Raw genomic sequence first — 56648 nt, 5'->3', positions numbered from 1 at the left:
AGCATGCCGACAACGGCCTGGCTGATCGCCTCGTCGTTGACATAGCGGTCATTGGGGGTGTCGAGGGTCACCGAGAAGCCATCGGCATAGCCGGCCTCGGCCATCAACTCACGGGCGCGCTCGACGTCCACCGGCGGACAGGCATCCAGTTCCTCGGTCCAGCCCGAGACGAAGGGAGGCATGTTGACGCAAGTGGGGATCGACTGGCCGCGCATCACCACCTGGCGGATGGCGTCGCGATCGACCACGATGTTCATCGCTTCGCGCACCAGCGGGTTGGCGAAGGGGTTCTCGTCGGTGATGTTGGACGAGATCAGCGGTTCGTCGTCCATGGCGTAGCCGAAATAGATGGTGCGGTTTTCCGGGCCGGTCTCGACCTTGACGCCGGCGGTGCCCGCCAGGCGCTCGATATCCTGCACCGGAACGTCCTGCACCAGATCGACCTCGCCCGAAAGCAGCGCGGCGACGCGGGTCGCGTTGTCGGCGATCGGGGTATAGATGATCTCGGTGACGGCCGGGGCTTCACCCCACCAGTTCTCGTTGACGTTGAGCACCGAGCGCACGTCGGGATCGCGTTCGGTCAGCACATAGGGGCCGGTGCCGTTGGTGTTGCGGACCGAATAGTTCTCTTCGCCGGCGCCGAAATCCTGGACGCTCTGCAGGTCGTGCTCTTCCGACCAGCCCTTGTCCATGATGAAGGTGTTGGTGACGTTGTTGGGATAGAGCGGAGACGGGCCGTTCATCTGGAATTCGACCGTATAGTCGTCGACCGCGGTCACGCTCGCCACGTCGGCATGGAGCTGGCGCATGTTGGAGTTTTCGCTCTTGGCGCGCTCGATGGAGAACACCACGTCCTCGGCGGTGAATTCCTCGCCGCCATGGAAGGTGACGCCTTCACGCAGCTCGAACACCCAGACGGTGTCGTCGCCTTCCTTGACGTACCAGTCGGTGGCGAGGCGCGGCTGCAGGGCGCCCTCGACGTCGCGGTCGAGCAGGGTCTCGTAGATGTGGTGGTTGAAGGTGTGGGTGACACCCTGGTTCTGGGAGTGCGGATCGAGCGTCAGCGCATCGGACTGGCGCGCCCAGCGCAGGGTTTCGGCGCTGGCAGCGCTCACCAGCATCGAGGATGCCAGCAGGCCGGCGACAATGCCGGTGAGAGTGGTTCGCATAGGTTGTTCCCCTTTTCAACAAACTCGCCACCGGAGACCCGTTGGAGGTCACCGGTGGCGAAAGCCATCAATCAGTTTGCGCCCCCGCCAACCATGCCGGAGCGAGACACTGACTTTGGGGTCGAATATGTCGGAACGGCACGATCGGACGGCAAAGCACACTCTAATTTTCGATGTGCAGGGATTGTCGTTGCATGATGATCCTCCCTGCGACTTGGGGCCAGCAATACGGGTCTCGCATTGCGCGCCGAGCCGGCAACAAAGCGTCTTTTCTGTGATCGCGCAATGGGTAAGTGAGGGGCGTTTACGTCAACTCTCCTGCCCTTTCTTGACCATAAGGTCAAAAACCCGCCATTTTCCGGGCCTTGCAGGAGTACCATCTGGTACGATTTGCTGAAAAAACTGGCAAAAAAATTTTTGTGCGCGATTGCTGAACAGGCGCTGAATCGTCAGGGAGGCGCGCGCCGACGGTGATGGTGGCGCAAAAACAGCGCGCTCTTGCAGCGCCGCCTACCCCTGCGGTTGAATCCCGCCCGGGCGCGTGGCATGGAACGGGGCACGCACCCCGATTGTGAGGACCATCATGAGCACACGCCCCCTCGGCCGCACCGGCATCGCCATCGAACCCCTGGTCATGGGCGGCAACGCCTTCGGCTGGACGCTGGACGAGGCGGCAAGCTTTGCCGTGCTCGACGCCTTTCTCGACCACGGCTTTTCCATGGTCGACACCGCCGATTCCTATTCCCTCTGGGTGCCCGGCAACAAAGGCGGCGAATCCGAGACCATCATCGGGGCCTGGCTCAAGGCACGCGGCAACCGCGACAAGGTGGTGCTGGCCACCAAGGTCGGCACGCGCTTCGACAGCGACCGTCGCGACCTCTCGGCCGCCTATATCGAAAAGGCCTGCGAGGATTCGCTAAGACGCCTCGGGGTCGACCATATCGATCTCTATCAGGCCCATTGGCCCGATCCCGACACCGGGCACGAGGAAACCCTGCGCGCCTTCGAAAACCTGGTTTCGGCGGGCAAGGTCGGCCATATCGGCTGCTCGAACTATGATGCCGACCGCCTCCGCGCGGCGCTCGAGGTTTCGGCGAAAAACAACCTGCCGCGCTACGAGACGCTGCAGAACGAATTCAACCTCTATACCCGCACCGCCTATGACGCGGCGCTGCAGGAGCTGGTCACCGATGAAGGGATCGGAGCGATCACCTATTACGGCCTCGCCTCGGGCTTTCTCACCGGCAAATACCGCTCGGACGCCGATTTCGCCAAGTCGCGGCGCGGCGGCGGCATGAAGCGCTATCTCAATCCCAAGGGCTATCGCCTGCTCGAGGCCATGGATGCGGTCGCCGCCGAGACCGGGGCCGCCCTCGCGGAGATCGCCCTGGCCTGGGTTGCCGCCCAGCCCGGCATCACCGCGCCGATCGCCTCGGCCACTTCGGTCGCCCAGGTCGAAAGCCTGGCGCGCGGGGCGCGGCTGGTGCTGGCTCCCGAGCACCTGCACCGTCTCACCGAGGCGGGAAACACCGAATAAGTGCGCTAAAACAAAGTTCTAACTTGCAGAGGGTTCCCACAATTCGATCGGGTTGCCCTCCGGATCGTGGATGCGCGCGAACCGGCCGGTTTCCGGACTGTCCCAGTCGTCGCGCATTTCCACGGCGATTCCCGCCCCCACCAGATCGGCGATCAGCGCGTCGAGATCGTCGACGCGGAAATTGATCATCCATTGCCGCTCGGCCGGAAAATAGTCCGTGCTCTGCGCAAAGGGCGAAAATACCGTGGGCCCCGCCTGCTGCTGCCAGAATTCGGTCACCCCCAGATGGGTCGTGTACCATTGGGTGAGCGCCGCGGTGTCGCGCGCCCGGAAAAATACGCCGCCAATACCGATTGCCCTGGCCATCGATTTGAAATTCCCCCCTCAAATGCATCTATAAGTGCCCGCAGAGGCGCCGCCGTCAAGCAGGTGGCGGGTTGCACCTTTGGCTAAGGCCGACTATGACAAATCCATCACAGCCCACGCGGAAAGGCCCACCTTTTCGATGTCCATGATCTCCCAGAAGGCACGGTATGCGTTGCGCGCGCTGATTGCGCTCAGCCGGGCGGGCCAGGGCACCAGCCTGATGATCTCCGAGATCGCCACCGGGCAGGACATTCCCAAGAAGTTTCTCGAGCAGATCCTGCTCGAGCTCAAGCGCAACGGCATCGTGATGTCCAAGCGCGGCAAGGCGGGCGGCTATTTGCTGCTAAAGGCCCCCGAGGCCATCAGCTTCGGCGAGGTCCTGCGGGTCATCGACGGTCCCATCGCGCCGCTGCCCTGCCTCTCCAAGATCGCCTATCGCCGCTGCGTCGATTGCAGGAGCGAGGAGGATTGCGAAATCCGCCACGTGTTCGGCAAGGTCACCGATGCCACCCGCGCCGTGCTCGACCGCACCACGCTGGCCGATGCGGTGCGGGAAGTCGATTTCTTCGAAAAGGCCAGTTGACCCTTCGCGGTCAGCCGATCACCCGCTCCCCCGCCACCCAGACGCGTTCGACCGTGAGGGCGTCGGACAGGTGCACCATCGAGCCTTGCGCGCCGGGCCGCAGATGGCCCAGGCTCTCGCCGCGCCCCACCGCCCGGGCCGGATAGAGCGCCGCCATGCGAAAAACCTCCTCGAGCGGCAGGCCGATGGTCCGGTGCATGAAGCGCACCGCGTCGATCATGGTGAGGTCGGCCCCGGCCAGCGTGCCGTCGGGCAGCCGCAGGGCGCCGTTCTCGCGCAGGATGCGGCGGCCGTTGAGGACGAACTCGGTCATCCCGGTCCCCATGGGCGACATGGCATCGGTGACGAGGAAGATGCGGCCTGGCCCCTGCTTGGCGCGCGTCGCTACCCCGATCGCGGCCGGATGCACATGGATGCCGTCGGCGATCAGCCCGGTCCATACCCCATGGTCGAGCGCCGCCCCCACGAGGCCCGGCTCGCGATTGCCCATCTGGCTCATGGCGTTGAAAAGATGGGTGACCATGCCCGCCCCGGCCCGGAAGGCTTGTGAAGCGGTGGCGTAATCGGCATCCGAATGGCCCAGCGACACCGTCACCCCCGCCTCGGCCAGCCGCGCGATCTGCCCGGGCGCCACCGTCTCGGCCGCTACGGTGGTGAGGAGCGTCGGCATCCGCGCCCGCGCCTCGGCCAGCGCCGCGAGGTCGTCCTCCTCCATGGGGCGGATATAGCCGGGATTGTGCGCGCCCTTGCGCGCCACCGAGAGGTGCGGTCCCTCGATATGCAGCCCGGCGAAGCCCTTCACCCCCGTGGCGCTGGCGGCGGCCCCCGCCGCCAGCGCCTCGCGCGTCACCTGGCGGGTGTCGGTCACGAGGGTGGGCAGCAGCGCCGTGGTGCCGAAGCGGAAATTGGCGGCGCAGAGCCGGGCAATGCCCGCCGCCGAGCGGTCTTCATTGAGCAGCACGCCCCCCGCGCCATTGACCTGGAGGTCGACGAAGCCCGGCACCAGCATACCCCCGTCGAGTTCGGTGACCGGCACGCCGGCCGGAACCGCGCCGGGCGAAAGGATCGCCGAGACCGCGCCCTTATCGACCAGCAGGGCGCGGCCCTCATGCCATGTCTCGCCGTCGAAGATGGCGGCGCCCGATATCGCCAGCGTGCTCATAGGGTCGCGGTCACCTTGCGCAGGTGCGGCGGCTGGTCGGGATCGAAACCGCGCCGGCGCGCCAGGGCCTCGATGAAGCCGTAAAAGGAGACGGCCAACGCGAGGGGATCGAGCAGGGGATGGCCGGTCCGTGCCACCGGCAGGGCGATGCCGGTGCCCGGGGCCGGATCGGTGACGAACACCCGCGCCCCCTGCGCGCCCAGCCGGCCGGCGGTTTCGAGGATCGAGGCGCGCGCCTTGTCGTCGCCGCACAGCACCAGCACCGGAAACCCCTCGCCCACGATGGCCGATGGGCCGTGCAGCACTTCGGCGGTGGAATAGGCTTCCGCATGGATGCCGGAGGTCTCTTTGAACTTGAGCGCCGCCTCGCTGGCGATGGCGAGGCCGGGCCCGCGCCCCAGGACGAAGAGCGACATGCTGTCGGCGGTGGCCTCGACCAGCTCTCCCCAGTCGCGCCCGATGGCCGCCTCAAGCGCCTCGGGCAGGGCGTCGAGCGCCTTGAGCAGCGCCGCATCTCCGGTCCAGTCGGCCACCAGCGCCAGCCCGGCCACCGCCGAGGTGGCGAAGGTCTTGGTCGCCGCCACCGATTGCTCGGTCCCCGCGCCGATATCGACCACATGGTCGGCGGCCGCGGCCAGCGGCGAGGCGGCGGTGTTGGTGACGGCGATGGCGCAGGCGCCCGAGGCCCGGGCGCTGGCCAGCATGGCGACGATGTCGGGGCTCTTGCCCGATTGCGAGATGCCGATCGCCCCTGCCTTGCCCAGCCTGAGCCCGCCGCCATAGATCGAGGCGATGGACGGGCCGATGCTGGCCACCGGCACCCCGGCGATCAGTTCGCAGGCATATTTGAAATAGGTCGCCGCGTGGTCCGAGGAACCGCGCGCGATGGTCACGACCACGTCGGGATCGGCGGCGCGCAACGCGGCCGCTGCCGCGCGGATACCCTCACGCCCCTCGCCCAGCAGCCGCGCGACCGCCGCCGGAATTTCGCCGATCTCGCGTTTCATATGGGTCTGGATCATCTCCGCTCCTTGGACGGTCAATTGGCTTGCAGCCGCAATTCGGCAACGAAATCATAGGCGTCGCCCCGGTAGATCGACCGGGTCAGTTCGACGATCCGCCCCGAGGGCAGATAGGTGGTGCGCTCGATCCTGAGGCTGGCCGCCCCCGGCGCCACGTCGAGCAATTGCGCGTCCTCGCGCCCCAGGCTGACCGCGGCGATGCGCTGGATGGCGCGCACCGGGCGATGGCCGGTCTCGTCGAGCTTGGCATAGAGCGAGGTCCCCACCGTGCCCGGATCGGGCAGCACCGTGGCGGCGAGCGAGGCCCGCTCGATGGCCAGCGGATTGCCGTCGGCGATGCGCAGCCGCGCGATGCGCGCCACCTTCTCGCCTGCCCCGAGCCCGAGGATCACCGTCTCCTCATTGGTGGGATCGAACACGCCGCGCTCGAGCCATTGCGAGGCCGCCGCGAGGCCGCGCCGCGCCATGTCCTCGGTGAACGAGGTGAGGCTGGACAGCGATTGCTCCACCCGGGGCACCTGCGAAGCGACGAAGGTGCCCGAGCCCCGGCGCTGCACCAGTATGCCATCGGCGACCAGGTGCTGCACCGCCTTGCGCACGGTGACCCGGGACACTTCGGCGGTGGCGGCGATGTCGCGTTCGGACGGCAGCGCCTCGCCGGGGCCGACCAGCCCCGAGCGCACCGCCTCCTCGATCGAGCGGCGCAATTGCAGATAGAGCGGCCCCCCGCCGCGCGCGCCGGCCGCTTGCCGGAATATGTCCTCGATGCTCAAACTCACCGGACCTGGCTCCCCGTTCCGCCCGCTGCGGAACGCCCATTCTTGCGCCGTGGATAATACCAATAATGGACCAATGGCCAAGCCGGGAGTGGCGAAAGTTCGTAAAAACTTGAACTCAGCGGCAAAACCGCCCCCGGCGCGCCGGGAAGCGCCGCCGCCACGCCGATTTTGCCAATCGCCTACTGGACAAGTGGTATTTTTTTGGCATTATTCGAGGCAACAGGAGGGAGCGTGCATGCCAGGATGGGGCGACAGGCGGAGCGAAGGCCATGGCGGGGCGGAGCCGCAATGAGCGCGCCGTTTTCGACCGAAGCGATCGATCCGCGCCTGGCCGGCCTCGATGCCTGGGACGACCGGCGCATCCTCGCCACCCTGCTTGACGGACAACAGCGCGGCCTCGACGCCGTGGTGCCCGCCCTTCCCGACATCGCCCGCGCCGCCGGGCTCGCCGCCGAAGCGCTCGGCTCGGGCGGCCGGCTGGTCTATCTCGGGGCCGGCAGCCCCGGCCTCATCGCGCTGCTCGACGGCCTCGAAATCCCCCAGACCTATGGCATCGCCCGCGACCGCATCCTCATCCTCATGGCGGGCGGGCTGGCGATGACCGAGGAACTGCTCGGCGGCCCCGAGGACGACGCCGAGGCGGGCGCGACCGATCTGGACCGGGCCGGGATCGGCCCGAAGGATTGCGTCGTGGCGATCTCGGCCAGCGGCACCACGCGCTATACGCTTGCCGGTTTGCGAAGGGCTCGTGCTCTCGGCGCGAAAACCGTGGGCATTGCCGGCAATGCCGGCGCACCGCTTCTGGCCGAGGCCGATGTGGCCATCCTTTTGGCCACGGGGCCGGAGGTGATCTCCGGCTCGACTCGCATGGCGGCTGGCACGGCGCAGAAGGCGACGCTCAACATGCTCTCGACGCTGGTCGGCGTCCGGCTCGGCCATGTGCACGACAATCTCATGGTCAATGTCACGGCCGACAACGCCAAGCTCGTCCTGCGGGCCACCGGCATCGTCGCCCGCACCGCCCGTGTCGGGAACGAGGAGGCCGCCGGCGCGATGGCGGCGGCCAATAACGAGGTCAAGCCCGCGATCCTTCTGGCCGCGGGCGCGAAAAATCCGGCCGAGGCGCGGGACCTGCTCGCGCGATCGGGCGGTGTCGTGCGCAAGGCCCTGGCCCTTCTGGGCCGGGACTGAGGGCCGGCAAGGGAACGCCCGGCGGGAGCCCATCCCGGCGGGTCCAACACTGAGAGGAAACATCATGATCTCGAAATCGAGGCTAATGTCGGCCAGCGCGGGGCTCGTCCTCGCTCTCGCGGCAACCCCGCTTATGGCGCAGCAGACCACGCTGGTCATCGAAAGCTGGCGCAATGACGACCTGACCATCTGGCAGCAGACGCTGATCCCCGCCTTCGAGGCGCAGCATCCGGACATCAAGCTCCAGTTCCAGCCCACGGCGCCCACCGAATACAACGCCGCGCTCAACGCCAAGCTCGAAGCGGGTTCGGCCGGCGACATCATCACCTGCCGCCCCTTCGACGCCTCGCTGGCGCTGTTCGAGGACGGCGCGCTGGCCGACCTGACCGATCTCGAGGGCATGGGCAATTTCTCCGACGTCGCCAAGTCCGCCTGGTCGACCGATGACGGCGCGCAGACCTTCTGCGTGCCCATGGCCTCGGTGATCCACGGCTTTATCTACAATGCCGACGCCTTTGCCGAACTGGGGCTGGAAGAGCCCACCACCACGGACGAATTCTTCGCGGTGCTCGACGCCATCAAGGAAGACGGCACCTATATCCCCCTCGCCATCGGCGCGGTGGACCAGTGGGAAGCCGCGTCCATGGGCTATCACAATATCGGCCCGGCCTATTGGCATGGCGAGGACGGCCGGCTGGCGCTGATCGCCGGCGACGCCAAGTTCACCGACGAGGAATGGGTCGAGCCGCTGCGCGTCCTCGCGCGCTGGGGCGAATATGCCGGCGACGGCTACCAGGCCCAGACCTATCCCGACAGCCAGAACCTCTTCACCCTCGGGCGCGCCGCCATCTTCCCGGCCGGGTCGTGGGAAATCTCGCTGTTCGAGGAACAGGCCGATTTCGCCCTCGGTGCCTTCCCGCCGCCGATCCCGGCCGCAGGGGACACCTGCTACATCTCCGACCATACCGATATCGGCATCGGCCTCAACGCCGCCAGCACCAATGCCGAGGCGGGCCGCACCTTCCTCAACTGGGTGGCCTCTTCCGAGTTCGCCGAACTCTATTCCAACGCCCTGCCCGGCTTCTTCGCCCTCTCCAATGGGGCGGTGACGCTGGAAAACCCGGTTGCCAACGAGTTCGTCTCCTGGCGCGAGAATTGTGAATCGACCATCCGGCCGACCTATCAGATCCTCTCGCGCGGCACGCCGAACCTCGAAAACGACAACTGGCTGCACGCCTCCAACGTCCTCTCGGGCGCCGAAACGCCGGAACAGGCGGCGGAAGCCATCCAGGCCGGGCTCGACAGCTGGTATACGCCGGGCATGTACGAGTAAGCTCGCCACGGCTGAGCCTGTGGCACCACCCCTCCCCGCCCTCCCCGTCAAGGGGAGGGTGAAGGAACAGAGAGGTCGCAGGCTCTCAACATTCTCCAGCCCGGCACCCTCCCCCTTGCGGGGAGGGTTGGGGAGGGGACTTAAAACCTCCGGGCGGCGACAGCCGCCCGGCCTTGACCCAAGGGGACGATCATCATGGCGGCTGCCGCTCCAGACGAGCATAAACCCGCGCGGCGCTGGCACATCGCCGTGTTCCTCGCGCCGGCGGTGCTGGTCTATACCGCCATCATGATCATCCCGCTGTTCTCGACCCTGGTGCAGTCGCTGTTCGGCCCGGAGGGTGGCCAGCGCGTCTTTGTCGGGCTGCGCAATTTCCAGACTCTGTTCGGCGATCCGCGCTGGGCGGCGAGCTTCTGGAACGCGCTGTGGAACAACACCTGGTTCTTCATCATCCACATGCTGGTGCAGAACCCGGTCGGCGTATTGCTGGCCGCCATCCTCTCGAACCCTTCCCTGCGCCTGCGCGGCTTCTACCGCACGGCGATCTTCGTTCCCACCATCCTCTCCTTCGTCATCGTGGGGTTCGTGTGGAAGCTGATCCTCTCCCCGCTCTGGGGGGTGGCGCCCAACATGCTCGACGCCATCGGCCTCAAGCACCTCTTCGCCCCCTGGCTCGGCCAGGAGGGGGCGGCGCTCACCACCCTGGCGCTGGTCTCGGTCTGGCAGTTCGTCGGCATCCCCATGATGCTGATCTATGCCGCCCTGCTCTCGATCCCCGACGAGGTGATCGAAGCCGCCGAGATCGACGGGGTCACCGGCGCCAAACAGTTCTTCAAGATCCAGCTGCCGCTGATCCTGCCCACTATCGGGATCATCTCCATCCTCACCTTCGTGGGCAATTTCAACGCCTTCGACCTCATCTACGTCTCCCAGGGGGCCCAGGCCGGGCCGAACGGGGCGACCGACATCCTGGGCACCCTGCTCTACCGCACATTTTTCGGTTTCCAGCTGCAGCAGGGCGACCCCAATATGGGAGCGGCCATCGCCACCATGATGTTCCTCATCATCCTCGTGGGCGTGTCGATCTACCTGTTCGGCATCCAGAGCCGCATGCGGAGGTATCAGTTCTGATGACCGCCGCCCGCTCCTCGCTCGCCCGTTCCGTCGCCGCGCACGCCATCCTCATCGCCTATACGCTGATCGCGCTGTTCCCCGTGTTCGTCATCGTCGTCAACGCCTTCAAGGCGCGGCGCGACATCTTCAACACCCCGCTGGCGCTGCCCACGCCGGAAAGTTTCTCGCTGGTCGGGTTCGAGACCGTCACCAGCCAGGGCAATTTCCTGCTCTACTTCCAGAACTCGCTGATCGTCACCGTGGTGGCGCTGGCCTGCGTCCTGCTGTTCGGGGCCATGGCCGCCTTCGCGCTCTCGGAATACCGCTTTCGCGGCAACACCCTGATGGGGCTCTATCTGGCGCTGGGGATCATGATCCCCATCCGGCTGGGCACCGTCGCGATCCTCCAGATCATGGTCGCCTCGGGGCTGGTCAACACCCTCACCGCGCTGATCCTCGTCTATACCGCGCAGGGCCTGCCGCTGGCCATCTTCATCCTTTCGGAATTCATGCGCAGCGTCTCCGATGACTTGAAGAATGCCGGGCGGGTCGACGGGCTCTCGGAATACCGCATCTTCTTCACCCTGGTGCTGCCGCTGGTGCGGCCGGCGCTGGCCACGGTGGCGGTCTTCACCATGATCCCCATCTGGAACGATCTGTGGTTCCCCCTGATCCTCGCCCCGGCCGAATCCACCAAGACGGTGACGCTGGGGGCGCAGATGTTCATCGGCCAGTTCGTCACCAACTGGAACGCCGTCCTCGCGGCGCTGACCCTCGCCATCGTGCCGGTCCTCGTCCTCTATCTCATCTTCTCGCGGCAACTGATCCGCGGCATCACTTCGGGGGCTGTCAAATGACCCAAAAACCCATCCGCGTCCTCGTCGCCGGCCTCGGCAATATGGGTCGGGCCCATGCCATGGCCTATCACAACCATCCCGGCTACGAGATCGTCGGGCTGGTCTCGCGCGGCACGGTGCCGGTGCCCGCGGGGCTCGAAGCCTATCCGCACTGGACCGATTTCACCGAGGCGCTGGCCGCCACCACGCCCGACCTCGCCTCGATCAACACCTATTCCGACACCCATGCCGATTATGCCGTCGCGGCCATGGAAGTGGGCGCGCATGTGTTCATCGAAAAGCCGCTGGCCACCACCGTCGCCGATGCGGAGCGCGTGGTCGAGACCGCGACCCGCCTCAACAGAAAGCTCGTCGTCGGCTATATCCTGCGCCACCACCCCTCCTGGGTGCGGCTGATCGCAGAAGCGCGCAAGCTCGGCGGCCCCTATGTGTTTCGCATGAACCTCAACCAGCAATCGGCCGGGCGCTTCTGGCAGACCCACAAGACGCTGATGGAGACCACCTCCCCCATCGTCGATTGCGGCGTGCACTATGTCGACGTCATGTGCCAGATCACCGACGCCAAACCGGTGCAGGTGCGCGGCATGGGCGTGCGGCTTTCCGACGAGATCGCGCCGGAGATGTACAATTACGGCCACCTGCAGGTGATGTTCGACGATGGCTCGGTCGGCTGGTACGAGGCCGCCTGGGGCCCGATGATCTCGGAAACCGCCTTTTTCGTCAAAGACATCATCACCCCGAAAGGGTCGGTCTCGATCGTCATGGACGAGGGGGCCAAATCGTCGGACCACGAGACCCACACCAAGACCGACCGCATCCGCATCCACCGCGCCGATCTCGACGGATCGGGGGCCTTCATCCATGAGGACGAGATGCTGTCCATGCAGGGGGAGCCCGGCCACGACGCCCTGTGCGCCGCCGAGCAGGCCTATATGTACCGCGCCATCACCGAGGACATCGACCTTGCCCGCCACATGCAGGACGCCGTCCAGTCGCTGCGCATCTGCCTCGCCGCCGACGAAAGCGTGCGCACCGGACAGCCGGTGGATCTGTGATGGGCAAGCGCATTGAGAGACTCGCCGCCCTGCCAAACCAAAGAAGCACCCTCCCCTGGACGGGGAGGGATGGGGAGGGGTGGAGCCCAAAACACCACCGCCTCGACCAGGCAGCCGAAGGACCGCATCCATGACCGCCCTTGAACTCTCCGGCATCAAGAAGACCTTCGGAAGCACCGATGTGCTGCATGGCATCGACCTCACCGTCGAGGAGGGCGAGTTCGTGATCTTCGTCGGCCCCTCGGGCTGCGGGAAATCCACCCTGCTGCGCATCATCGCCGGGCTCGAGGACGCCAGCGAAGGCACGGTGCGCATCGCCGGAGAGACGGTCAACGCCACCCCGCCCGCCAAGCGCGGCATCGCCATGGTGTTCCAGTCCTACGCGCTCTACCCGCATTTGACGGTCAAGGGCAACATGAGCCTGGCCATGAAGCAGGAAGGCGCGGCGAAAGCCGAAATCGAGGAGCGGGTCGGCACGGCCAGCCGGATGCTCGGGCTCGAACCGCTGCTCGAGCGCCGCCCGGCCGAGCTTTCCGGCGGCCAGCGCCAGCGCGTCGCCATCGGGCGGGCCGTGGTGCGCAAGCCAAAACTGTTCCTCTTCGACGAGCCGCTCTCCAATCTCGACGCCGCCCTGCGGGTCAACACAAGGCTCGAAATCGCCCGGCTGCACCGCGAGCTCGCCGCCACCATGGTCTATGTCACCCATGACCAGGTCGAGGCCATGACGCTGGCCGACAAGATCGTGGTCATGAATGCCGGCCGCATCGAGCAGGTCGGCTCGCCCATGGAGCTCTACAACCGACCCGCCAACACCTTCGTCGCCGGCTTTATCGGCTCGCCGCAGATGAATTTCCTCGACGCCGCCGCGCTGGGCGACACCACGGCCAAGACCATCGGCATCCGCCCCGAGCACATCGCCGTCTCGGCCGAGGTGGGCGATCTTGCCTGCGAGGTGACCCATATCGAGCAATTGGGCGCCGATACCAATCTCTACCTGCGCAACGAGACGGTCGGACCCTTCACGGCGCGCCTGTTCGGCGAGCATTATTTCGCGCCCGATTCGCGGGTCCATGTCAGCTTCGACAGGACCAAGCAGCATCGGTTCGACACCGAAGGCCAGGCCATCCGCTGACCGGGGCCCGCTGACTCAAAGCCGGGCGAGAAAGTCCCGCGAGCGGTCGAGGCACAGCCGCGCCGCCGCCTCGTCGTAATCGGCGAGGGCCGGATCGAGGAAATAGTGCCCGGCGCCGTCATAGCGGTGCAACTCCACATCGGCCTCGCCCTGCCCCGCCAGCCAGCCGGCGAAATAATCCTCGTCGTCGAAGGGGTCGGGGCGGGCGATATGGGCCGCGACCGGCAGGCCGGCCCGGGGCGGGTCCATCCATTCGGCGATGCCGGCGAACAGCAGCGCCCCGGCCATCGCCGGCCGCTGCTGCCAGAATTCGCCGACCAGCGCCGCCCCGAAGGAGACGCCCGCGAGGACCGCCTCGGCCGGCGCGGCCTCCACCGCCCGGCGGGCCCGCTCGATGATCGCCTCGGTGCCGACCGCCCGGCGCAGCGCGAAGCCCGCGTCGTAATCGTCGGCGGCCTCGCCGCCATAAAGGTCCGGCACGCTCACCGTGTGGCCATCGGCCTCGAACACCGCGGCGATCTCCCCCTCGACCGGCCGCCGGCCGAGGATGGAATGAAACAATACGATATGGGCCATCACCCGCTCCCTTCGTTGTCCTTGATCGCCAACGCCTATCGCGGCGATGGGGTCACATCATGGCCTCGATCTCGGCCCGGTGCGCGTGCAGCGTCATCAGCACCTTGTAATCCCGGTCGTAGCGGGCCCGCCGGGTAAGGTCGGGCCGGCGCGCCACGCTGGGCTGGCGCATGGCGCAGGCCGCATCCGCGAGGCCGGGATAGAGCCCTGCTCCGGTCGCCGCCGCCATGGCCGAGCCGAGCAGCATGGCGTCCGCATCGGGCACCTCATGCACGGTGCAGCCGGTGGCGTCGGCATAGAGCTCCATCAGCAGCCTGTTGCGCGTATGCCCGCCGGTGACGTGCAGCGTATCGATGGCATAGCCGGCGGCGTTGAGGGTTTCGAGGATCTGGCGCACCCCCAGCGCGATGGCCACCGCCGTCCGCCAATAGATGCGGCACAGCCCGTCAAAGGACGCGTCGAGGCTCATGCCCGAGATCACCCCCAGCGCCCTGGGGTCGGCAAAGGGCGAGCGATTGCCGTGGAAGTCGGGGAGGATATGCAGACGCGGGGCAAGATCGTCGGTCTCGCGCCGCAGCGCGACGATGCGGTCGATGATCGCCGCATGGGTCTGTGGACTGGGCGCGGCGCCCGAGGCATGCACGCGGATGATATGATCGAGTGCCGCGCCCGAGGCCGATTGGCCGCCCTCCGAGAGCCAGAGGCCCGGCAGCACGGCGCCGAAATAGGGCCCCCACACCCCCGGCGCCGGGCGCGGCGCGGTGGCCAGCGCGGTGACGGCGCTGGAGGTGCCGGCGATCAGCGCCAGGTGCCGGTCTATGCTCCGGGGCGCACTGGCAAAGCCGCCCAGCACCCCCAGCGCCCCCGCATGGGCGTCGACCATGCCCGTCGCCACCACCACCGTCTGCGGCAGGCCCAGTTGCAGCGCCGCCTCGGGGGTGAGCCGGCCCAGCGCCCGGCCGATGGGCGAGGCGTGCTCGGGAAGCCCGGCCTTTTCACAGAGGTCGGCCAGCCCCACCGCGGCGAGGAAATCGCTGGGCCAGCCCTCATCCTCATGGGCGAGAAAGCACCATTTGCTGGTGAGGGTCGACTGGCTGCGCGCCCCGGTGCCGCAGGCTTTCCAGGCGAGGAAATCGGCCAGGTCAAAGATGTGTCCGGCCCGCGCCCAGACGGCCGGCCGGTGGCGGCTGAGCCACATGAGCTTGGGGATCTCCATTTCCGGCGACAGCGCGCCCCCGGAAAAGCCCAGCACCCGGTGCCCGGTGGCGCGGGCCTCCTCGGCCTCGGCGATGGCGCGGTGGTCGAGCCAGACGATGGTGTCCCAATTGGCGTCGCCATCGACGCCCACCGGCAGGGGTGCGCCGGCCCTGTCGCGCACCACCAGCGAGCAGGTGGCGTCGAACGCGATGCCGGCCACGCGGGCCGGATCGGCGTCGGCCATGGCCAGCGCCGCGTTCACCGCGCGGCAGACGGCGCGCCAGATATCCTCGGAATCGTGCTCGGCCTCGTCGGCGCCGTTGCGGCGCAGGGCGATGCCCGCCTCGGCCCGTGCCAGCATGGCGCCGGTGTCCGTCACGACCCCCGCCCGCGCACTCGTCGTGCCCACATCGACAGCAACCAGGAGGGGTGTCATGAAATCCCTAGATCGATCGCAGCTTTTCTCCATGCGACCTTAGAAGATCGGGCAGGCGGCGCAAGTCATCGAAGACCAGATCGGGGCCGAGGGCGGCAAGTTTCGCGCGCAGGCCGGCCGGCTCCGCATGCCCGCCGCCGGCAAAGGCGAAGACGGTCATCCCCGCCGCCCGTGCCGCCTCGACCCCCGCCGGGCTGTCCTCGACCACGATGCAATCGGCGGGCGCGGCGGCCATCATGCGGGCGGCGTGGAGAAACAGGTCCGGCGCCGGCTTGCCCCGCGCCACCATGGCGGCGGAAAAGATGTGCGGCGCGAAGCGCTCATAGAGCCCGGTGAGGCGCAGGCTGATCTCGATGCGCTCGGCAACGCTCGATGAGGCGACGCAGATGCGCCCCTCGATCCGGTCCAGCATGGCGTCTACACCCGCCATGGGACGCAGCGCCGCACGATAACGGGCATAGAGCGCGTGCCGCATGGCCTCGCGGGCGGCGGCGTCCATCTCCACCCCATAGCGGGCGCGCAGGGTGTCCGAGACCGAGGCGAGCGTGCGCCCGAGGAAATCGCGATAGGCGGCAGGCGTGTCGATTTTGACCCCGAGCGCGGCGACGGTTTGCACCAGCACGTCGATGGCGATGGGTTCGGAATCGACCAGCACCCCGTCGCAATCGAAGATCACCAGCGGCGCCTCCGCCCCCGACCCGGCCCTTGCGCCCATCAGAGCGCGTCTTGGATATAGCGTTCCAGCGTCCGCCGCGCGCCGATCTCCCACACGGTACGCAGCCCATGGATGAAGGCGGCGCGATAGGCCGGGTGGCGGGCGGCGGCGCCGAAGATGTCGGTCATCTCCAGATAGGCCTCGGGGGCGTCCCTGGCGCGGATCGCCGCCGTCTGCAGCCGCTCCCAGGCCGGATCGTTTGGGGCGATGGGGGCGCCGGAATCGGTGGTTCCGTAGCAATAGCGGCACCAGAGCGCCGAGACGAGGGCCAGCCCGGTGACCGGCGCCCCCTGCGCCAGCCGGTCCTCGACCGAGGGCAGGATGAATTTGGGCTGGCGGTTCGACCCGTCGAGGCACAGCCGCTCTATGGTATCGCCGATGCGGGGATTGGCGAAGCGCGTGGCGATCAGCTGGCGATAATCCTCCAGATCGGTGCCGGGGACCGGGGGCACCACGGGGATGATCTCCTCGCGGGTCAGCTTTTCGAGATAGGCCGCGATGAGGGGATGCTCCATGGCCTCGTGGACGAAATGGATGTCCATCAGCGCCGCCGGATAGGCGATGGCCGCGTGCCCGCCATTGAGGATGCGGATCTTCATCAGCTCCCAGGGCGAGACATCGGCGACGAAGGTCACCCCCACCCGGTCCAGGGCCGGGCGCCCCATGGGGAAACGGTCCTCGAGCACCCATTGCCGGAAGGTCTCGCAGAATACCGGCCAGCCATCGGCGATGCCGTAGTGCTCGGCGACCATGGCGCGCTCGCGGTCCGAGGTGGCCGGGGTGATGCGGTCGACCATGCCGTTGGGAAAGGCCACCGTCTCGCGCACCCAGGTGGCGAGTTCGGGGTCGACGAGGTCGGCGAGCCCGGCCACCGCGTTCAGGGTCACCCGGCCATTATGGGGGATGTTGTCGCAGCACATGACGGTAAAGGGCAGAACAGCGTTTTCGCGCCGGGCCTTGAGGCCGGCGAGGATCAGCCCGAACACGGTTTTGGGGGCGTCGAACCCGGGGGCGTCGAACCCGGCGGCGTCGGCGACGATGTCGGGATGGGCGGGATTGAAGGCACCCTCCGCGTCGAGATAATAGCCGCCCTCGGTGATGGTGAGCGAGACGATGCGGATGGCCGGATCGGCGAGGGCGGCGATGATCGCCGCGGAATCGCCGGGCTCGAGAAAGCCGACCATGGGCGCGGTGACCCGGGCCCGGGTCTCGCTGGCGTCCTGTTCCACCACGGTGGTCAGATAATCCTGCGCGGCGAGGATCTGTTTCATCCCGACATCATTGGCCCGCACCCCGGCCCCCACGATACCCCAATCGCGATCGAGGCCGAGGTTGAACAGCTCGTCGAGATAGACGGCCTGATGCGCGCGGTGAAAATTGCCGATGCCGAAATGGACGATCCCCGCCGCGAGATCCGAGGATGTGTATCGCGGCACCGCGACCGAATCGGGCAAGGAGGAGAGGGATTCCGCCGCGAGCTTGATACTCATGATACGATCCTCGAATGCGTTTGGGGCGTCTTGCGCCTAGAGCGCCAGGCCCTGGGCGTCGAACCTGTAGAGGCGCCCGTTCATGGGCGAGAGGCCGACCGTCTCCCCGTGGCGGAAGGGCACGTCGCCCGGCGCGCGGGCGGTGAGCGCGCCGATGCCGTCGACGTCCACATGCAGGAAGGTGTCCGACCCCAGATGCTCGGAGACCTTGACCACCCCCGACCAGTCGCCGCCCTCCGGCGTGACCACCAGGTGCTCGGGCCGCACCCCGATGGTGTGGGCCCCGTGCCGGGCGGCCTCGGCGCCGTCGATGAAATTCATGCGCGGCGAGCCGATGAAGCCGGCGACGAAGGTGTTGGCCGGCCGCTGATAGAGTTCGAGCGGCGAGCCGAACTGCTCCACCCGCCCGGCATTGAGCACCACGATCTTGTCGGCCATGGTCATGGCCTCGACCTGGTCGTGGGTGACATAGACCATGGTGGTCTTGAGCTTGTTGTGCAGTTCGGAGATCTCCAGCCGCATGGCGACCCGGAGCGCCGCGTCGAGATTGGAGAGCGGTTCGTCGAACAGGAAGGCCTTGGGCTGGCGCACGATGGCGCGGCCGATGGCGACGCGCTGGCGCTGGCCGCCCGAGAGCTGGCGCGGCTTGCGGTCGAGATAATCGGTGAGGTTGAGGATGGCGGCGGCATTGTTGACCGCCTGGTCGATCTTCTCCCTGGGCGCCTTTTCCATCTTCAGCGGGAAGGCGATATTGCCGCGCACGCTCATATGGGGATAGAGCGCATAGGACTGGAACACCATGGAGAGCTTGCGCTGGGCCGGCGCGGCGCGCGAAACGTCCTCCCCGTCGATGAGGATGCGGCCCGAGGTCACGTCCTCCAGCCCGGCGATCAGCCGCAACAGGGTGGACTTGCCGCAGCCCGAGGGGCCGACGAAGACGATGAACTCGCCATCGGCGATCTCGAGGCTGATATCGGGGATGACCTCGACGCCGCCGAAGCTCTTGTTGACATGTTCCAGTGTGATCGAACCCATTGGTCTCTCTCTTTCCCGGCGCCCGCCGTGCGGATGGGGTCTATTTCACCGCGCCGAAGGTCAGGCCGCGGACCAGTTGCTTCTGGCTGAACCAGCCCATGATGAGGATCGGCGCGATGGCCATCATCGAGGCGGCCGACAATTTGGCCCAGAACAGTCCCTCGGGCGAGGAATAGGCCGCGATGAAGGCCGGCAGCGGCGTCGCCTGGGTGGTGGTCAGCACGATGGTCCAGAAGGATTCGTTCCAGGCGAGGATGATGTTGAGCAGCAGCGTCGAGGCGATGCCGGGTATGGCCATGGGGGTGAGCACATAGATCACCTCCTGGCGCAGGCTGGCCCCGTCCATGCGCGCCGCCTCGAGGATGTCGACGGGGATTTCCTTGAAATAGGTGAACAGCATCCAGACGATGATCGGCAGGTTGATCAACGTCAGCACCAGAACGAGGCCCAGATGGGTGTCGGTCAGCCCCATCATGCGGAACAGCATGGTGATGGGCACCAGCACCCCCACCGCCGGCAGCATCTTGGTCGAGAGCATCCACATCAGGACGTCCTTGGTGCGCCTGGTGGGTGAGAACGCCATGGCCCAGGCGGCCGGAATAGCGACGACGAGGCCGAGCAGGGTCGACCCCACCGCGGTGATGATCGAATTGCCCAGGAAGCGGAAATAGTTGGAGCGCTCCAGCACCGTCCGGTAGTTCTCCAGCGTCCATTCGAAGAAGAGGAATTTGGGCGGCGCGGCGATCGCCGTACCCTCGGTCTTGAAGCTGGTGAGGAAAGCCCAGAGGATGGGGAAGAACACCACGAGGGCGACGATCCAGGCCAGGGCGGTGAAGGCGAGCTTGCGGCGGGTCGAGACGGCGCGGGCCATGTCCTAGGCCTCCAGGTTCTTGCCGACGACCCGCAACAGGAAGATCGCGACGATATTGGCGAGGATGACCGCGACGATGCCGCCGGCCGAGGCGAGGCCGAAATCATACTGGAACTGCGCCTGCAGGTAGATGAGGAAGGGCAGGTTGGTGGTGGCCACCCCCGGCCCGCCATTGGTGGTGACGAAGATTTCGGCGAACACCGATAGGAGGAAGATGGTCTGGATCAGCATCACCACGGTCAGCGCCCGCGACATGTGCGGCAGGATGATGTAGAAGAACAGCGCGATGGGCCCCGCCCCGTCCATCCCAGCCGCCTCGCGCTGCTCCTCGTCGAGCGATTGCAGCGCGGTGAGCAGGATCAGCGTGGCAAAGGGCAGCCATTGCCAGGCGACGATGATGATCACCGAGAACAGCGGCACCTGGGCGAACCAGTCGACCGGCGAAAAGCCCAGCACCTTGGCGATCCAGGCGAACAGGCCGTTGACCGGGTGCATGAGCATGTTCTTCCACACCAGCGCCGACACCGTGGGCATGACGAAGAAGGGCGCGATGACCAGGAGCCGCACCAGGCCCTGGCCGAAGATCGGCTGGTCGAGCAGCAGCGCCAGCAGCGTGCCCCCGACGAGGGTGATGGCCAGCACCCCGCCCACGAGGATCAGCGTGTTGAGGAACACCGTCCAGATATTGGGATTGGCGAAGAAATAGGCGTAGTTGTCGAAGCCGGTGAATTCGGGGGCCCGGAAGGCCGTGTACCACTGGAAGGAGAACCAGATGGTCATCGACAGGGGCACGATCATCCAGATCAGCAGCGCGATGACCGAGGGGGCCATCATGAAGCGCGCCGCCATGCGGGTCTGAGCCGTTGCCATAGTCCTCTCCCTGTCTGCGTCCGGCGCTCGCGCCTGCCGCTCCACCCCACCCTTAGTCCTTCCCCCTCAAGGGGAGGGAAACAGAAGGCAGCACCTTCATCCCCTTCTATTCCCCTCCCCCTTGCGGGGAGGGGTCAGGGGTGGGGGTGGGCCAAGCACACGAGCGCCCGGCCCGCCCCCAAACCGAGCCTAGCGGTAATACCCGGCCCGTTCCATTTCCATGCGGGTGGTCTGCTGCGCCTGTTCGAGCGCCTGGTCGACCGTGGTCTGCCCGGCCAGCGCGGCCGAGAAGATCTGCCCCACCGCGGTGCCGATGCCCTGGAATTCGGGGATGGCCACGAACTGGCCGCCGGCATAGGGCACGTCCTGCACCGAGGAATTGGCGGTATCGGCCGAGTTGATGGCCCCCAGCGTCATCTCGGCGAAGGGTGCCGCCTCGGCATAGGCCGGGTTCTCATAGAGCGAGGTGCGGGTCCCCGGGGGCACATTGGCCCAGCCTTCCTCCTCGGCGACCATGTCGAGATAGGCGCCGGACGTGGCCCAGGCGATGAACTCCTTGGCCGCCTCGATGTTCTGCGAGCTCGCGGGCACGGCCAGCGACCACACCCACAGCCAGTTGCCGTGATTGTCGAACTGGCCATTGGTTGGGAACAGCGCATAGCCGACGCTGTCGGCGACCTGGCTGTCATCGGGGTTGGAGACGAAGGAGGCGGCCACGGTCGCGTCCATCCACATGCCGCACTTGCCCTGCTGGAACAAAGCGAGGTTTTCGTTGAACCCGTTCGAGGAGGCGCCCGGAGGGCCCGCTTCTGTCATCAGATCCACATAAAAGCTCAGCGCCTCGTGCCATTCGGGGCTGTCGAACTGGGGCTCCCAGTCCATGTCGAACCAGCGCCCGCCCATGGAATTGGCCAGCGCGGTGAGGAAGGCCATGTTCTCGCCCCAGCCGGCCTTGCCACGCAGGCAGATGCCGTAGATCTCGGCGTCGCGGTCGGTGATGGCGCGGGCCGCCTCGCCGATGAATTCCCAGGCCGGTTCGGCCGGCATGTCCAGCCCGGCCGCCTCGAACAGGTCGGTGCGGTACATGATCATGGCGCTTTCCGCATAGAAGGGGGACGCGTATTGCACCCCATCGACCGAAAGCGCCTCGCGCACGGCGGGGATCAGGTCGTCGGCATTGTAGTCGGCACCCAGATCGTCGAGCGGGGCCAGCCAGCCCTGCGCCGCCCAGATCGGGGTTTCATAGGCGCCGATGGTCATCACGTCATACTGGCCGCCGCCGGTGGCGATGTCGGTGGTGACGCGCTGGCGCAGCACGTTCTCTTCCAGCGTCACCCAGTCGACGGCGATGCCGGTCGCCTCGGTGAAGCGGTCCGAAAGCCCCTGCATGCGGATCATGTCGCCATTGTTGACGGTCGCGATGGTCAGGGACTGGGCCTGCGCGCCGGCCGCCAGGGCAAACAGCGAGCACGACCCGACAATGATCGAGCGTAACTTCATAAGGTAATCCTCCCTCATGCTCCAATCTGAGCATTTGCTATACGCATGGGCAATTACTCATCTTCTGACACATAAAGTCAAGCCCCTTTGCCGAAGCCTGGGGAAATGCCCAAATGTCCGCCCCCGCTCTGGGGGTCGGACGATGGGAAATGCTGCGGGGAGATTGGGCGCGGGACGCTGGGTTATCCGGCCCGGGAGCCGCTCAGGCGAGGAGTCGGGCGGCGGTGTCCTCGTCGGTGATCAGTCCGCCCACCAGCCCGCGCCGCATGGCGGCGCCGATGGCCTCGACCTTGTCGCGCCCGCGCGCCGCGGCGATCACCATGGCCGTTTCGGCCGATGGCAGGGGCGCCGAGGCGACCCGTTCATTGGTCATGCCGGCCACCAATTGCCCCTGCGCGTCATAGACCCAGCCCAGCATCTCGCCCACCGCCCCCGCCTTCTGCAAGGCCTTGAGTTCGCTGCGGGTGACGAAGCCGTCCTCATAGAGCGGCGCGTTGGGGCCGAGATCGCCGATGCCGACGAACCAGACATCGGCCTCGCGGGCCAGGGCCAGGTTCTTTTCGATCCCCACCTGCTGATGCAGCAGGGTCTTTTCCCGTTCCGAGGCGGCGATCACCGGCAGGGGCATGGGAAAGCTCGGCGCCTTCACCTTGTCGGCCAAAGAGAAGATCACGTTGTAAAAGGCGGCCGAGCCGTCCGGGGCGATATTGCCGGTGAGCGAGACGATCTTGTGCTGCGGGCAATCCATCTCGGGCAGCAATTCCACCGCCGCCTTCAGCGTGCGGCCGGTGCCGACCCCCAATATGGTGGGCTCGGGGCTGGCCAGCCGCCGCTCCAGTTGCGCCGCCGTGGCATCGGCCACGCCCAGCGTAGTGTCGGGGTGGCCGGGATCGGAGGGCACGATTTCGGCAAAGCTCAGCCCGAACCGGTCTTTCAGCCGCGCGGCCAGTTCGAGGCAGGCGGCGATCGGGTGGTCGAGCCGCACCTTGATCAGCTTTTCGGAAATGGCCAGCGAGACGAGGCGCTGCGCGCTCTGGCGCGAGACCCCGAGCTTGGCGGCGATTTCGTCCTGCGTGTTGCCGGCGACATAATAGAGCCAGCCGGCGCGGGCGGCGTCGTCGAGCTTGCTGCGCGAAGTGTCCTGGCGCGGCGGCACGGTATCTCCCTTGTGGCGCGGGGGGACGCTTCCGGCCGGCGCGCCCCGCCCTGGCCGGAAGCTCCGGCCCTATTCCTCGACCGGTGCGTCGGGGCTGCGTTCCTTGACCGAGTTGGCGCATTGGATCGCGTTGCGCTTGTCGGTATAGGTTTCGGAAATCATCATCGTCTCGCCATTGGAGGCGACCCAGCGCACGAAGAACTGGTCGTTCTTGGATTTGACGATCTCGAAGCGGTAGCCCTTGGGCTCCTCGTCCTTGGTCAGGTCGACGAGCGGGGCCTCGGGGGCGTTCTTGCGCGTCGAGTCGATGCAGTTCTTGGCGCTGGCTTTCTGCTTGTAGCTTTCCGACCACATCATGACTTCGGAATTGTACAGGAACTGGACGCCGAACTGGTCGTCCTTGCGTTCGACAATCTTGAATTTGTGCATGTCACCCTCGCTGACAGAAGTCCGTTTCACCATATCACCGAACATTGCGAATTATGGGCCAATCTTGCAAGCATATCATGCGTGGGAACCGCCATTTACACAGCAACATTCGGGCCTCATGCTCTTGCATGGGACCGCAGGCGAATGGTATCGCGCCAGTCGGCGCCGATGGGCGAAAACTTTTCCCCAACCCCCGCTTCATCGCAACGCGATCGGGCCCATAGTGTCGGCCAGAGCATTCCGCCGCTGAATTTGGCGCGCAAAAACAAGGAGAAAGCCAATGTCCATTCTGCTCGGAGACCTCGCTCCGGACTTCACCGCCCAGACCACCGAGGGCGAGATCCGGTTCCACGACTATATCGACGGGCACTGGGCCGTCCTGTTCTCGCACCCCAAGAACTACACCCCCGTCTGCACCACCGAACTGGGCTACACCGCCAAGCTCAAGCCCGAATTCGACAAGCGCGGCGTCAAGGTTCTCGGGCTTTCCGTCGACAAGATCGAAGAGCATGCCGGCTGGGCCAGGGACATCGCGGAAACCCAGGGCTCGGCGCTCAATTTCCCGCTGATCGCCGATGACGGCTCGGTGGCGCGGCTCTATGACATGATCCATCCCAATGCCGACGACACCCTCACCGTGCGCTCGGTTTTCGTCATCGGCCCGGACAAGAAGGTCAAGCTCAAGCTCGAATATCCCGCCTCCACCGGCCGGAATTTCGACGAGATCCTGCGGGTGATCGACAGCCTGCAGCTGACCGCCAAGCACCAGGTCGCCACTCCCGTCAACTGGAAGAATGGCGAGGACGTGATTATCGTCCCTGCCGTAAGTAACGAGCAGGCCAAGGAAAAATTCCCCGAAGGGTGGAACGAGGTCCGTCCCTATCTGCGTCTGGTGAAGCAACCCCAGGCCTGACGCCAGCGGCAAATCCACACGGAAAAGGCCCCCTTCGCGGGGCCTTTTTTATCGGGGTCGGGCCATCAAGCCGAAATGCCCAGGCTGGCCAGGCGGGCCTGCTCGACCCGGCGGATCTGCGCGAGCTGCTGCTCGAGGCTCCACACGCGCGATTGCTGCGACCGGCGATCGGCCTGCAGCGAGCGCAATTGCTGCCGCAGCGCTTCGATCTGTTCCGGCGTCTGGTCGGGCTGGCCGATCCGGCCGATCAGGCTGGTGATGCGGCTGTCGATAGAGTTGATCCGGGCCGTCGCCTCGTGGATCGCGTCGGCGGCGCGATGCACCCGTGCAAAGGAGACGCCCAACTCCCCCGGGCAGACGCCGTAATAGCGGTCCCCCGACAGCCCCTCGGCCTCGGCATTGGCCAGCCGGCAATATTGGCGCAGTCCGTCCTGCCGGCCATCGGCATAGAGCGCCTGATCCACCGCGATGCCATATTCGGAACAGGCATCGGCATGATTGGCGATATAGTCGGCCGGCCGGCCCCGGCTGCCATCGTTAAAGCCGATGGCGCGCCAGTCGCCGGCCTGGCATTGTTCTTCCGACAAGGTCGCGCAAGAGGCGAGCACGGCCCCCAAAAGCAGGGAAAACACCAGAAGGATCGGTCGAACCATCGTCATTCCCCTCGAAAAACGATCTCTACCGCCGCAAGTCTAGCCCTCTTGCCGCGGCTTTGACAATCCCGCCCGGTTCCGGCTCAATAATCCTCGATGTTGAGCGTATTGACGGCGGGGCGGCTGCGCCCGATCAAAGCCAGCAGCAGGCCCACGGCGCCGAGCACCGCCCAGCCCGGCCAGGAGAGCACCACCGTCAGCCCCGGATCCCAGAGCAGCGGGTGGGTGTATTGCTGCACGCTGAGCTGCAGGGCTTCGAGCGTCCCGGGCAATATGGAGCCGATGGTGGCGGCAAGGGGCGTCGCCACGAACCCGTCCTCGGCCAGCATGGCGGTGCCATCTGCGATGAGCAGGATGAGGGCGAAGGCGAAACACAGGGCGGAGATCAGTTTGAGCAAGCTACGCATGACAACATCCATTCGCGCCGGGAAAACGGCCGCGCCCACCCTACCACGCCGCCCCCGCTCCCCAGCAACCGGATTCCGCGCACGAGATTAACGCGGCGCCTCTTTTCGGGGCGAACGCGGGCTCCCGGGCAAAAGATGCATCAAAAGCGCGAAAAAACGCCATCCCCCCTTGGCACGGCATCCAATCCCGGATAATCGGGCATGCGATCGGAGAGATGGCCGAGTGGTCGAAGGCGCACGCCTGGAACGCGTGTAGGCGGGTAACCGTCTCGAGGGTTCGAATCCCTCTCTCTCCGCCACCAAGTCTAAGCTTTTGTTATTGCTTTGCTTTTTGCATCGAAAGCCCCGCAGAATGCGGGGTTTTTCCTGCCTCTGCGTTCTCTCTGGTCCGGAATAGCGCTGTTTTGCGAGAGAATTCGGCCGGTTTCTCGTCGGCTGATGTGCCGGTCCGGAATTTGCGGTGTCAGCGGGCGATGGAGATGCGGTGCTGGGTCCGCAGAGTGGACCACAGCGTCGGTACGGCCTCGGCGTCTTTGAGCGCCCCGAGCGTCAAGTGAGCGGGCGCTTTGCCGTCGAGGATCAATTCGACGATAGCCGGATCGAGAAAGGCGAGCCGCAGCATGCGGGTTGCCCAGGATTGGGTGATGCCATGCCTGGCAGCAAGATCTGCGATACCCAGCTGAGGGTTGTCCATCAACTCTGCCCACCATCCATGGGCTCTGGCGATGGCTTTGATGAGTTTGTCATCAACCCGAGAGGCTGCATGCTCACCGCCAGGAAGGATAAGACGCATCGCGAGCCCGGAGCGTTTCAGCCGGACTGGCACAGTGAGTTCGAGCGGCGATGAAGGCGACGTGATTCCTGAATCGAAGCCTAAAAGCCCGGCGATCTTCTGGCTGTCGAGCGACAAGGTGATGGCCCCGGGGCCGATATCGATGCGCTCGACGATCTCTTCGGTCAGTTGGACAAGTGGTTGTGGGTCTGAGCTACGTAGCATTCCAGCCAGGATTTTGGCCTCGGCAACGGCTTTGGCGATGGTATCGGGCGCCATATCCGGTACTGCCATGCCCTCAACAAGGTTGAAGGGATCATCGAATAGCTCGGCCAATCTTGTACAGACCAGGGATTCGATTTCGGGTGCCGGAATGCGGATGCCGCTATTGTTTGCAGCATCGCCACCATGCTGGAGGGCGCGGCTGACATAGTAGCGATAGCGCCTGGCGCCCTTGTTGGCGTGGGACGCCACCATCTTCTCTCCGGCATCATCGAAGAGTTTTCCGGCCAGAAGGTTGGGATGGGCTGCCGCCCGGATATGGGATTTGCCAGTGCGGTTGTCGGCCAGTTTGGCCTGCACCGCATTCCAGAGATCCTGATCGATGATCGGCGTGTGCAACCCGTTATGGATTTTGTCCTTGTGCCGGATGCGGCCGATATAGATGGGGTTGGAGAGCATGGCGTAGAGCTCGCCTCTGGTGAAGGCCGTGCCCCCGAACGAGCGTCCGGCCTTGCTGATGCGCACCGGCTTGATAATGCCTTTATCCAAAAGCTCATTCTGCAGCAGGCGGACATTGCCCAGGTGCAGATAGAGCGCAAAAATCTGCCGGACCAGATCGGCGTGCACATCGACAATGGCCAGGGTTCTACCATCGGGCCGATAGCCGAGTGGCGGTGTCCCACCCATCCACATGCCACGGGCATTCGAGGCAGCCAGCTTGTCGCGGATGCGCTCGGCGGTCACCTCACGCTCGAACTGGGCAAAGGACAACAGCATGTTGAGCGTCAATCGCCCCATGCTGGTCGTGGTGTTGAAGGACTGGGTAATCGACACGAAGCTCGTGCCGGCTTTATCGAAGGCTTCGACGAGCTTTGCAAAATCGAGCAGGGATCGTGTCAGGCGATCAACCTTATAGACCACGACAATATCGATCCCGCCCGCCGCGATGTCGGCGAGTAATCTTTGCAACCCCGGCCGTTCGAGGGTTCCCCCCGAGATGCCGCCATCGTCATAGCGTTTGTCGATCAGAGTCCAGCCCTCGCTGGTTTGGCTCGCGACATAGGCGGCGCAGGCGGCATGCTGGGCATCGAGGGAGTTAAAATCCTGTTCGAGCCCCTCTTCGCTCGACTTGCGGGTATAGATGGCACAGCGGATCCGCTTCATGCCGCTTCCACCTTCTTGCGCAAGCCGAAGAAGGCAGGACCCGACCAATGGGTGCCGGTGATGGCGCGGGCCACGGCGCTGAGCGATGACCACTCCCGGTCATTCCAGAAAGCTCAACGTCCCAGACAGAGTCCAGCGCCAGCTTGTTGTCAGCCAGCCTCAGCGCCCGCTTTTGCACCTCAGCCAGACCCAGGAGACGAATGACGGGGACCGTAACCAATTCCAAATGCTGAGCCGCCTCAAACCTGCCGTGGCCGGCGATGATCTCGCCGGCCTCATCGATAAGGATCGGGTTGGTGAAACCGAACTCCTTGATGCTTGCCGCGATCGCTTTGACCTGCTTACGTGAGTGGTGGCGCGCATTATCGATCCCTGCTGAGCGGCATTACTTCCTTGCAATTGTAGATTATTTCCCTGTTACCTCGAGTAGGGAAATTTAGGGACATCTCTTTGAAATTCCACGCACTCTATGGCGGGGGATACGGCGAGGAAGCTAAATTTTGCTCATTTTCGCTGTTTACAGCCTACTGAGCAGGGAAATGGCGCTGAGATCAGTTCGCATATGACTTCATGCACCGCCACCAAGTCTAAGCCATTGTTATTGCTTCGCTTTTTCTGCCGAACCCCCCGCGGAACGGCGGGTTTTGCGTGTCGCTTCATTCTCTCTTGTCCGGAATTGGGCTGTTTTGGCTGCAAGCGTGGATAAACTGATCATCACCGTCACCTGCGACTCGGATTCGGCATTTCCGGGAAACCCTCACAACCCCACCCCCAAAGGCATGAAGGCCGTCGTTGAGGAATATCATCGCGGCATCGACGCCGGCGCGGCGATCAGTCATATCCATGGCCCGCGGCGCCTGGACGATGCGATCCAGCCGGACGGCACACGCCTGTCGACCCTGGACATTCCGGGCTGGGGTGAAATGGCGGGCATGATCTCGGCCGATCGCGACACAATCATGCAGTACGGCATCGCCAGCGGCCGCTTTCCACAGCGCAAGGAGCTGATCCGCACCTATACGCCCGACATGCTCTCGGTCGCCTTCGTCGCCCATGACGAATGCTTCGACTACGATCCCAACAGGATTCCCAAGGAAATCTACGGCACCCATACCCGCGCCGAACTGGAGGAATACTGCCTGCTCTGCGCCGAACTGGGCGTCAAGATCGAGGTCGAGGCCTTCCACACCGGCGGTTTCTGGAACGCCCAGCGCATGATCGACAAGGGCATCCTCGCCGCGCCGGCCTGGATCACCTGCTTTTTCGGCTGGAAGGGCGGCGCCTGGACCCCGCCGACGGCCGACGCCGTGGTCTATATGCGCAGCCATCTCCCGAAGGGCTCGAACTGGAACGCCAGCGTCATGGACCCCGAGGAGCACTGGCGCGTGCTGAGCGCGGTGATCTCGCAGGGCGGCCACGTCCGGGTCGGCATGGAGGACAATCCCTTCCTCACCTCGGGCGAATATGCGCGCACCAATGCCGAACTGGTCGAAAAGATCGCCCGGATCGGCCGCGACATGGGCCGCGAGATCGCCAGCCCGGCCGAAGCCCGGGAGATCATCGGCCTTCCGGCACGCGGCCAATAGCAGCATCTCTATACACGGGGTCGGGCGCATATCCGCGCCCGGCCCTTGCGATCCTGCCATAGGGCATCAGAGACCATGCCCGCTTCGTGGACATGGCGGCGCAAAATCACTAGTTTGACGCATCTCTTACTCCCCGTCCGGATCGGCCCGGACAGTTCCCGCTCGGGAGGCAGAAGTGGACGTGACCTTGAGCAAGATTCTCCCAGACGCTTTGCCGGCGACCGGTCGGCCGGCCGACAAGCCGACCGGCGCCAGGGTAAAGGTGCTCGGAAAGACCTTTCACATTCTCGAAGTGCTCTCGCGCAGCGAGGAGCCGCTGGCCGTCGCCTCCATCGCCCGGCTGACCGGCCTCAACCGCAGCACGGTGCACCGGACGGTCCAGATGCTGCTCGAGGCCGGCTATGTGGAGCAATCCGCCCCGGGCTCGTCGCGCTTCGCGATCGGGCCGCAGACCCTGCCCCTCGCGGCCAGCTATCTCAACCAGAACCAGTTGCGCTCAGTCGCCCTGTCGCACCTCTATCCCCTGACGCTGCAGACCGGCCTGCGCGGGCATCTGGGCATCCATAGCGATGGGGAGGTGATGTATCTCGGCGGGTTCGAGAAGCCGGAATTCCCCACCATCTACACCTGGTTCGGCCGGCAAACGCCCATGCATTGCAGCTCGCTCGGCAAGTCGCTGATGGCCTATATGCCCGGTGAAGCGGTCGACGGCATCCTCGCCCTGCCGCTGCGCAAATTCACCGAGAACACGATCACCGATCCGGCGACCCTCAAGGAGCAGCTCACCGATATCCGCAAGAATGGCTATGCCTTCGACGACGCCGAGCACATCGAGAACAATTATTGCCTCGGCGCGCCGATCCTCTCGAACGGCGACGCCGTCGCGGCGATCAGCATCGCCACGCGCGACAAGGACGAGCTTTTCAAGGCCCTCCCCGCCCTCCTCAGAACCGCGGCCACCATCTCCCAGGCGATTTCGGGAACGATCCGCCTCTGAGGACAATCGGCAATCGATGGATGGCGGTCTTGAGCCAAATGGCGCAGATTGGCCGGAGTGTTTTCTGCTTGCGGCCATAGACCTGCCATGACCAACCGCCCCTCCATGCTGTCCCCCTTCCAGCACGAGTCCTTCCGCCTGCTGTGGCTGGCGACGCTGGCGTCCAATCTGGGCGGCCTGGTGCAGGCGGTGGGCGCCGGCTGGATGATGACCACGCTGACCGACAGCCACAACATGGTCGCCCTGGTGCAGGCTTCGACCACCCTTCCGATCATGTTGTTTTCCATCGCCGCGGGCGCCCTGGCCGACAATTTCGACCGCCGCACGGTGATGCTGGTCGCCCAGTCCGCCATGGCGGTGGTGTCGCTGGGCCTGGCGGTGATGACCTGGCTCGGCCTGCTCACCCCCTGGCTGCTTCTGGCTTTCACCTTCCTGATCGGCTGCGGCACGGCACTGTTCAACCCCTCCTGGCAGGCCTCCATGGGCGATCTGGTCCCGCGCGAGGAACTGCCGGGCGCCGTGACGCTCAATTCCGTCGGCTTCAACATGATGCGCAGCGTCGGCCCCGCCGTGGGCGGCCTGATCGTCGCCCTGGCCGGGGCGGCGGTCGCCTTCGTCATCAACGCCGTCAGCTATCTGCCGCTGATCGCGGCCCTGGCGCGATGGAAGCCGCAATATGCCCGGCCGCAACTGCCGCGCGAGCGGATGGGGAGCGCCATGTGGGCGGGACTGCGATACGTGTCGATGTCGCCCAACCTGCTTACGGTGCTGTTCCGTGGCTTTCTGTTCGGGTTTTCCGCCATCGCCATCCTGGCGCTGCTGCCATCGGTGGCCGCCGAATATGTCGGCGGGGGCGCCATGGTCTATGGCACCTTGCTGGGCTGTTTCGGCATCGGCGCCATTGTCGGCGCTTATTTCAACAACCGCCTGCGCGCCAAATTCAGCAATGAATCCATCGTCCGCCTCGCCTGCCTGGGCTTTGCATTGGCCACTGTGGGGCTGGGCTTCAGCCGCAACGTCGCCGTCAGCCATCTGGTGCTGCTGCCCGCCGGGGCCTGCTGGGTGCTGGCGCTGAGCCTGTTCAACGTCTCCATCCAGCTCTCCTCGCCGCGCTGGGTGGTGGGGCGGGCCCTGTCGCTTTATCAGACGGCGACGTTCGGGGGCATGGCGTCAGGAAGCTGGGTATGGGGGCTGAGTGCCGACGCCCTGGGTCCCGATTGGGCCCTGGCGCTGGCCGCCATGGTGCTGATCGGTTGCGGGCTGGTCGGGCTGCGCCTCGTCCTGCCGCAGTTCAATTCGCGCGACCTCAGCCCGCTCGACACCTTCAACGAACCCATGCTCAGGCTCGACCTGAGGCCGAGCAGCGGTCCCATCCAGATCATGGTCGACTATCATATCGCCCAGGAAGATATCCCCGCGTTTCTGGCCCTCATGCGCGAGCGCCGCCGCATCCGCATCCGCGATGGCGCCCGGCAATGGTCGATCCTGCGGGATCTCGAACAGCCCGATATCTGGGTCGAATCCTATCACGTGCCGACCTGGGTGGAATATGTCCGGCACAATCTGCGCCGCACCAAGGCGGACGCGGAGAATTTCGACAAGATCAGGGCCCTGCATCGCGGCCCCGATCATCCCAATGTCCACAGGATGATCGAACGCCAGATCGTACCGACCAACGACACCACGCCGCTGCGCGACAGCCCCGAACCGGAGGCCTGATCCGGCCTCGCCGACGCCGTCGCATGCCCGGCTCAGCACATGTCGAGGATGGTGCCGACCGCCTGGGCCGCGTTGTCGTGGGGAAAGGAAACCTGGGCAGTGCCGAGGGAAACCTCGATGATGCCGGTGGCTTCCTCGATCGCCACCAGGGCGTCCCAGACCATTTCCTCGTCGAGTTCGCTCACATCGAGGATGAACTCGTCGATGTCGCGCCCCGGCATGGCATAGGCGAGTTCAACCGCCACCGTGCCGGTTTTGACCGTCAAGGTCACCCAATCCTCATAGGAGGCGGTGTCGTCATAATCCTCTCCGGTGTAAAGCGTCAGATAGAGCTCCCCCACAATATCGCCCTGCTCGAGATAGCAGCCCACTTCGAGCAGGGTGACGCCGTCCGTGGCCATCACACCGGCCCGGCCCTGCCGATAGGTTTCGCCTTTCTCGGACTCGGTGACCCAGGCGGCCCACGCCTCGGATGCCAAGCCCAGCAGGAGGCCCGACAGGGCCAGTACGGTCGACAATTTGCGCGCGATCCTCATCAATTCCCCCTTGAAGATCATTTCCCCGCTGGCGGCCGCCAGCCATTGTGGCAGGATCGGGCAGGAGGGGCCTCGGCGCACCCCCCTGTTCAGGGGGGCCATGGAGGGAGAGGCCGTCCATAGGCTATGTGGTACACGGGTTCGCGGCGCGTCGGGTATGGGCTCGAGCGTCAACGCCGGGGGATTTGAGCATTTGTCGGTTCGCTTCACGCCCAATGTCCTGTTGTGGTCGGCCGTCATGGTCGGCACGCTGTTGGCGGCGATCATGCTGGGCCTTGCCATGGACCAGCGCTTTGTCGGGCTCCGGCTGACCGACGAACCCAGGCTGGCCATTCCCGTCCCCTCCGAAGGGGTTTGGATCGAAGGCATACGCAGTGGCAGCCCGGCGGCCGAACAGCCGGGAGCGGGCATTCCCGCCTCCACCTCCGCCCTCGTGGCCATCACCGGTTTCGACGGAACGCGCATACCCATCGGGCCCGAAGACCTCCTCGAAGAACCGGACGCGCTCGCCACCTATGCCGATATGAGCGCCTTCTTCGCGCGGCAGGACCGGATCGCCGCCATCCTGCGGCAGCCCTTTGTGGATCTCGAGATCCAGCCCATGTTCGGGGAGGCGCAAACCCATCGGATCGATCCGCAGCGCCAGCGGCCGGTCTCCTCGCTGCCGCTGGCCTTCTGGATTCAGATCGGGGTGGGGCTGGCCGGGTTCTGGATCGGCGCCTGGATCTGGGCTCTGCGGCACGGCGAATGGGCGCCCCGCTTTCTGGCCATCGCCGGGGCGGGGCTGATGATCTCGGCCTTTCCGGCCGCGGTCTACTCCACGCGGGAGCTGGCCATTCCCGGCGGGCTGTTCCGGGTGCTGTCGGCATTCAATTCCATCGGCGCGCTGACCTTCGGGGTAGGGATGATCGGGCTGTTCCTCATCTATCCGCGCAAGCTGGTGGCCCCGCGCTGGCTTTGGGTTCCCGCCCTCGTGCTGGGGGCCTGGAAACTGGTCGACCTTCTCGAATGGGTGGAAGGCCCCGGCCTTGGCCGCCACCTGCCCATCGTCGTCGCCATGCTCGCCATCATCGTTCTGGTCGGCCTCCAGTTCCGGGCCACGCGCGGCAACCCGCGCGACCGGGCGGCGCTGACCTGGCTCGGGCTGGCGGTGACCGTGGGGGCCGGCGCCTTCGTCGCCACGGTGATCGCCCCCACCCTTCTGGGGCTGGGCGCGGCCCTCTCCCAGGGCGAGGCCTTTCTGTTCTTCCTGCTCATCTATGTGGGGGTAGCGCTCGGCGTCGCCCGCTTCCGGCTGTTCCAGCTCGATGAATGGGCCTTCCGCATTCTCTTTTACGTGGTGGGCGTCCTGCTGCTGCTGGTGATCGACGCGATCCTTATCGTCACCATCGTCGACGAACGCGCGCCCGCCTTCGCTCTGTCGCTGCTGGTCGTCGCTCTCGCCTGGCTGCCCCTGCGCGACATGCTGGCCCGCCTCGTGCTGCGTCGCACCGAGCCGGCCCGCGAAAACCTCTTCCGGCAGGTGATGGATGTGGCGCTCACCCCGCCGGGGCGCGACCAGCAGGCGCGCTGGCGGACCCTCCTGGAAGACGCCTTCCGCCCGCTTTCGATCGCCCCCGGCCACGAGGCACGGACCCCGGCCCTCGTCGATGACGGGCTGGCCCTCGCCGTACCCGGGCCCGGCGGGTTGCCGGGATACCGGCTGGACTATGCGGATGGGGGAAGCAAGCTGTTCTCCCTGCGCGATGCGGAACTGGCCGCCGAGCTGACCGCCATGCTCGCCAACGCGCTGGAAAGCCGCAAGGCCTATGAAAAGGGTGTCGCCGAGGAGCGCGAGCGCATCGCCCGCGACATCCACGACAATATCGGCGTGCAGCTGATGGGCGCTTTGCACAGCACCGACTACGGCCGCAAGGACCTGATGATCCGCGAGACGCTCACCGACCTGCGCGACATCGTCAACAACGCCTCCAACCCCGATCTCTCCTTCGACGAACTCCTGGCCGATCTGCGCTCGCAGATTTCCGAGCATCTGTTTGCCGCCGGGGTGGCCATGGAATGGCGTGCCGAGAGTGCCGGGCCGGCGGTCCTGCCGCTGGCCACCGCGCACACGCTGCGCTCGATCGTGCGCGAGGCGGTGCACAACGCGCTCAAACACGGAAAAGCCCGCACCATCAGCATCGTTGTGCGGCTGGAAGGCGAGGCCATAGCGATGTCCGTCGCCGATGATGGGAGCGGCTTTGATCCCGATCGCGTCCAGGCCGGCAATGGCCTTGCCAATATGCAGGCGCGCGTCAGCGGGCTGGGCGGGCGGCTGACCGTCGCGAGCGGCGCCGGGGGCACGCGCATCGCGGCGGTTTTCCCCGCCGATACGGAACGAAATACCCAATGACCCGGATACTCATCGTCGAAGACCTCAGTGAAACGCGCCGCTGGCTGATCGAGATCGTCCACGCCTCCTTTCCCGAATGCGAGATCCACGAGGCGGCCAGCATGCGGGCCGGCATCGCCCAGGCAGCGGCGCGCGACTATGACGTGGCGCTGATCGATCTGGGCCTGCCGGACGGCTCCGGCCTCGACGTGCTGCGGAATCTGAGGCTGCTCCGCCCCCAGACGGTGTGCGTCGTCACCACGGTGATGGGGGACGATGCCTCCATCGTCGGCGCGCTTTCAGCCGGGGCGCAGGGCTATCTGCTGAAGGAGCAGCCCCAGGATCTGCTCATCCGCCAACTCAAGCAGATGGCGGAAGGCATCCCGGCCCTCTCTCCTTCGGTGGCGCGCCGGATCATGGAGCATTTCAAGCGGACCGGCCCGGCCGCGCCGGAGGACGATCTGACCGGGCGCGAGCGCGAGGTTCTGGCGCTGATCGGGCGTGGCCTGCGCAATGGCGAAGTGGCCGCCGCACTCGACATTTCGGAAAATACCGTGGCAGGCCATATCAAGAGCATTTATCGCAAGCTAGGCATCTCCTCGCGCGCCGAGGCCTCCTGGCATGCGGCCCGGCTGGGGTTGGGTCCCTAAGGGAACGCGCATTCCTCAAATTGTAACATCGCCCCTTGCGGCTTGGGAACCAGTGCCGCTTAATGGCGCTGCTCCGATTTGCATGGAGGGGGGATGGAGTCGCATTTCTTGCAATGGCTCGCGGTCGTGGTCCGGAGGGACCGCGCTAGGCGCCTGATGCAGGCCGTATTGTGGATTGCCGCCGCCGCCGGCCTGGGCTGGGCCCTGCTGGGGCCCCGGCCGCTGGCGTTCTGGCCGGCTGGCGTGCTGCTGGCCGCCGGTGCCGTGCTGGCCGGCGCGAGTGCGCTGACTGCCTGGCGCCGACGCGCGGGCCTTGGCAACGGGCTCTGGGGCGTCGCGCGGCACAGCGACGACCGGCTGGGCCTCCAGCACCGGCTCACCTCCGCCCTCGAACAGGAGACCCGGGGGCCCGGTGATGGCCTGCTGTCCGGCGCGCTGCTGGCCGACGCCAACCGGCATGTGGCGGGCGTCGAACCTTCCCGACTGGCTCCCCTCGCCGACCGGTATACGCTGGGGGCGGGGCTCGCGGCCCTGTTGGTGGCCATCGGGCTGCTGCCCTGGCCGGCCCCATCAACCGTTGAGCCCCAAACAGGCGAAGCCGTCGCCGAAACCGCAACCGCTTCTCCCAGCGTCACCATCGAGGACATCGCGGCGGCGGCGCGCCAGATCGGCATCGACTCGACCCTCCGGGACGTCGATGCGCTGATGGTGGCGGCCAGCGAGCTGGATACTCTGTTGCGCGAGGCCACACGCGGCCTCTCCCAGGAGGAGATGAACCGGCGCTTCGAGGAGTTGATCGAGATGGCGCGCATGGGCTATGGCGACACGCCACCGGCCTGGATCGCCGATGCGCCTTCGCCGACCCAAAGCCTTGCCAACCGCATCGAGGACTATCAGGAACGCCGGCGCCAGCCATCCCAGCCCAACGACACGCCGCCGGCGCCGACCCGCGCCGATGAGGAGCCGCCGGCCGAAATGGCGGTGGCCGAGGGCGCCGGCGCGCTCACCGCATCCCAGGATGCGGTCGCCTCGGCGCCCATGGACGGTCCCACCCTGCCGGGAATGCCGACCGATGAGGACGAAGAGGCGCGCGAGGCGCCGACCCAGGGCGCACCGGTGGGCGCCTCCACCCAATCGGGAGCCGGGGGCGGAGACATGGCCGGACTGGGGTCGCAGGCCCTACAGGCGACGCCTTTCGTCGCCGAGGAGCGGCAGGGCAGCGAGATGATCCTCGAGGCTGCAGAAACCGGGGCGGGGCGGCGCATCAAGATCGACATGACGCTGCCCCCTGCGGCCATGGAGGGCTTGCAGGCGGGAGACGGCGCCGAGTCCCTGGCCGACAGCCCGGCGGCGGCCGGCCTGCAACCCGACCGCGATTTCGTTCAGGCCGGCGATCGCGTGGCCACGTCGCGCTATTTCACCCCCGTCCAGCCCGATGAAGGGCCTATACTTCCATGATTTTTCTGGCCCCGGCTTTTCTCGCCCTCGCCCTCCTGGCGGGACTGATCATTGCCCTGCACATGCAGCAAAAGCGCAGCGTGGAGGTGGCCAGCCTGATGCTGTGGCGCCGTCTCGCGCCCGCCCAGACGGCGGCGCGCCAGCGCTGGCAGCGCCCACCTCTCTCCCTGCCGCTGCTGCTGCAGGTCGCGGCCATGCTGGCCCTCGCCCTCGCCCTGGCGCAGCCGTTGTGGAACGGGGCGAACCGCATCGATCACGCGATCTACGTCCTCGACGGCTCGGCCGACATGCAGGCGACGGGCGAGGAGGGCACCCGCTTCGCCGCCGCTCTCGCCCATATCGCCGCCATGGGGCGTGCCGATGCGGAGGCGGCGACCGGGCGCTTCACCCTCATCCGCGCCGGCGTCGTGCCCGATATGGTGCTGGCCCGTCAGACCCATGGCGACGATCTGGACCGGGTGCTGGAGACGCTGGCGCCCGACGATGGCGCCGCCGATTGGGCCGGCGCGGCGCGGCTGGCCGCGGCGGTGATCCGGCCCGGGGAAGCGACCCGCATCACGCTGGTCGGCGCGGAGGGCGTGCCATCCGCCCTCGCCGATCTCGGCCCCCCGGTCATCCTCGACCGGATAGAAGCCGGAGTCGGGCGAAACGATCTTACCCTTGCCGTCCAGCTCGAACCGGTGGACGCCGCCGCCGGCGCGTGGACGGTGACGGGGGCGATCACCACGGCCAGCGCCGAGGCGGGCAACCAGATGCCCCTCGTCCTGCGCTTCCTCCCCGATGGGGCCGACACCCCGATCGATTGGGCCCGCCTCACGGTTGCCGAGGGCCGTCCCCGGCCGGGCGGCGAGGGTGAACCGGCCTTGCGCGCCTTCCCCTTCTCCCACGCGCTGACCCTGCCGGGCGCCGGCGTGCTGATCGCCGAGATCGAAGGCGAGGCGCCAGCCCTCGACGCGGTGGTGCGCCTGCCGGTGCCGCCCCATGAGCGGATCATCGATGTGCTCTATGTCGGCCCCGATATCGATCCGGTCTGGCGGCGCGTCATCGAGTCGATCGAAGGCGCCGTGGTGCATCCGGCGGCGGAGGTTCCATCCGACAGCGCCCGCTATGCCCTCGCCATCGTCGACGGGGTGGCGGTCGGCACGGCCCCGGCGACCAACACGATCTGGGTGGGCAGCGCGCACCTGGCCGATGTCGAAACGCCCGCGGCGGTGGCCGCACCCGACCCGGTGGCCTGGCGCACCGATCATCTGCTGGGCGAGGGCATGGATTGGGCGGCGCTGCGGATCGCCGAAGCCTATGCGGTCCCGGCGCGCGAAGACGCGGTGATCCTGCTCGAAGCCGAGCACTGGCCGCTGGTCGCGGCCTGGACCGATCCCAATGGCCGCCAGTTGCGGATCGCCTTCGCGCCCGGCCGATCGAACTGGGTGGACCGGGCCAGCCTGCCGGCGCTGATCAATCGCTTCGTGCGCTGGTCGGGCCTCGCGGCGGGCGCGGAGATACCGCTTCCTTGTGTGGTGGGCAGCCCGTGCGGCGTCGATGCCCGCCTGATCGGGGGAGAGATCGACCGGCTCGATGGGCCGGTGCCCGAGAACCTGGCTTTCGATCTCCCGGCGCAGGCGAGGTTTTCGCGCGACGGGCGGTTCGTGCCCACGCATGCCGGCCTCTATCTCCTGTCCGGCCCGGCGGGAGAGCAGCATATCGCGGTCAATCCCGGTCCGGACGACCTGCACCCGATGACCGATGCGGCCGCAGAAACCCCGTCGCGGCCGGTCGCCTTCTGGCGCATCGCCGCCTTGGTCGCGCTGGGCGTTCTGGCGCTGGAGGCGATCCTCGCCTATCGGCGGCCGGGCACGCGCAAGCGCTCCCTCCTTATCCTGCGGGGCGGGGCGATCGCGCTGATCCTCCTTGCCGTGCTGATTCCCGCGCCGAACCTGCCGCGCCTGCGCGAGCCCGTGGCGGTGCTCGATACGCAAGGCGCAGCCTGGCCGGACGGCAATATCCTTTTCGGGCAGGACCTCGCCGTGGTGCAGGGCGGCATGCCGGCACATGTGCGGCGCGATCTGGGCGGGGATGCGGGTCCAGCACCCTCCGCATCCGCAGCGGCGGGCATGGGGGATGCGCTGCTGGTGGCTGGCGCCCTGTTGCCCCCGGGCCGCGGCCGGCTCATCGTGGGCGATGACGGGATCACGCGGGCCGCCGATGTCGCCGCCGCCATGGGCCGGCTGCAACAGCGCGGCATAACCGTCGACCGTGTGCCCTTCATTGCGGCAGGCGACGCCCCGGTGCGCGTTGACCGGGTGGAGGTGCCGCCCCTCGTCTATGAAGGCGACGACGTGCTGCTGTCGGCGGTGGTCACGGTCCCCGCCCAGATGGAGGCCGAACTTTCCCTGTTCCGCGACGGTGAGCTGCTGACTAGCCAGGCGGTGACACTGGAGCGTGGGCCCAACAGGGTGGAAAGCGTCATCGAAGGGATCGGTGCGGAAACGGCGCTCTATGAGGTGGCGGTGGAGGGTGCATCAGCAACCACCGGCGCGCGCAACGGCACCGCCGTCACCCCAACACCGGTGGGGACGATCGCCATTCTCGCCGCCGAAACCGAGCAGGGCGCGGCGCTGGCCGACGCGCTGGCCGCGCAGGGGATTGAAAGCCAGATTCTCACCCCATCGCGCTATCCGGCCTATCCCAAGGACTGGCTGCGTTATCGCGCCGCTATTCTGCTCAACGTGCCGGCCCGGGCCTTCACCACCGCGCAGCAGGAACTGCTCGAAGCCGGTGTGCGCGATCAGGGGCTCGGGGTGCTGCTGGTCGGGGGCGATACCAGCTTCGGCCCCGGCGGCTATCTGGAAACGCCCATCGACCGGCTCTCGCCGCTGTCGAGCGACATTCCCGGCGAAGCGCCGGAAGCGGCATTGGTGTTCGTGCTGGACCGGTCGGGCAGCATGCAGCAGGCGGTGGCCAATTCGACCCGGCTCGACATTGCCAAGCAGGCCACCCTGTCGGCGATCCAGCGCCTCAATCCCCAGAGCAGCGTGGCGGTGGTGGTGTTCGACGACACGGCGCAGACGGTGGTGCCCCTGCAGCGGATCGGCGACCCCCAGGCCTTCGAGCAGCAATTGGCGGGATTCGGACCCGGCGGCGGCACCGCCATCTATCCAGCGCTCGAGGAAGCCTTCGCGCAATTGCGCAATGCGGAGGCTCCGGTCAAGCACGTGGTGGTGATGACCGACGGGCTGACCCAGCCGGCCGATTTCACCCCCCTGGTGACCGCCATGCGCGAGGCCGGGATCACCGTCTCGACGGTGGCCATCGGCAGCGGCAGCGCCATCCCCATCGTGGACACCATCGCGCGGCTCGGCGGCGGCAATTTCCACACGACCACCGATTTCGCCTCGCTGCCCTCGATCCTCGCCCAGGAGGCGATGCTGTTTTCCGCCGCGCCGGTCGAGGAGGGCCCGACCCAACCCTTCTGGAGCGGTCCCCGCGACGATTATCTCGGTCTGCTGCCCGCCGATCTGCCGGTGATCGAGGGCTTCGTCCTCACTTCCCCCAAGCCGGGCGCGACCGTGGCGCTGATGACGCCGGACAAGGAGGGCGAGCCCATGCCGCTCCTGGCCCATTGGCGCTATGGCAATGGCAAGGTTCTGGCGCTGACCACCGATGCGACGGGCGCGTGGAGCCGCCGCTGGCAGGATATCGACACCTATGCCGCCTTCTGGGCCGAGGCCATACGGTTTCACCTGGCTCCCAATCAGCGGCCGGGGCTCACGCTGGGGACCGAGCGGCGCGGCGACGCGATCGACATCCGGCTGGCGGCGCTTGACGAGGACGGCCTGCCGCACGCCGGACTGGCGGTCGGGGCAATGGTAAGCCACGCGGATAGAGAAGAGGCCGTCACCCTCATCGAGGAGGAGCCGGGCCTTTATCGCGGGACGTTCGTCGCGGCGCGGGAGGGGACCTATCACATCACTGTTGAAACCGATTCCGGAGCGGCGGAGACGGCGGTTCATGTCGCCTATCCGGCGCATGTGGCGGCGGATGCCTCGGCCACCGGCTTTCTCACGCTCGCCCGCGCGACGGGCGGCACGACGCTCGATCCCGAGGCCCCCATCTTCGGCAACCCCGTCTGGCGATGGGTGGAAACGGTGATCTGGCCGGCCCTGCTGGTGCTGGCGAGCCTGGTTTTCATCGTGGAACTGGCCATCCGCTATTCCTGGCGCCCCTGGCGGCGGCGCACGGTCTCGCGCGGCGGCATGAAAAATTAGGTCTTGACCCGGCATGGCTTTCTTCACCACCATCCAAGTTCTTGCAATCACACGGATCGCGGCGCTTCGGCGCGGGTCTCGCGTCGAACATTTACAGGTCGAGCCATGACATTCGCGTCGCAAGCCGTCAGCCCTCCCGACGATCTGGACGGGCTTTTGCGCGCGCTGGACGCCAGCATGCAGGAGATCGGCCGCGTGCTGATCGGCCAGGACGAAGTGGTCCGCCTGGTGCTGATCAGCATGATGGCAGGCGGCCATGCCCTGCTCGAAGGCCCGCCAGGCGCCGGCAAGACGCTCCTGGTGCAGACCCTGGGGGGGGTCACCGGCCTCAAGACGGCGAGGATCCAGTTCACCCCCGACCTGATGCCGGCCGATATCACCGGCTCGACGGTGCTGGCGCCCACCGAGGATGGGGGCCGCACCCTGCAATTCCAGCCCGGCCCGGTGTTCACGCAATTGCTTCTGGCCGATGAGATCAATCGGGCCACCCCGCGCACCCAGTCAGCGCTGCTCGAGGCCATGCAGGAGCGCACGGTGAGCGTGGGGGGGAAGTCCATGCCCCTGCCGCAGCCCTTCTTCGTGCTCGCCACGCAGAACCCCATCGAGATGGAAGGAACCTACAACCTTCCCGAAGCCCAGATCGACCGCTTCCTCTTGCGCATTCCGGTCAACTATCCCAGCGAGGAGACCCTGGCCGACATCCTGCTCGCCACCACGGGCCAGCGCTCCGCCATGGTCGGCCAAAAGATCACCCCGGCCCAGATCGAGCGTCTGCAGGATCTGGTGCGCGCGGTGGCGATCGCCCAGGACGTGCGGCACGCCATCGCCCGGCTCGCCCTCATGACGCAGCCGCAATCGCCCAAGGCGACACGCGAGACCAATCGCTATATCCGTTTCGGGCTCAGCCCGCGCGGCGCGCAGGCCCTCGTCCTCGCCGCCAAGGCGAACGCCCTCCTAGAAGGGCGCTACAATGTGGATTTCTCCGATATCCGCGCCGTGCTCGCCCCGGCCACGCATCACCGTATCCAGCTCAATTTCGAGGGGCGGGCGGACCGGGTCGACCTGGACGCCTTCATGCGTGATCTCTTCGAGCGCGCGGTGAAGGGCTGATGGCCGTGCCCGACCCAGCCTTGTTGGAGCATCTGGCGACCTCGCGCTTTCTGACCGGCGCCGAGGCTTCGGTGGGCTCGGGCGAACGGCGCTCGGCTTTTCTCGGGGCGGGGCTGGAATTTGCCGCGCATCGCGACTATCGCGAGGGCGACGATACCCGCCATCTCGATGCGCGGTTGCTGGCGCGGCTGGGGGAACCCTATGTGCGCCAATATGCGATCGAGCGGCAATTGCCCATCGCCATCGTCGTCGACGCCAGCGGCTCGATGCGGCACGGCACGCCCGACAAATTCGCCACCGCCCTGGCCCTGGCGCAGGTTTTCGCCTTTATTGGACTGGCGGGAGGCGACCGGGTGGAGATCGGCCTGTTCGCCGACGGGCAATTGCACTGGTCGCCGCGCCTGAGCGGAGCGAACCAGGCCGAATGGGCTTTCGGCTGGCTGGCCGGGCAGGACGCCAAGGGGTCGACGCCGTTCAGCGCCGCGCTGCGCCTCGCCGCCGCCCATGTCCCGCGACGCAGCCAGTTGGTGCTGATCAGCGACTGGTGGGATGAGGACGCCGAGGCGGCGCTCACCCTGCTGGGGGCGGGGGGCCATCGCATCCTGGCCGTCAATATCCACGCTCCCGACGAGATCGACCCCGCCCCGGCCGGCGAGGGCCGCATGCGCCTGCGCGAGATCGAAAGCGGCGAGGAGATCGAGATGGCCATCGACCAAGACGCCGTCGCCGCCTATCGTCGGCTGCTATCCACCTGGAGCGACAGCCTGCGCAAGGCATGCCTGCACTGGCAGGGGCTTTATTTCCACATCAGTTCGGCGGTCAATGTCGAGCATTTCTTCCTGCGCGATCTGCGCGCGGCCGGGGTAATTTCATGACACCACGTCCAGTTCCGTCGCCATCATCCGAGGCCGGGCCTGCGGAGCGGGCCTCCAATATCAGCGTCCGGGGCGTGTCCAAGCGCTATGGGCGGACGCTCGCGCTCGATGATGTGAGCCTTGAGGTCGAGGCGGGGCGGCTCTTTGCTCTGCTCGGACCGAACGGGGCCGGCAAGACCACGCTGCTGCACATATTGAGCACGATCCTGCGCCCCGATTCCGGGGTGGCGGAGGTGGCGGGGGTCAATGTGCTCACCAACCCGCTGGATGCGCGCCAGCGCATCGGCATGGTGTTCCAGGAACCCAGCCTCGACGACCGGCTGACCGTGCAGGAGAATCTCAATTTCCACGGCCTCGTCTATGGCATGTCGCTGGCCGATCGCCGGCGGCGGATCGAGGAGATGCTGGAGCTGGTGGAGTTGAGCGACTGGCGCGAGCATCTGGCGCGTCAATTGTCCTCGGGCATGAAACGGCGCCTCGAGATCGCGCGCGGCCTGCTGCATGAGCCTCGCATCCTGTTTCTCGACGAGCCGACCGTCGGGCTGGACGCGCAGTCGCGCGAGCGCATCTGGATGTATCTGAGTGAATTGCGCGCGCGGGAAAATCTCACCATCGTGGTCACCACCCATTATCTCGAGGAAGTGGAATATTGCGACGCGGTCTGCATCATCGACCGGGGGAAGGTCTTGGCCGAGGGCTCGCCGGAAGAGCTGAAAGCCGCCCATGGCAAGGAGTTCCTGCGCGCCACCGCCCTCAATGCGGAGGCCGCCGACCGCATCCATGCGCGCCATCCCGAGGCGATCCGCTCGGGCAATTCGCTGGTCATCGAGGTCAAGGACGCCGCGTTCGCGCCCGCCTTCCTCGCCGCTTTCGCGGGCGAGTTGGAAACCGTCTCTATCGACCGGCCCAGCCTTGAAAGCGTGTTCCTGACGCTGACCGGGCGGGACCTGCGCGACAAGAAGGCGGAGCCGCGCGACATCGTGCGGGCGGCCGGACAACGCGGCGAAGCCTCGACCGGATGATGCCCCTTCGCCCACCCAGCCACGCCCTGTTGTCCCCGAGAACCGGGAGGAGCGCCCCGTGACGACAGTCTATCGCGTGCTGTTCATGGTCCTTCTGATCGCGCTGTGGCAGATCGCCTCGATGAATGTGGGGCGCAACCTGATCCCCTCGCCGCTGGCCACCTTCCATACGGGCACTGCCATGCTGGCCGACGGACGGCTGGTCGGAGCCCTGGGGGCCAGCCTGTCGATCTATCTGACCGGCCTGTTCCTCGCCATCGTCATCGCCATTCCGCTCGGCATCGTCATGGGCGGCATAAGGCTGTTGGGCAAGACGCTCGAAGTCTATGTCTATGCCCTGTCGGCCACCCCCAGGGTGGCGTTCATTCCGCTGATCATCGCCCTGCTCGGGCTGGGGTTCGAGGCCAAGATCACCGTGGTGCTTCTGGGCGCCATCATGCCGATCCTGATCAACACCTATGCCGGCGTGCTGGCCGTGGATACGCAACTGATCGAGATGGCGCGCTCGGTCGGGCTGAGCCGGACGGGCATCTTCGTGCGCATCGTGCTGCCCGGCTCCGTGCCGTTCATCATAGTCGGCCTGCGGCTGGGGGCCACGATCGGGCTGATCAACACGGTGGTCGCCGAGCTCTATACCGCGGTGACCGGGCTGGGGGGGCTTCTCGCCATTTACGGCAATTCGTTCCGTATGGAGGAATATTTCGTCGTCGTCCTGACCCTGGCCATGATCGGGGTTGTGGTGACCGAAACCCTGCGCCTGCTCGAAAGCCGGCTGAGCGGCTGGAAGACAGCGGGGTGACCCATGAAAATCGCCGATCCGGAACGGATTCGGACGGCGATCGAGGCACGGACAAGGGGATCGGCAAGGTCCCCTTCGTCTAGCAAGATTTTGAATTTGGGCGCATAGTGCCCCGAGCCGCCGGCCGATGCGCACACGCCGGATACTCTGGCCGGGCAACAGGAGGAACACGTCATGTCTAGAAGCCTTAAAGCCGCTCTCGGATTTGTCTTTGCCGCTTTGTCGGTCACCCCGCTCATGGCGCAGGATGCGCCGTTCCGCCTGATCGTTACCCATCTCGAGGTGCCGCTGGTGCCCAATTCCGTGCTCGATCTGGCCCATGTGCTGGGCTATTACGAGCGCGAGGGCGTCAATGTCGAACTGGTGCGCGTGCAGCAGACGCCCATGGCGATCGCGGCGCTGCAGGCCGGCGAGGGCGAGATGGCCAATATCGGCGTCGATGCGCTGCTCCAGCTCACCGCACGCGGCACCGACGACCTGCGCGCCGTCGCCTCGCCCAACAAATCGCTGCCCTTCCTGATCGCGGCCAAGGATTCGATCGCCACGGCCGCTGATCTCGGCGGCCACAGCTTCGGCGTCGGCCGGGTGGGCAGCCTCGACCACACGCTCAGCGTCAAGGTGCTCGAGAGCCAGGGCGTCGACACCGACCAGATCGAGCTGGTCAGCCTGGGACAGCCCAATGTGCGCGCCCAGGCGCTGGCTGCGGGCCAGATCGACGCCACCACGGTCTCCATCGGGGTGTGGACCACGCTGCCCGACAAGGAGGGGCTGCATGTCCTCGTCTCGGCCGACGACTATTATGCCGCCGCGCCGGTGGTCAACAAGGTCAACGCGGTGACCACCACGGTGCTCGAGGAGCGCCGCGACGAGGTGATGGGCGTGCTGCGGGCGCTGGTCAATATCTCGCGCGACTTCGCCGCCGATCCCGAATTGTGGGTCGATGCCATGGCGACCGAACTGCCGCATATGGACCGTGAGGAACTGGCCACGCTGGCCGAATCCTTCACCCAGAGCTGGAGCGTCAATGGCGGCATGAGCGCCGACGAACTCGACTATACGGTCACCTCGCTCTATGAGGGCGAGGAATTCGCCGACCTGCCGCCCGTGGCGCTGGAAAGCTGGGTCGATTTCGGACCCATCGACGCCGTGCTCGCCGAGCTAGGCGTCGACGACGCCATGGATCAGCCGGCCCGATGAGCAGTGCCGCCCCCGCCCCGGTTGCATCGGCGGCGCCCCCGGACCGGGGGCGGCAGCGCATCGTTCTGGAGAACGTCTTCAAGAGCTTCGAGCGGGCCGGGCAGAAGACGCAGGTGCTGGCCGATATCTCGCTGTCGGCCGATGACGGCACCTTCATCAGCCTGCTCGGCCCCTCGGGCTGCGGCAAGACCACGTTGCTGCGGCTGGCCGACGGATTGATCGCGCCCGATAGCGGGCGCATCGCAGTGTCGGGGCATCCGCCCCGGCCGGGTCCCGAAACCGGCTTCGTATTTCAGTCCTTCCGCCTCATCCCCTGGGCCACGGTAAGCGCCAATATCGAGTTCGCGCTTCTGCCCACCGGGCTGGGCCGTGCCGAGCGGCGCGAGCGGGCACGGCGCTATATGGACCTGGTCGGACTGACCCGGTTCGCCGATTCCTATCCCGGCGAATTGTCGGGGGGGATGGGGCAGCGGGTGGCCCTGGCGCGCGCGCTGATCCCCGAACCCAAGATCCTCCTGATGGACGAACCCTTCGCGGCGCTCGACGCCCAGACCCGCGAACTGATGCAGACCGAGCTGATGCGGCTCTGGTCGCGTCTGGGTTCGGTGGTGCTGTTCGTCACCCACAGCGTCGACGAGGCCATCGCCTTGTCCGACAAGATCGTCCTGATGGGACCGCGCCCCGGCCGCATCCTCGAGGTGATCGATGTGGGACTGCCCCGGCCGCGCCAGCTTTTCGAAATGCGGTCTGAGCCCCGCTTCATCGAATTGCGCGACTATCTGTGGAACCGCATCCGCACGCTGGTGCTCACCGACCCGGCTTCGGATTTCTACGGCCGCGACCTGGAGCCGGAGTGAATGGCCTGTCACGTTTCCCCGCCCATGACCCCGCCCGCATCAGTGTGCGCACTTCGGCCGTCCGGCCGCGCCACTCATAATAGCATTCGGAGACTGCATTGAAGCTGCTCGGAGGAATCTACGCCATCTGGCTGCGCGAGGTGAAACGCGCCCTGCGCGACCGTGGACAGCTGATCGGCGGCGTCAGCCGGCCGATCCTGTGGCTGCTGATCATGGGCATCGGGCTCAACCCCTATTTCCGCGGCGAGGTCTATGGGGAAGTCCGCTTCGTCATCCCCTATACCTATGTGCAGTTCATCTTCCCCGCCATCATCATGCTCAACATCATGTACACCTCGGTGCAGTCGGCGGTGTCGGTGATCTGGGACCGCGAATTCGGCTTCCTGCGCGAGGTTCTGGTTTCGCCCATGCCGCGCTGGGCGGTGCTGCTGGGCAAGATCCTGGGCGGCACCACCATCGCCGTGCTGCATGGCAGCCTGGTGCTGGTGCTGGCGCGCTTCGCCAACATTCCCATGGGCTGGCTCAATGTGGTGCAGGGCCTTGCCTTGATGTTCCTGCTTGCCTTCGGGCTGACCTCGTTCGGCATCATCATCGCCAACCGGGTGCGCAGCTTCGAGGGCTTCGGGGTGTTTTCCAACGCGGTGATCCTGCCGCTCTATTTCACCTCGAGCTCGATCTTCCCGCTCGATCCGGCCCTCACCCGGGCGCAGACGGCGGTGCTCTATCCCGACTGGCTGATCTTCCTCGTGTCGATCAATCCGCTGACCTATGCGGTCGACGCCTTCCGGGGCACCTTTATCGGCTTCAACCAGTTCGATCCCATGCTGGGGCTGATCATCATGGGCGCCATGGCGGTGGGCTTTTTCACCCTGGCGCTCATCGACTTCAACCGGGCCTGAGGGGAAACGCTTTGGCCGGCCGGACATCGAGCGAAACCAAGCACAGCAAGCCGCTTTCGGGCCTGGTGCGGGACCTGGGGGCCTTGGCGATCATGTTCGGGCTGCTGCTCGGCGCCTATTTCCTGCCCCCCGACACCTCGCTGCACGAGGTGCGCACGGCCAATCGGCTGTCGGTGTGCCTGCCGCGGCTCTATCCGCCACTGGTCACCGGCGATCCGGCCAATCCCGGCTTCGACGTCGACGTGCTCGGCGAGGTGGCCTCGCGCCTGGGGGTGCGGCTGATGCTCAATTACAGCTCGGCCATGGGACGCGACTTCAATCCGCGCAACTGGCGGGTGACGCGGGCCCAGTGCCAGATCCTGGCCGGCGGGGTGGTGCTGTCCCAGAGCGTGCGCTCCTTCCTCGATACCGCCCCCGGGCCGCTCAGCACCGGCTGGACGGTGCTGGCGCCCCAGACCATCGACTCACTGGACGGCCGGCGGGTCGCGGTGTTCTCCGGGCTGACCGGGCTCGATCGCATTGGGCTGTCGCGGTATCTGCGCGCCCTGGGCAGCGAGATGCACGTCGCCCAGTCCGAGGAGGACCTTGCGCGGCAATTGCGCGAGGGAACCGTCGACGCCGCTGTCACCGAGGCGCTATCGGGCCAGCAGATCGCCGCCCATAATGACTGGGTGGCCCATTGGTTGCCCGAACCCTTCGAGCGCTACCAGCTCGGCTATGGCTTCTGGCGCGGCGACGTCACGCTGCTGCAGGCGGTCGAGGGCATATTGGGCGACATGGAGCGGGACGGCACCATGCAGGCGCTGCTCGACAAATACGCCATGGAACCCATCGAGGCCACGCTCTCCGAGGGTATCGACGCCATTGAACCGGACCCGGTCGATTAGCCCACCACCCCGCGAATGGCGCGGACCACCGGGTCGAGCCAGGTGCCTCGGGTCAGGATCATCACGACGACCAGGGCGATGGCCAGCCAGCGGGTCTGGCGCGTCAGCACCTGCGCCCATTCGGGCTTGGCCGCGGTCAAAAGGTGCGCCCCGGTCAGGGGAGGAAGCGGGATGAGGTTGAAGAGGGCGTAAAACAGCGCCATCTCGCCGGTGACCGTCATGCCGGCGATCACATACATGGCCGCGCCGGGATCGACGACGCTGAGCACGGCGAGACGGAGGTTCAGCACCACGACGCCGAAAAGCGCCAGCAGCGCGAGGCTGACGAAGACGCACACCACCAGCCCCCAGCGGCCCCACCGCATCTGGGCGGGGTCGAGGTCCATGGGCTCGATCCAGCCGGCCCGCGCCGCGATGGCCGACACCAAACCCAACAGGCTCAGATGCTTGAAGGGCATCAGGGTAAGGCGCCCGTCATATTGCGGCGTGCGATCGCCCAGAAGGCGGGCGATGCCGGCCAGGATGCAGCCATGCACCCCGGCTATAACGATGATGGCGACCACGCGCTGGATGAGGACCGCCAGCGAAAGATCGGTGAACATGACGAGACTCTCCCCCCGGCTTGTCGGTGTCGCGCGACTACTGGTTCCCAGCGCTGCCCGGCAGCCCGGCCTCGGCGAGGATCTCGTCGATGATGCCGTCCTCGGCCAACGACCGGATGGCCTGGTCGAGCTGGTCGCGCAGGAACACGTTGTATTCGCGCATCATCATGCCGATCGGGGTCGGGTCGGCGCGGATGGGATCGATCGGCACGAGCCGGATGCCCTGCCCTTCTGGATCGCCCTCGGTCTGGCTATGGATCAAAGGGGCCCAGATCAAGGCGCCCTCGATGCGCCCATCCTTGAGATAATTGACGACCGGAACGTAGCTGGGCACGGGAAAGCGTATCCAGCGCTGTTCCTTGGGCAGCAGGCCGAGATATTCCATAAACGCCTGGTCTACCGCGCTCGACATCATGGAGCCAACGGGCAGGCCCGCCGGGATTTCGCCGAGGCTGTCGTATTCGGGGTTGGCGACAGCGAGAACATAGGGTGCCTCATAATAGGCACGCGAGGGGATCAGCCAATCGGCCGAAATCTGTTCGCCCAGGGTGAAGCCCATGACCGCATCGCAATGCTGACCGAGTTGGATCAGTACGGCCTCCCAGAAATCGTCCTCCCGATGCGCGACGGTGTTGGTGTACTCATAGAATTTCACGTTCAGCAGCAGGGCGTTGCCGATCTCCTGGCCGATGCGGCGATCGATCTCGATGGTCGGACTGACCGACCACAGGCAGAAGGTCAGTTCGCTGCCCCTGATCCAGCGCCGCTCCTGATAGATTTCGGGCGGCACATAGGGCATGGCCACCTGCGCGAGCGCCTGCCCGCCAATGTTCAACGACAGGGCGAGACCGAGCAGGCACGATCCAAATCGAACAGTCATTCGCAATCCTCCTTGGCGGCTCTCCTCGGAACCGCTCCAACCCATTGTGCCGGCCGCGCCCGCCTGCCCCCGCCTTCGCGGTTCCTCCGCCCGTTGGCCGGGCAGTATTTAAACGAATGAAGGGGCCGTAGCCCCTTCATCATGCCTTGGTGCCGATGCCCGGATCAGTTGCTCTCGGGCAGGGCGAACACGTAGACGGCGTTGCCCACATTGGGGTGCACGATTTCGGGCGAAACCAGCCGCGGCACGTTGCGCGGGCTGCCGCCACCGAGGCCGGTGGTGACCGCAATGTACTGGCGACCATCGACTTCATAGGTGATGGGCATGCCCTGCACCGAAGTCGGCAGACGGGTCGACCAGAGCTCTTCGCCGGTTTCGGCGTCATGCGCCTTGTAGTAGCGGTCAAGGTCACCAGCGAAGGCGACCCCGCCAGCGGTCGAGAGAATGCCCGTCAGGTAGGACGCGCGCTGCTCGACGCTCCACACTTCTTCCATGGTGGTGACGTCGATGGCCGAGAGCTTGCCGAGATTGCCGTTGGTGCCGGGCATCTCGAAGAACCAGCGGTCAGCCGCCGATCCGCCCGAACCGACCACCATCTCCACTTCGCGACCCTGGATTTCCATGCAGGTCTGGCTGAGCGGGATGATCATCAGATTGGCCGGCTCGTAGTAGCTCGACGGGGGCCAGTCATGGCCGCCGGCCGTGCTCGGGCACACCGAGACGGTGTCGCCGACCTGGGCGTTGCGGATGTCCTCACGATAGGTGGGACGGCCATTCTCGTCAAAGGACTCGAAGGCGTTCTGGTAGGTGACGTGCGAATGTTCGATATATTCGCCCGTCTCGCGATCGAGCTTCCACAGGATGCCCGACTTGCCGATCGTCATGACGGTCTTGCGGCCGTCGATGTCGATGAGCTGACGCTCGAAGATGTCGTCCCAGTCCAGCGCTTCGCCGGGCGAATGCTGGAAGTACCAGCGGATTTCGCCGGTCTCGGGCACGATGGCCAGGGTCGAACCGGTATAGAGCGCATCGTCCTCGGTGGTCAGGCCACGGCTCGAGGGAACCCACGGCTTGGCCTGGGCGATGCCCACATAGTAGAGGTTCAGCTCGGGATCGTAGCTGCCGGTGATCCACTGGTCGCCGCCGCCACGCAGTTCGTAGGGCAGGTCGCCCCAGGTATCGCCGCCGGGCTCGCCCGGACGCGCGATGGTCGAGGTGCGCCACAGCTCTTCGCCGGTGTCGGCGTCGTGCCCGGTGATGAAGCAGCCTTCTTCCGTGAAGTTCTGGCAGCCATTGATCTGCGCGATCACGATGCCATTGGCCACGATCGGGCCGGCCGAGGTGAAATAACCCCCGGTATAGTCGGCACGCTCGGTCTCCCAGACCAGGGCGCCGGTCTGGGCGTCCAGGGCGACGACGAAGCCGTCATCGGAAGTCAGGAAGATCTTGTCTTCATACAGCGCCACGTTGCGCGAGGGACGACCGAGGCCGGCATCCTCGGGGATGTCGCGGCGGTATTCCCACAGGAGCTCGCCCGAGGCGGCGTCGAAGGCCTGCACGATATCGCCCGGATTGGGCAGATACATGATGCCATTGGCCACCAGCGGCGTGGGCTGGTTGGTGCCGGGCTCCATGGCCCAGGACCAGACCAGTTCCAGGTCCGTGACGTTGTCCCTGTTCACCTGGTCCAGCGGGCTGAAACCGTGCGAATCGTAAGTCCGGCGCCACTGCAGCCAATCGCCGGGATTGGGGTCGCGCAGCGTGTCGTCCGTGACATAGGGCGATCCGTCCTGCGCAAAGGCAGTGACCGCCGTACCGGCGACGCTGGTGGACACCAGCAATGCTGCCGCCAGACCGAGTTTACCAACCATCCTCATGGTATGCCGCTCCCTTATCGTTGTGCTTTGCTCTCTCATCATACTCATTCACCTGCCTGCGACATCAGCCAGGCGCGAAGTTCGCCATTGTCGTTGCGCGACGTCCGGACCACCACATAGAGATTGTCGGACTGCAGCAGCTCGAGCTGCTCGCTGTCGAGCTCGAGGGTGCCGCTGAACTCGCCCTCGGTGCCGCCGGCAATGTCGATGCTGGCGATCTCGGGACCGGCCTGGCCCGGAGGGGCCGAGTGAATGGACAGGGTCGTGGCATCGCCGCGCAGACCGGAATATTCGCCGGTGATGGTCAGCGTGCTGCCGTCGAGGGTTGCCTGGACGTCGCCGGTGCCGCCGATCAGCGGGCGGTTGGTGTTGGAGACCGGCATGAAGCCGAGCTTGTCACCAAATTGCGTGGCCTCCTGGGCCATTGCGCCGGTAGCGGTCAAGCCCGCTACCATAATGGCTAAACCAAACTTTTTCAGCATAGAGTCCTCCTCCTTTAAGTTATTGAGATACAAATGCATACTGCCGGAGTCCGGCAAGTGGAGAGGTCTTCGACTTTCGTCTAAGACGATGACAGTTTCACAGCAAAACAGGGGCCGATGGCCCCTGTCGCACATTTATTCGGCGAGACCGGCGTCTTCTTCGGTGACCGGGCCGTAATCATTGCCGAAATTGGTCCGGACATAGGTGGCCAGCGCCAGCAGTTCGTCCGTGCTCAGCACGTCGACAAAGCCGGGCATTTCGCTGCCGCCCTGGGCAATCTGACGATAGACGAAGGCCGCGTCGGCGAGCTTGCCGTTGCCGCGCAGGCTCGGGCCGATATCGCCGCTGCCATTGGCCGCGTGGCAGGCCGCGCAGAAATCGTCGTAATTGGTCTTGGCCAGCGCCATGGCCTCTGCGCTCAGCGCGGCCTCGTCGGCCGCAGGTGTATCCTGGGCGAACGCCGGCACAGCCGCCATCATGAAGGCTGCAATGAATAGAGTCTTGATCATTGTATATTCCACAATCTGGTTGGAGCTCTTCCAGGCGCCTGACGCGACGCGGGTTGGGGGAGTGTAACGTCATCCTCCCGCCAGTTCCAAGCCCTAAAGCTACTCAAAGTTTCATATTTTTTGCATTATGCGACTTTAGTCTAACATACTACCCTGCTGCCAGGCCACCTATCCGGACTATTGCGGCGGCGGTTTGGTCGACTTCTCCAGTCTCCCATTCTATGGCATCATCCACTCCTGACCCCAATCCTTGCACCCTCCCGCTTCTGGCCGGAGTGTGCATTCCTGCCGGAACGCCATGTCCACCTGTGCCCCCATCATTCTAAGCGACGACCATCTGGCCCGCGTGGTCCCCGCCGAAGGACGATTGCACGATCCGCGCTGGCGGATGCTCGAGGATGCCGATCTCGACCGGCTGGCCGATCATCTCACCCGGGGCCGGCCGCGGCCGCTCTCGGTGTTCGCCTACGGATCGCTGATCTGGAACCCCGGCTTTGCCGTCCAGTCCTGGCGCCGCGCCACCGCCATCGGATGGCACCGGAAATTCTCGATCTCGCTGGACCATTTTCGCGGCACGCCCGAGCGGCCGGGGCTGATGCTCGCCCTCGCGTCGGGCGGCAGTTGCGAGGGGATGCTCCTTGGCATCGACGATGAAAGCGAGGCGCAATCGCTGCGCACCGTCCTGCGCCGGGAGCTCGTCGCCCATGAACTGAGCGGCAATGCCTGCTGGATCGAGGTCGATACAGAGCAGGGCCGCGAACAGGCGCTCACCTTCTATGCCAATCCTATCGGCACCGAACTGGCCGATCTCACTCTGGAGGAACAGGCGCGAAGGCTGGCCCGGGCGGCGGGAGCCGCCGGCTCCGGCGCGGAATATCTTCTGCGCACGGTCCAGGGCCTGGCAAGATTCGGCATCCATGACGACTATATCTGGTCGCTGCAACGGCTGGTGGCCGAGGAAATCGAAGCCGCGTCATCGGCGCCGCCCGTCGATCAGTAGCGCTGAGCACCTGCTTCGACCTTCCGGGGATTGCGCTTCGGATGCCGTCTTGCTAGCAACATTCAATCATTCTGATGAATAAGCTATTGATGGAACCGATGCCCAACCCGCGTCCGAAATGGATCGTTTTCGAGAATCTGGCCGAGATCGCCCAGGCGCTGGGGCATCCGAACCGGCTGCAATTGCTCGAATCGCTGGCCCAGGGCCAGCATTCGGTCGACGAGCTGGCCGGACAATCGGGAATGAGCTTTGCCAACACGTCGCGCCATCTGCAGATCCTGCGCCGGGCGCGGCTGGTGGAGACCAAGCGCCGCGGCAAGCAAGTGCTCTACCGCCTTGCCGGCGATACCGAGGTGGTGGCGCTGATCGGCGCCCTGGGCCGGGTGGGCGAGCGCAACATCGCCGAGGTGAACCGGGTGATGGACGATTATTTCACCGCCCGCGATAGCCTGGAGGCGATTTCACGCGAGGCGCTGGTGGAACGGTTGCAGGCGGGGCTGGTGACGGTGCTCGATGTGCGTTCGCCGGACGAATTCGCCCAAGGGCATCTGCCCGGTGCGCGCAACATTCCCTTCCGCGAGCTCGAGGAACGGTTGGGCGAACTCCCCGCCGCTGCCGAAATCGTCGCCTATTGCCGCGGCCCCTATTGCATCTACGCGGCCGAAGCCGTCGCTGCCCTGCGCGCCAACGGGTTCAATGCTCTGCGGCTGGAAGACGGCTTTCCCGAATGGAAGGCGGCGGGACTCGCCGTCGAGGTCGCCCAGCATCCCTGACAATTCTTCTTTGAACGCTGACTGCTTTCTTTCAGGTTGAACATTCCATGTCGCAAGCTGCCACGAGCCCCGAGCTCGACCCCCTCGATGCCGCCCATTACCTCCATGGGCGCGGCAATGTCGCGCGACTGACCATCGCCCAGGCGCTGGCCGGGGCCAATTCGGTGGTGGTCTATGCCACGGGTTCCGTCGTGGGCAACGCGCTGGCGCCCGATCCCGCACTGGCGACCTTGCCGATTTCCATCTTCGTCGTCGGCATGGCGGCCTGCACCCTGCCCGCGGGCGCCATCGCCCAGCGCTACGGCCGCCGCGCGGCCTTTCTTGCCGGAACGGGAGCAGGGGTGCTGGTCGGCCTTCTCTCGGCGCTGGCAGTTCTCGTCGGCTCGTTCTGGCTGTTCTGCCTCGCGACCTTCTTCGGCGGCGCCTATGCGGCCGTGGTGCTCTCGTTCCGCTTCGCGGCCGCCGATTGCGTGGAACCGGAAAAGCGGCCCCGCGCCCTCTCCTTGGTCATGGCCGGCGGGGTGTTCGCCGGTGTGATCGGCCCGCAACTGGTCACGCACACAATGTATCTGTGGATGCCACACATGTTTGCGGCGACCTTCCTGGCGCAGGCGGCCGTGGCGGCGGTCTCCGCACTGGTCCTCCTCGGCGTGCGCCTGCCCGCCCCGAGCCTTGAGGAACGGGCCGGAGGCCGACCGCTGGGGGTGATCGCACGGCAGCCGCGCTTCGTCCTCGCGGTGGTCTGCGGGGTGGTCTCCTATCTATTGATGAATTTCCTGATGACCGCCGCCCCCCTGGCCATGCTGATGTGCGGCCTGCCGCAGGAGGCGGCCAATGACGGGCTGCAATGGCATGTGATCGCCATGTATGCGCCGAGCTTTTTCACCGGACGGCTGATCACGCGGTTCGGCGCCTCCAATGTGGTGCTCTCCGGCCTCGCCCTTATCGGTGCCTCGGCGGGGATCGGCCTGCTGGGGATCGAGGTGGCCCATTTCTGGGGCACGCTGATCCTGCTCGGCGTGGGCTGGAATTTCGGCTTCATCGGCGCGTCCGCCATGGTGCTGGAAACCCACCGCCCGGAAGAACGGGCCCGCGTGCAATCCCTCAACGATTTCATCGTCTTCGGAACCATGGCAATCGGCTCCTTCCTCTCCGGCGGCCTGCTGAACGCCTATGGCTGGAGCATGGTGCTGTGGCTCTCCTTCGTCCCGCTGGCGCTCGCGGCTCTCGCCCTCTTCGCCATGGCCGGCATGCGCCGCCGCAGAACTGCGGGGTGATCGCCGGCGCCGCGCCGAAGCTGATGGAAAGCAACCGCCCGAATATGGACCCCGACGAGGGGCCTTGAGCACGAATTTCGGAGCCCCACGTCCCCGTGTCCCATGTCAACACCCCCGAACCAAGTCAGCAGTCCCGAAATCGACATGGCGTGAACCTTTTACGTCATGCGCGGCGACATTGGTAGGCGACGGCTACCATTCGACTTCCCGCCTCGCAGCACGGTGCTCCGCTAGAGTGTTTCACAGCTTGATTGAATCGATGGGATTCCCTGTTTGATGGTTTTGTGATTCAAGATGCTGGCTGGAGTGGAGGC

52 protein-coding genes, 1 tRNA gene and 1 pseudogene (1 of these 54 running past the window's edge) are annotated in these 56648 nt (G+C 66.1%); 28 read left to right on the top strand and 26 right to left on the bottom strand.

All coding sequences use genetic code 11. The features are described 5' to 3' along the window. Positions 1 to 1169 carry the 5' portion of an ABC transporter substrate-binding protein gene (locus DVH29_RS03240; protein WP_114644726.1) on the bottom strand. It extends 409 nt beyond the left edge of the window, so only the first 1169 of its 1578 coding nucleotides appear in the window; it begins with the start codon at positions 1167 to 1169; its stop codon lies beyond the left edge, outside the window. 583 nt (positions 1170 to 1752) lie between these two features. Between DVH29_RS03240 and DVH29_RS03235 the strand changes: the two genes are divergently transcribed. Next, on the top strand, positions 1753 to 2706 hold the full coding sequence (locus DVH29_RS03235) for an aldo/keto reductase (RefSeq protein WP_114644725.1): 954 nt from the start codon (positions 1753 to 1755) through the stop codon (positions 2704 to 2706). A gap of 18 nt (positions 2707 to 2724) precedes the next feature. Here the strand turns inward: DVH29_RS03235 and DVH29_RS03230 are convergent, their stop codons facing one another. After that, a complete protein-coding gene (locus DVH29_RS03230; protein ID WP_114644724.1) occupies positions 2725 to 3072 on the bottom strand; it encodes a VOC family protein in 348 nt (115 codons plus the stop codon). A 145-nt stretch (positions 3073 to 3217) separates the two neighbouring features. On the opposite strand from DVH29_RS03230, the gene DVH29_RS03225 reads away from it, so the two are divergent. After that, on the top strand, positions 3218 to 3655 hold the full coding sequence (locus DVH29_RS03225) for an RrF2 family transcriptional regulator (RefSeq protein ID WP_114644862.1): 438 nt from the start codon (positions 3218 to 3220) through the stop codon (positions 3653 to 3655). 10 nt (positions 3656 to 3665) lie between these two features. On the opposite strand, the gene nagA is transcribed toward DVH29_RS03225, so the two are convergent. Genes nagA through DVH29_RS03210 form a run of 3 tightly spaced genes read right to left on the bottom strand, consistent with a single transcriptional unit; the run spans position 3666 to position 6618 of the window. Then, on the bottom strand, positions 3666 to 4817 hold the full coding sequence (gene nagA / locus DVH29_RS03220; RefSeq protein ID WP_114644723.1) for an N-acetylglucosamine-6-phosphate deacetylase: 1152 nt from the start codon (positions 4815 to 4817) through the stop codon (positions 3666 to 3668). Then, positions 4814 to 5836 carry an SIS domain-containing protein gene (locus tag DVH29_RS03215; RefSeq protein ID WP_439331608.1) on the bottom strand — a complete coding sequence of 341 codons (1023 nt, stop codon included), beginning with the start codon at positions 5834 to 5836 and terminating at the stop codon, positions 4814 to 4816. The genes nagA and DVH29_RS03215 overlap by 4 nt, the downstream gene beginning before the upstream one ends. A gap of 20 nt (positions 5837 to 5856) precedes the next feature. Then, positions 5857 to 6618, bottom strand: a complete 762-nt coding sequence (locus DVH29_RS03210; RefSeq protein ID WP_114644721.1) for a GntR family transcriptional regulator — start codon at positions 6616 to 6618, stop codon at positions 5857 to 5859. A 288-nt stretch (positions 6619 to 6906) separates the two neighbouring features. Between DVH29_RS03210 and DVH29_RS03205 the strand changes: the two genes are divergently transcribed. The 6 genes from DVH29_RS03205 (at position 6907) to DVH29_RS03180 (ending at position 13299) form a co-directional block, all read left to right on the top strand. Further along, complete coding sequence (locus tag DVH29_RS03205; RefSeq protein ID WP_114644720.1) at positions 6907 to 7809, top strand: N-acetylmuramic acid 6-phosphate etherase; 903 nt, start codon at positions 6907 to 6909, stop codon at positions 7807 to 7809. A 133-nt stretch (positions 7810 to 7942) separates the two neighbouring features. Beyond that, on the top strand, positions 7943 to 9142 hold the full coding sequence (locus tag DVH29_RS03200) for an ABC transporter substrate-binding protein (protein WP_439331607.1): 1200 nt from the start codon (positions 7943 to 7945) through the stop codon (positions 9140 to 9142). Between the two features lie 195 nt (positions 9143 to 9337). After that, complete coding sequence (locus tag DVH29_RS03195; RefSeq protein WP_114644718.1) at positions 9338 to 10273, top strand: carbohydrate ABC transporter permease; 936 nt, start codon at positions 9338 to 9340, stop codon at positions 10271 to 10273. Next, on the top strand, positions 10273 to 11112 hold the full coding sequence (locus tag DVH29_RS03190; protein ID WP_114644717.1) for a carbohydrate ABC transporter permease: 840 nt from the start codon (positions 10273 to 10275) through the stop codon (positions 11110 to 11112). The genes DVH29_RS03195 and DVH29_RS03190 overlap by 1 nt, the downstream gene beginning before the upstream one ends. Further along, on the top strand, positions 11109 to 12167 hold the full coding sequence (locus DVH29_RS03185; protein WP_114644716.1) for a Gfo/Idh/MocA family protein: 1059 nt from the start codon (positions 11109 to 11111) through the stop codon (positions 12165 to 12167). The genes DVH29_RS03190 and DVH29_RS03185 overlap by 4 nt, the downstream gene beginning before the upstream one ends. 130 nt (positions 12168 to 12297) lie before the next feature. Further along, the gene (locus DVH29_RS03180) at positions 12298 to 13299 is read left to right on the top strand and encodes an ABC transporter ATP-binding protein (protein ID WP_114644715.1); all 1002 of its coding nucleotides are present in this window, start codon (positions 12298 to 12300) and stop codon (positions 13297 to 13299) included. 15 nt (positions 13300 to 13314) lie between these two features. On the opposite strand, the gene DVH29_RS03175 is transcribed toward DVH29_RS03180, so the two are convergent. The 10 genes from DVH29_RS03175 to DVH29_RS16780 form a co-directional block, all read right to left on the bottom strand. After that, positions 13315 to 13875, bottom strand: coding sequence for a dienelactone hydrolase family protein (locus tag DVH29_RS03175; RefSeq protein WP_114644714.1), 561 nt, complete (start codon positions 13873 to 13875; stop codon positions 13315 to 13317). A 52-nt stretch (positions 13876 to 13927) separates the two neighbouring features. Then, on the bottom strand, positions 13928 to 15508 hold the full coding sequence (locus tag DVH29_RS03170) for an FGGY-family carbohydrate kinase (RefSeq protein WP_114644713.1): 1581 nt from the start codon (positions 15506 to 15508) through the stop codon (positions 13928 to 13930). 7 nt (positions 15509 to 15515) lie between these two features. Then, positions 15516 to 16223: an HAD family hydrolase gene (locus DVH29_RS03165; RefSeq protein WP_114644712.1), complete on the bottom strand. Its 708-nt coding sequence runs from the start codon at positions 16221 to 16223 to the stop codon at positions 15516 to 15518. Then, positions 16223 to 17713, bottom strand: coding sequence for a mannitol dehydrogenase family protein (locus DVH29_RS03160; protein ID WP_114644711.1), 1491 nt, complete (start codon positions 17711 to 17713; stop codon positions 16223 to 16225). Before DVH29_RS03160 ends, DVH29_RS03165 begins: the two co-directional genes overlap by 1 nt. Before the next feature lie 36 nt (positions 17714 to 17749). Next, positions 17750 to 18748, bottom strand: a complete 999-nt coding sequence (locus tag DVH29_RS03155) for an ABC transporter ATP-binding protein (protein WP_114644710.1) — start codon at positions 18746 to 18748, stop codon at positions 17750 to 17752. Positions 18749 to 18788: 40 nt separating this feature from the next. Continuing rightward, the gene (locus DVH29_RS03150; RefSeq protein ID WP_114644709.1) at positions 18789 to 19619 is read right to left on the bottom strand and encodes a carbohydrate ABC transporter permease; all 831 of its coding nucleotides are present in this window, start codon (positions 19617 to 19619) and stop codon (positions 18789 to 18791) included. Between the two features lie 3 nt (positions 19620 to 19622). Continuing rightward, positions 19623 to 20489, bottom strand: a complete 867-nt coding sequence (locus DVH29_RS03145) for a carbohydrate ABC transporter permease (RefSeq protein WP_114644708.1) — start codon at positions 20487 to 20489, stop codon at positions 19623 to 19625. Positions 20490 to 20678: 189 nt separating this feature from the next. Next, the gene (locus DVH29_RS03140; protein ID WP_114644707.1) at positions 20679 to 21989 is read right to left on the bottom strand and encodes an ABC transporter substrate-binding protein; all 1311 of its coding nucleotides are present in this window, start codon (positions 21987 to 21989) and stop codon (positions 20679 to 20681) included. Positions 21990 to 22191: 202 nt separating this feature from the next. Beyond that, entirely contained in the window at positions 22192 to 23145 is a 954-nt protein-coding gene (locus DVH29_RS03135; protein WP_114644706.1) for a sugar-binding transcriptional regulator, read from the bottom strand. A gap of 69 nt (positions 23146 to 23214) precedes the next feature. Further along, the gene (locus tag DVH29_RS16780; RefSeq protein WP_114644705.1) at positions 23215 to 23574 is read right to left on the bottom strand and encodes a YegP family protein; all 360 of its coding nucleotides are present in this window, start codon (positions 23572 to 23574) and stop codon (positions 23215 to 23217) included. 280 nt (positions 23575 to 23854) lie between these two features. On the opposite strand from DVH29_RS16780, the gene DVH29_RS03125 reads away from it, so the two are divergent. Further along, positions 23855 to 24487, top strand: a complete 633-nt coding sequence (locus DVH29_RS03125; RefSeq protein WP_114644704.1) for a peroxiredoxin — start codon at positions 23855 to 23857, stop codon at positions 24485 to 24487. Positions 24488 to 24552: 65 nt separating this feature from the next. On the opposite strand, the gene DVH29_RS03120 is transcribed toward DVH29_RS03125, so the two are convergent. Together DVH29_RS03120 and DVH29_RS03115 are read right to left on the bottom strand one after the other, a co-directional pair. Further along, a complete protein-coding gene (locus tag DVH29_RS03120; RefSeq protein WP_158541540.1) occupies positions 24553 to 25140 on the bottom strand; it encodes a DUF2799 domain-containing protein in 588 nt (195 codons plus the stop codon). 83 nt (positions 25141 to 25223) lie between these two features. Next, positions 25224 to 25547 (bottom strand): hypothetical protein, encoded by a 324-nt coding sequence (locus DVH29_RS03115; protein WP_147275993.1) that lies wholly within the window; start codon positions 25545 to 25547, stop codon positions 25224 to 25226. Positions 25548 to 25756: 209 nt separating this feature from the next. On the opposite strand from DVH29_RS03115, the gene DVH29_RS03110 reads away from it, so the two are divergent. Further along, positions 25757 to 25846, top strand: a tRNA-Ser gene (locus tag DVH29_RS03110). Between the two features lie 164 nt (positions 25847 to 26010). Here the strand turns inward: DVH29_RS03110 and DVH29_RS03105 are convergent. The 3 genes and pseudogenes from DVH29_RS03105 to DVH29_RS16560 all read right to left on the bottom strand — a co-directional run. Then, positions 26011 to 27705 (bottom strand): recombinase family protein, encoded by a 1695-nt coding sequence (locus DVH29_RS03105; RefSeq protein ID WP_114644701.1) that lies wholly within the window; start codon positions 27703 to 27705, stop codon positions 26011 to 26013. Continuing rightward, complete coding sequence (locus tag DVH29_RS03100; protein WP_199562516.1) at positions 27702 to 27779, bottom strand: DUF2924 domain-containing protein; 78 nt, start codon at positions 27777 to 27779, stop codon at positions 27702 to 27704. The genes DVH29_RS03105 and DVH29_RS03100 overlap by 4 nt, the downstream gene beginning before the upstream one ends. Positions 27780 to 27964: 185 nt before the next feature. Next, positions 27965 to 28021, bottom strand: a pseudogene (locus DVH29_RS16560) (hypothetical protein); the annotation flags it as partial. 382 nt (positions 28022 to 28403) lie between these two features. Between DVH29_RS16560 and DVH29_RS03090 the strand changes: the two are divergent. From DVH29_RS03090 to DVH29_RS03080, 3 genes are all read left to right on the top strand, one after another. Next, positions 28404 to 29291 carry a beta-keto acid cleavage family enzyme gene (locus tag DVH29_RS03090; protein ID WP_158541539.1) on the top strand — a complete coding sequence of 296 codons (888 nt, stop codon included), beginning with the start codon at positions 28404 to 28406 and terminating at the stop codon, positions 29289 to 29291. A gap of 187 nt (positions 29292 to 29478) precedes the next feature. After that, a complete protein-coding gene (locus DVH29_RS03085; RefSeq protein ID WP_147275992.1) occupies positions 29479 to 30288 on the top strand; it encodes an IclR family transcriptional regulator in 810 nt (269 codons plus the stop codon). Positions 30289 to 30375: 87 nt separating this feature from the next. Next, on the top strand, positions 30376 to 32007 hold the full coding sequence (locus DVH29_RS03080) for an MFS transporter (protein WP_114644698.1): 1632 nt from the start codon (positions 30376 to 30378) through the stop codon (positions 32005 to 32007). A gap of 32 nt (positions 32008 to 32039) precedes the next feature. Here the strand turns inward: DVH29_RS03080 and DVH29_RS03075 are convergent, their stop codons facing one another. Further along, the gene (locus DVH29_RS03075) at positions 32040 to 32543 is read right to left on the bottom strand and encodes a hypothetical protein (RefSeq protein WP_147275991.1); all 504 of its coding nucleotides are present in this window, start codon (positions 32541 to 32543) and stop codon (positions 32040 to 32042) included. Between the two features lie 193 nt (positions 32544 to 32736). On the opposite strand from DVH29_RS03075, the gene DVH29_RS03070 reads away from it, so the two are divergent. From DVH29_RS03070 to DVH29_RS03015, 12 genes are all read left to right on the top strand, one after another. After that, the gene (locus DVH29_RS03070; protein ID WP_158541538.1) at positions 32737 to 34935 is read left to right on the top strand and encodes a sensor histidine kinase; all 2199 of its coding nucleotides are present in this window, start codon (positions 32737 to 32739) and stop codon (positions 34933 to 34935) included. Then, positions 34932 to 35564, top strand: coding sequence for a response regulator (locus DVH29_RS03065; RefSeq protein ID WP_114644695.1), 633 nt, complete (start codon positions 34932 to 34934; stop codon positions 35562 to 35564). Before DVH29_RS03070 ends, DVH29_RS03065 begins: the two co-directional genes overlap by 4 nt. Positions 35565 to 35720: 156 nt before the next feature. Then, entirely contained in the window at positions 35721 to 37022 is a 1302-nt protein-coding gene (locus DVH29_RS03060) for a hypothetical protein (protein ID WP_147275990.1), read from the top strand. Continuing rightward, on the top strand, positions 37019 to 41287 hold the full coding sequence (locus DVH29_RS03055) for a VWA domain-containing protein (protein ID WP_114644693.1): 4269 nt from the start codon (positions 37019 to 37021) through the stop codon (positions 41285 to 41287). The genes DVH29_RS03060 and DVH29_RS03055 overlap by 4 nt, the downstream gene beginning before the upstream one ends. Positions 41288 to 41392: 105 nt before the next feature. Continuing rightward, the gene (locus DVH29_RS03050) at positions 41393 to 42397 is read left to right on the top strand and encodes an AAA family ATPase (protein WP_114644692.1); all 1005 of its coding nucleotides are present in this window, start codon (positions 41393 to 41395) and stop codon (positions 42395 to 42397) included. After that, positions 42397 to 43272, top strand: coding sequence for a DUF58 domain-containing protein (locus DVH29_RS03045; RefSeq protein WP_114644691.1), 876 nt, complete (start codon positions 42397 to 42399; stop codon positions 43270 to 43272). The genes DVH29_RS03050 and DVH29_RS03045 overlap by 1 nt, the downstream gene beginning before the upstream one ends. Continuing rightward, a complete protein-coding gene (locus tag DVH29_RS03040; protein WP_114644690.1) occupies positions 43269 to 44294 on the top strand; it encodes an ABC transporter ATP-binding protein in 1026 nt (341 codons plus the stop codon). The genes DVH29_RS03045 and DVH29_RS03040 overlap by 4 nt, the downstream gene beginning before the upstream one ends. Positions 44295 to 44352: 58 nt before the next feature. Further along, the gene (locus DVH29_RS03035) at positions 44353 to 45093 is read left to right on the top strand and encodes an ABC transporter permease (protein ID WP_245944862.1); all 741 of its coding nucleotides are present in this window, start codon (positions 44353 to 44355) and stop codon (positions 45091 to 45093) included. Between the two features lie 174 nt (positions 45094 to 45267). Then, positions 45268 to 46290, top strand: coding sequence for an ABC transporter substrate-binding protein (locus DVH29_RS03030; RefSeq protein WP_114644689.1), 1023 nt, complete (start codon positions 45268 to 45270; stop codon positions 46288 to 46290). Continuing rightward, positions 46287 to 47147, top strand: a complete 861-nt coding sequence (locus tag DVH29_RS03025; RefSeq protein WP_114644688.1) for an ABC transporter ATP-binding protein — start codon at positions 46287 to 46289, stop codon at positions 47145 to 47147. The genes DVH29_RS03030 and DVH29_RS03025 overlap by 4 nt, the downstream gene beginning before the upstream one ends. 98 nt (positions 47148 to 47245) lie before the next feature. Beyond that, a complete protein-coding gene (locus DVH29_RS03020) occupies positions 47246 to 48046 on the top strand; it encodes an ABC transporter permease (protein WP_114644687.1) in 801 nt (266 codons plus the stop codon). An 11-nt stretch (positions 48047 to 48057) separates the two neighbouring features. Further along, the gene (locus DVH29_RS03015; protein WP_114644686.1) at positions 48058 to 48933 is read left to right on the top strand and encodes a substrate-binding periplasmic protein; all 876 of its coding nucleotides are present in this window, start codon (positions 48058 to 48060) and stop codon (positions 48931 to 48933) included. On the opposite strand, the gene DVH29_RS03010 is transcribed toward DVH29_RS03015, so the two are convergent. The 5 genes from DVH29_RS03010 to DVH29_RS02990 form a co-directional block, all read right to left on the bottom strand. After that, positions 48930 to 49535 carry a zinc metalloprotease gene (locus DVH29_RS03010; RefSeq protein ID WP_114644685.1) on the bottom strand — a complete coding sequence of 202 codons (606 nt, stop codon included), beginning with the start codon at positions 49533 to 49535 and terminating at the stop codon, positions 48930 to 48932. The genes DVH29_RS03015 and DVH29_RS03010 overlap by 4 nt on opposite strands. A 37-nt stretch (positions 49536 to 49572) precedes the next feature. Next, positions 49573 to 50415 carry a substrate-binding periplasmic protein gene (locus DVH29_RS03005; protein ID WP_158541537.1) on the bottom strand — a complete coding sequence of 281 codons (843 nt, stop codon included), beginning with the start codon at positions 50413 to 50415 and terminating at the stop codon, positions 49573 to 49575. A 164-nt stretch (positions 50416 to 50579) separates the two neighbouring features. Continuing rightward, a complete protein-coding gene (locus tag DVH29_RS03000) occupies positions 50580 to 52292 on the bottom strand; it encodes a pyrroloquinoline quinone-dependent dehydrogenase (protein WP_158541536.1) in 1713 nt (570 codons plus the stop codon). Between the two features lie 44 nt (positions 52293 to 52336). Next, positions 52337 to 52735: a CHRD domain-containing protein gene (locus DVH29_RS02995; RefSeq protein ID WP_158541535.1), complete on the bottom strand. Its 399-nt coding sequence runs from the start codon at positions 52733 to 52735 to the stop codon at positions 52337 to 52339. Positions 52736 to 52909: 174 nt separating this feature from the next. Continuing rightward, entirely contained in the window at positions 52910 to 53284 is a 375-nt protein-coding gene (locus tag DVH29_RS02990; RefSeq protein WP_114644681.1) for a c-type cytochrome, read from the bottom strand. A 298-nt stretch (positions 53285 to 53582) separates the two neighbouring features. On the opposite strand from DVH29_RS02990, the gene DVH29_RS02985 reads away from it, so the two are divergent. The 3 genes from DVH29_RS02985 (at position 53583) to DVH29_RS02975 (ending at position 56334) form a co-directional block, all read left to right on the top strand. Continuing rightward, positions 53583 to 54284, top strand: a complete 702-nt coding sequence (locus tag DVH29_RS02985; protein ID WP_114644680.1) for a gamma-glutamylcyclotransferase — start codon at positions 53583 to 53585, stop codon at positions 54282 to 54284. A 98-nt stretch (positions 54285 to 54382) separates the two neighbouring features. Beyond that, complete coding sequence (locus DVH29_RS02980) at positions 54383 to 55057, top strand: ArsR/SmtB family transcription factor (protein WP_114644860.1); 675 nt, start codon at positions 54383 to 54385, stop codon at positions 55055 to 55057. 47 nt (positions 55058 to 55104) lie between these two features. Then, positions 55105 to 56334, top strand: a complete 1230-nt coding sequence (locus tag DVH29_RS02975) for an MFS transporter (protein WP_114644679.1) — start codon at positions 55105 to 55107, stop codon at positions 56332 to 56334. Positions 56335 to 56648 lie beyond the last annotated feature (314 nt).

This window comes from Pelagibacterium lacus (genome assembly GCF_003345525.1).
Lineage (GTDB): Bacteria > Pseudomonadota > Alphaproteobacteria > Rhizobiales > Devosiaceae > Pelagibacterium > Pelagibacterium lacus.
The sequence above is the reverse complement of the archived record's forward strand: the minus strand, read 5'-3'. Positions and strand labels throughout refer to the sequence as shown.

What these genes read in the sequence shown, in the direction of transcription:
- DVH29_RS03235 (WP_114644725.1), top strand. Translation starts at nt 1,753, where the DNA reads ATGAGCACACGCCCCCTCGGCCGCACCGGCATCGCCATCGAACCCCTG.
- DVH29_RS03230 (WP_114644724.1), bottom strand. Translation starts at nt 3,072, where the DNA reads ATGGCCAGGGCAATCGGTATTGGCGGCGTATTTTTCCGGGCGCGCGAC.
- DVH29_RS03225 (WP_114644862.1), top strand. Translation starts at nt 3,218, where the DNA reads ATGATCTCCCAGAAGGCACGGTATGCGTTGCGCGCGCTGATTGCGCTC.
- nagA (WP_114644723.1), bottom strand. Translation starts at nt 4,817, where the DNA reads ATGAGCACGCTGGCGATATCGGGCGCCGCCATCTTCGACGGCGAGACA.
- DVH29_RS03205 (WP_114644720.1), top strand. Translation starts at nt 6,907, where the DNA reads ATGAGCGCGCCGTTTTCGACCGAAGCGATCGATCCGCGCCTGGCCGGC.
- DVH29_RS03200 (WP_439331607.1), top strand. Translation starts at nt 7,943, where the DNA reads ATGGCGCAGCAGACCACGCTGGTCATCGAAAGCTGGCGCAATGACGAC.
- DVH29_RS03195 (WP_114644718.1), top strand. Translation starts at nt 9,338, where the DNA reads ATGGCGGCTGCCGCTCCAGACGAGCATAAACCCGCGCGGCGCTGGCAC.
- DVH29_RS03190 (WP_114644717.1), top strand. Translation starts at nt 10,273, where the DNA reads ATGACCGCCGCCCGCTCCTCGCTCGCCCGTTCCGTCGCCGCGCACGCC.
- DVH29_RS03185 (WP_114644716.1), top strand. Translation starts at nt 11,109, where the DNA reads ATGACCCAAAAACCCATCCGCGTCCTCGTCGCCGGCCTCGGCAATATG.
- DVH29_RS03180 (WP_114644715.1), top strand. Translation starts at nt 12,298, where the DNA reads ATGACCGCCCTTGAACTCTCCGGCATCAAGAAGACCTTCGGAAGCACC.
- DVH29_RS03175 (WP_114644714.1), bottom strand. Translation starts at nt 13,875, where the DNA reads ATGGCCCATATCGTATTGTTTCATTCCATCCTCGGCCGGCGGCCGGTC.
- DVH29_RS03170 (WP_114644713.1), bottom strand. Translation starts at nt 15,508, where the DNA reads ATGACACCCCTCCTGGTTGCTGTCGATGTGGGCACGACGAGTGCGCGG.
- DVH29_RS03165 (WP_114644712.1), bottom strand. Translation starts at nt 16,223, where the DNA reads ATGGGCGCAAGGGCCGGGTCGGGGGCGGAGGCGCCGCTGGTGATCTTC.
- DVH29_RS03160 (WP_114644711.1), bottom strand. Translation starts at nt 17,713, where the DNA reads ATGAGTATCAAGCTCGCGGCGGAATCCCTCTCCTCCTTGCCCGATTCG.
- DVH29_RS03155 (WP_114644710.1), bottom strand. Translation starts at nt 18,748, where the DNA reads ATGGGTTCGATCACACTGGAACATGTCAACAAGAGCTTCGGCGGCGTC.
- DVH29_RS03150 (WP_114644709.1), bottom strand. Translation starts at nt 19,619, where the DNA reads ATGGCCCGCGCCGTCTCGACCCGCCGCAAGCTCGCCTTCACCGCCCTG.
- DVH29_RS03145 (WP_114644708.1), bottom strand. Translation starts at nt 20,489, where the DNA reads ATGGCAACGGCTCAGACCCGCATGGCGGCGCGCTTCATGATGGCCCCC.
- DVH29_RS03140 (WP_114644707.1), bottom strand. Translation starts at nt 21,989, where the DNA reads ATGAAGTTACGCTCGATCATTGTCGGGTCGTGCTCGCTGTTTGCCCTG.
- DVH29_RS16780 (WP_114644705.1), bottom strand. Translation starts at nt 23,574, where the DNA reads ATGCACAAATTCAAGATTGTCGAACGCAAGGACGACCAGTTCGGCGTC.
- DVH29_RS03125 (WP_114644704.1), top strand. Translation starts at nt 23,855, where the DNA reads ATGTCCATTCTGCTCGGAGACCTCGCTCCGGACTTCACCGCCCAGACC.
- DVH29_RS03120 (WP_158541540.1), bottom strand. Translation starts at nt 25,140, where the DNA reads ATGGTTCGACCGATCCTTCTGGTGTTTTCCCTGCTTTTGGGGGCCGTG.
- DVH29_RS03115 (WP_147275993.1), bottom strand. Translation starts at nt 25,547, where the DNA reads ATGCGTAGCTTGCTCAAACTGATCTCCGCCCTGTGTTTCGCCTTCGCC.
- DVH29_RS03105 (WP_114644701.1), bottom strand. Translation starts at nt 27,705, where the DNA reads ATGAAGCGGATCCGCTGTGCCATCTATACCCGCAAGTCGAGCGAAGAG.
- DVH29_RS03080 (WP_114644698.1), top strand. Translation starts at nt 30,376, where the DNA reads ATGACCAACCGCCCCTCCATGCTGTCCCCCTTCCAGCACGAGTCCTTC.
- DVH29_RS03075 (WP_147275991.1), bottom strand. Translation starts at nt 32,543, where the DNA reads ATGAGGATCGCGCGCAAATTGTCGACCGTACTGGCCCTGTCGGGCCTC.
- DVH29_RS03065 (WP_114644695.1), top strand. Translation starts at nt 34,932, where the DNA reads ATGACCCGGATACTCATCGTCGAAGACCTCAGTGAAACGCGCCGCTGG.
- DVH29_RS03060 (WP_147275990.1), top strand. Translation starts at nt 35,721, where the DNA reads ATGCAGGCCGTATTGTGGATTGCCGCCGCCGCCGGCCTGGGCTGGGCC.
- DVH29_RS03055 (WP_114644693.1), top strand. Translation starts at nt 37,019, where the DNA reads ATGATTTTTCTGGCCCCGGCTTTTCTCGCCCTCGCCCTCCTGGCGGGA.
- DVH29_RS03050 (WP_114644692.1), top strand. Translation starts at nt 41,393, where the DNA reads ATGACATTCGCGTCGCAAGCCGTCAGCCCTCCCGACGATCTGGACGGG.
- DVH29_RS03045 (WP_114644691.1), top strand. Translation starts at nt 42,397, where the DNA reads ATGGCCGTGCCCGACCCAGCCTTGTTGGAGCATCTGGCGACCTCGCGC.
- DVH29_RS03040 (WP_114644690.1), top strand. Translation starts at nt 43,269, where the DNA reads ATGACACCACGTCCAGTTCCGTCGCCATCATCCGAGGCCGGGCCTGCG.
- DVH29_RS03030 (WP_114644689.1), top strand. Translation starts at nt 45,268, where the DNA reads ATGTCTAGAAGCCTTAAAGCCGCTCTCGGATTTGTCTTTGCCGCTTTG.
- DVH29_RS03025 (WP_114644688.1), top strand. Translation starts at nt 46,287, where the DNA reads ATGAGCAGTGCCGCCCCCGCCCCGGTTGCATCGGCGGCGCCCCCGGAC.
- DVH29_RS03010 (WP_114644685.1), bottom strand. Translation starts at nt 49,535, where the DNA reads ATGTTCACCGATCTTTCGCTGGCGGTCCTCATCCAGCGCGTGGTCGCC.
- DVH29_RS03005 (WP_158541537.1), bottom strand. Translation starts at nt 50,415, where the DNA reads ATGACTGTTCGATTTGGATCGTGCCTGCTCGGTCTCGCCCTGTCGTTG.
- DVH29_RS03000 (WP_158541536.1), bottom strand. Translation starts at nt 52,292, where the DNA reads ATGAGGATGGTTGGTAAACTCGGTCTGGCGGCAGCATTGCTGGTGTCC.
- DVH29_RS02990 (WP_114644681.1), bottom strand. Translation starts at nt 53,284, where the DNA reads ATGATCAAGACTCTATTCATTGCAGCCTTCATGATGGCGGCTGTGCCG.
- DVH29_RS02985 (WP_114644680.1), top strand. Translation starts at nt 53,583, where the DNA reads ATGTCCACCTGTGCCCCCATCATTCTAAGCGACGACCATCTGGCCCGC.
- DVH29_RS02980 (WP_114644860.1), top strand. Translation starts at nt 54,383, where the DNA reads ATGCCCAACCCGCGTCCGAAATGGATCGTTTTCGAGAATCTGGCCGAG.
- DVH29_RS02975 (WP_114644679.1), top strand. Translation starts at nt 55,105, where the DNA reads ATGTCGCAAGCTGCCACGAGCCCCGAGCTCGACCCCCTCGATGCCGCC.